Below are 55,872 nucleotides of genomic sequence, written 5' to 3'. Positions count from 1 at the left end.
CCGCGAATCTGGGGGAAGATAAACCACATCCAGTGCGTGCGCTTGCGGCCTTCGCGCAACTCTGAGAGAACTCGCTGGTACACAGGGTTCTGCGCTTCAACGAAGCGCTGCAGGTTGTAGCGATCGAGATCCATCGACTTTCGACATAAGCAGAAAGCGTTATGTCTTGATCGATGGTAAACCTTCGAGGATTATTACCAGTTCTTCGCCAGCGGCAAGGCGTTCATCCACCTTGGCAAAAGTCTCCGTAATACTGGCGCGGATTTCAGGATTTGTTTTCAGAGCATCGAACAATTGAGCGCAGGCAGGATCGCGCTCGGCGATGGCCTTGTACACGAGGCGTTCGGTGTATACGCGCTCGAATAGAGCCGCTATGCGCTGGTTTGCCGTGAGTGCCGGTTTTGGAGGAATCGGAGTCTCTTCCGGAGCCTCTTGCGCGGATTCATCCGGTCGAAACGTAACTCGGCCGCAGCCATCGCCCCGACACATCAATGCCACAAGTTGCAGAGCCTTGCTGCCATTCCCATTCGGAGGCATCTGCAGACGCACTGGAATCTTCTCCAGTTGGGTGTTGCCGCAGGTGCACGTCAAACTCTTGAGAGGCATTGGGGAGAACTCCTACTTAGCGCTCTTCATTCCTGAGTGGGTTTGCTTTCTGCGCCGACCACATCACGTCCAAGCTCGCTGTCCGTGCTCGTCTCTTCGTGCACATGATCGACACGAACGCGGCGCGCGATTACATTCGCCGAATCCATGCGAAGGAAGTGTCCGTTGTGGACCAAAGTGTTGAACCGGAACCAGTCGGTGCGATACATGCGACCGGCGGCAAAAAATGTCGCCGAGGCGTCGACCACGCCTTCGAACTCATGCCCGGTCATGGTGAGCAGCCGTTTGCTCACGTTGTCTGTCCATGACGAGCCTCCAATGAGTGGATCGTTGAGCACCCAGCGGTCAAATGGAACCGAAGTCGATAAGTTCCGAAATTGAACTACCTGGAGCAGCACAGAAACTTTGGCCAAGTTGGTGACTACGATCTCTACATCCGTGGCCGAGAGCCGGCGCAGCTTGATGTGCAGTTCAGGCGACCACTCACGCTCGAACTCGGCGCGCGCGAGCGCGAGTCCTTTGTCCGAAGCCTCGACTTGGCGCAGCGTGGCGCGAGCCAGCACCAAGCTGAGAATGCTGGTGACCACGGTCGCAACTACAGGAATGTAGTTGATGACCGAAGTAACCACCCCGCTGTGCTGAATGAACCAAGACATAAGTTGCGCAAGCGTACCTGCATTCCCGAAACGAAAGTAGATGCGTCTGGGGTAGTGGACTTTGGTAACGACCGGGAACGGCGAACACGAAGGTCACGAAGACAACAAAAGAGGTCACAAGGAATCATTTGTGTGACCTCTATGTGTTGCCTTCGTGACCTTCGTGTCCGCCGTTCCTGTGGCTATCGGCCCGGACCGACGTTGTCGCTGGAATTGGGATCCCAGGTGAGTTCCACTCCGGAACCTTCCTTTACTTTTCCGGAGAGTCCGGTGCCTTCTTCAGGTGGAAGGCCGGCTAGTTCGCGCTTTCGGTTTTGGATTTCGCGCAGATCGCGCAGGATCTGGGCTTCGCGTTGCACATATTGATCATCGGTGATCGAACCCTCTTCGAGTTCGATTTGGAGATGCAGCAGTTGCTCTTTCAGGGGAGCATCGTCGGTGTATTGCTCCTCAGCCACCTTGGCCAAAGTCCGCAGGATGGACTTGAAGCCGGTGAAGGGAAGCATGAGAAGGTCGTCAACGAAGAGCATATGTTCACTTAGTTTTGTCATTCCGAGCGCAGCGAGGAATTCCTATAAAGACCATACCGTGCATTCAGAAGGACACGCTTTTTGGCAAGGTAGGGATTCCTCACCGCCAAAAACAGGCGGTTCGGAATGACACGCCAAAACCCTAACTCGCCGTCCCTCTCTCCAATTTCAGCCTGATATTCACAAAGTTATAAGGCGGCCAAGGTCCGGTGTACTTGAAATTCAATCGGTCGCCAAACTTCTGCGCCACCGCATTCACGGCGGCGTCGAACTCCGGCTCCTTATCCTTTTGGATGAGGAAAGCGGCGTTCATGATCATCTTGTCGCCGATGACTTTATTGTCGCGAGAAGCCACGCAGACGGCGCGCAGGCCGTCATAGATTTCGCGCACGACTTCTGCCGCTCGCTCCGCCAGCGCCTTATCGATCATGCGGCCGAGCTGCATGCGGGCGAAGTAGGTGGACTGCAAATGCTTGCGTGTAAGCTCGTGCTGGAAGCGGTGGATCTCCTCGTTCTCGCGCTTGAGCTCTTCGACGATGCGATCACGATCCCAGGTGACCTTAAGTCCGAATTCGAGCTTGTTCGCCATCTGCTTAAGCACATCTTTCAGCGATGGATAGATGCTCTTGAGGACTTCGCGAATGTCATCGTCGGTGCGAAAAACAGTACCGAAGCTCATAGGGATGATCGTGTTGTTCTTCATCACGGTTTCGATCACGTGCTCGTGGGCGAGAGCGTTCTCGCGTGTGGGATCGAAGATGAAGACCGGCGTCTTGCTCACGACGGCAGCGACGTCGCCATGATGAACGGTGTACACGTTTTCACCGGCGCCACCGATTCCGATTTTACCGAAGCTGAAAGGATCGCGTGCTTCGATCACGCCATACACATATCGGCCTTCCTGCTGCTGTTGCTGCAGGCGTGCGCTAGATTGCGCGGGACTTTCGACCGGCTCCAGGCTGTGAACTTCCTTTCGCGCTTCCTTTTTGCTTCGAATCGGCGTGGGACTCGCCTTCTTCTTCGCTTTGCTTGGGCTCATACTCTTCCTTCAAAAGTTTGTCGATCGTGCTGAAGAACTCTTCTATATCAATCGGCTTGTACAGAATCGCGATATTGTCTTTGCGCGCCTGCTCGGCGGTTTCCTTGCTTGCATATCCGGTCAAGATAGCCGCACGCACCTTCGGATTCTTGCGCCTTCCCTGCTCAATGACCTCAAAGCCAGTGTGCTCCTGCTCCAGGGAATAATCGCAGAGCAGCAGATCGAAATCGCGCCGTTTGAGCGCGGCAAGCGCATCGACGGACGAAAGTGCAGTCTCGACGTCGTAGCCTTTTTTGGACAGAATCAGCCCGTAGGTGGTGAGCACGGCGCGCTCATCGTCGACTACGAGAATCGAGAATTTCTTATCTGCTGCCATTCCTTTTCTGAATATCATTCCGAGCGTAGCGAGGAATCCCTACTACTACGAAACCGCTTGGGCGTGGTAGGGATTCCTCGCTGCGCTCGGAATGACAACAAACTGCTACCGTACCGCCGGCAACTCGATCTTGAAAATTGTTCCCTTCCCTACCTTACTCCGCACCGAGATCTTTCCGCCGTGGTTGCCGATGATGCCGCGAACGATCCAGAGTCCAAGGCCGGTGCCCTTCTCTCCCTTGGTCGTGACAAACGGTTCGAAGATGCTCTTCTGCAATTCTCTGGGAATCCCCGAACCGGTATCTGCTACGAGAATGCGAATACTGCCAAGCGGGAACTCTTTACTAGTGCGCACATGACGCGTTCGCAACTGGAGGCGCCCACCATCGGGCATTGCGTCCTTGGCATTGATAACCAGGTTGGAAAGCACTTGACGTAGCTGATCGGCGGCAACAACTGCATCTGGCAACTCGCTGAGCTTGGTCGTGACTTCGATGTTGCTACGCTGCAGCTGGCGATTGAGCAGCAGCAGCGTGTCTTCGATCAGCACATTGATATTGACCGGCTTCACCTGCTCATTGTTGCGGTAGAGACCCAACATTTGCCGCACGATGCGCGCGACGCGCTCGGTCTCAGATTTCAGAATGTCATAGACTGGCTGCGCGTCCGGACGTACCGAATCCGACAGCAGGTAGATGGCGTTCTTGATCGCCTCCATCGGATTGTTAACTTCGTGAGCAATGGTTGCGGCAAGGCGTCCTGCGGCAGCGAACTTTTCGATTTCGAGCATGCGCCGCTCGACTCTCAATTGCTCAACACGCCGCAGCGCGGTTAAATCGCGAAGTACGGTGACAGTGAACGCCACCTGTCCGCGCTCGTCATAGATTTTTCCCGAGCGCGTGTCATATTCGATCTCCTGCCGGCTGTTGGGATCGCTAAGCTTGATGGACCCGCTTTCTTTGTCGGCAAAACCAAAAGTAAAGGCGGTAACGTATGCGTCAAGTTGGGCCTGATTTTTGACACGAATCGTGTCAGGCACTCGCGTGGGGCCGACGGGCTCTTTTTCGCCAACGCCAAACAGGTTCTGCGCAAGCGGATCGAGCAGGACAGCTTTCGCGGAGCCGTCGCACACAACAATGGGATCGCCCACGCTTTCAATAATGACGTTCAACCGGTCGCGGTCCTGGCGAACTAACTCTTCCGCAGCGCGCAGCTTCTCGTAATTGGTGCGTAATTCCTGATCGGCGCGTCGCAGATCGGTTACGTCGCGCATGACCGTGACCATGCCAAGCGGCATGCCATCGCGTCCAAACGTGGGTGTGCAGACGGCCTCAAACAGCATCTCTTCGCCTTCGATAGCATCGATGAGGGTGAGGTCACGTGAGGCTTCCACGCCAGAGACCGCCACTGACGACAACGCCGCAGAAAAGAGAAGATTGTTCATCTCTACTGCGCGCGCCAAACCTTCCGTGAGCCCTTCGGCAATTGTGGAATCCGGAACTTTGAAGAAGCGCTCAGCAGCGCGGTTCTGCACGATGACGCGGTAGTGATTGTCGGTGAGGATGACAGGATCACTCATCGACTGCATGACGGTTTGCAGTTGGGCGATGGTCACGTCCATGTCCGTCATGCGGTTGTAGTAGTGCTCAACTTTGAAGAGCCGCGAGAGATAGCGATTGGCCATCTCAATCAGGTTGTTAAGGAGGATGATGTCCGGAGCGGCTTTTGTCGGCAGTTCAACGGCCACCAGCGCAGCATACGCCCGCATGTTGCAGGTACCGCATACCTGACTCTCCAGGCTCATCTTGCGGCGACGCATGCAGTTATCGACGGCCAAACACTCGCTGCGACGCTCGCGCTCGGCTTCCCAGCAGGGGGTTGTGTTGCTGTACAGAATCGGATGGCAGTAGAGGGAACGATGATGAAGCGATGAGTCCTTCACCACGCTAGGGCGCTGAGAATGCAGCACGTCGACGACGGGGTTCTCGGCAGCGAAGAGCGAGCTGCGGAAGCGATCGAGGTAATTCTTCGAGCAGTTCAGCGAGGCTGAAGGCAAAACTTCGCCGGTTTCGAAATCGACAGCCACGATGAAAGTTCGATCGAAGCCCAGGCCAACGATCTCCTCAAGCAGGATCGGATAAACCTCTTCCGAGCGCTCAGCCTGGAGCAGGCGGAGCGCAGCCGGAGCGCGACGAGGCGAGCCATTTCGCTTGGCTGTCTCCGGCTTCTGCAGGCGAAGTTCGGGCGTTGCCATCATGGGCCCCTAAACGGCGAGGCTTACCGCCTGCCTCCACGACGTACACGTGTGGGTCGTGTACCCGGAACTTCTTCCTCTTCTGTGCCGAACGTTTCTTCCGGCACACCGGCGATCTGCGGACGGCTGACGGTCGGCATGAGTCCGACTGCGTCTGCGTACTTGAGGTACGTGTCGATCGAGGCGACGACGACGCGCGCTTCCACCGTGATCAGATCAATGCCCACCAGCGAAATGCGCACCCACGCGTCAATGACAATGCCTTTGTCCAGTACCCGATCAAGAACGTCAATTAGACTTGATCCGCCAGATACTCTTTCAACAGCCATTTAAGGCCCTCCTGAATCGATTAAAACCTGCTTGCTACTTACTTATTCGTTCCTCTCGGCTTCGGACGAGTCGAACTAGCAGTCGCCGAACGCCTCTGTCCGCGAGTGCCTGCTGCTCGCGTTTGCGCCTGAGCGGGCAAAGGCCTCTCTGGCGCTGTCGGCAAGCGATGGGTCAAATTGGGATCAAATTTCCACCAGTTCATTCCGATCTGCTCTGCTTTGTCGACCGAGCAGACCAGCAGACGAATGCGGACCGTCAGCAGCTCGACATTCGCGAGGGAGATGCGGATGTCGCCGGCGATGACGAGTCCTTTATCGAGAATGCGGTCCAGAATATCGACCAGATTGGTGTTGCCGGATACCGTCGGGAAGCGTTCCATCCTGTAAGACGTTGACCTCGCTTTCAGCTCCTAAGCTGCTCGCCACAGCAAGAACCGCATTGCTTATGGCCACTCGCTACAAGTGACGGCACGCGGCAAAACGCTCCTGATGCCACGCCACTCCTAAGCTTCAGGTTAGCTTGCGCTTGCAGCAAACTACCGCACAAACGCAGCCCAATTCATACACGGCTGCGCTTTACTTCCCGAAGAGTCTAACGGAAAACGTGCCCGGACGGGTGCGGGGGGAAGCATCCGTGAATACCGCATTAAACTGTACAGATTTCTAATATAACGCACAGTTCGATGCAGAACTGCGGAACAGAGTTGCTCCGGAAAAAATTCATTTAAAGGCAGAAATTTCCTCAGCAAAAATAGCGGTCTGTGGACGCCAAACTGTGCCTGTTTGCGACGTGGATTGGGAACCCTGACTGTAACAACGATGTTTGAGATTCTCGTAAAGGTACCTGGGAAAGTCAAACCGCAGCTGGCAATGAAGGGCCGGCTCCCCCAACAAGACGCCCGCGAACAAAACTACCCTTGACTATCTACAATCGCTTTGTAGATTATCTTCAAATGGGCAAACCGAGCGATTTGGTCCAAGGCACCCTCGATCTATTGGTCATGCGGACGATTGCGCCCGAGCCGAAGCACGGTTGGGCCATCGCTAAACGGATCGAACAGATTTCCGATGAGGTGCTGCAAGTGCAACAAGGCTCGCTGTATCCGGCACTGCATCGCTTAGAGCAGCAGGGCTGGATCAAAGCCGAGTGGGCACGGACGGAAAACGGCCGCGAAGCCAAATTCTATTCGCTGACGAAGGCCGGGCAAGAACAACTCGAAACCGAGAAGGCGAATTGGAGCCGGTTATCCGGCGCCATCAACGTGGTGTTGCGAAAGGCTTGAGGAACACAGGTCCAAGGACCGACGCGCGCCCTCGCGCGGGTTCTGGCATTCGTGACTTCGCGATTTAAAAACCTCCCAATCACGAAATCACGAAGGACAGAACGCGGACGGGCGCGGATGCCAATCGTCGGTCCTCTGGTCCTAATGGAGGTATTATGCGTTGGTTCGATCAACTACGACTCCGACTCCGCACGCTGTTTCGGCGTGCTCGCGTTGAAGACGAACTCCAACGCGAACTCCAATTCCATCTCGACCAGCAGATCGTGGAGAACCTGGCTGCCGGCATGTCACCCACTGCAGCGCGCGAAGCGGCGCTGCGCCGGGTCGGAGGTGTTGAGCAAATCCAGGAGAGGTGCCGGGATCAGCGCGGACTGCATTTGCTCGAAACCACTCTGCAGGATATCCGCTACTCGCTGCGGTCTTTACGTAAGAGCCCGGTCTTCACCGCAGTTGCAGTTCTCACCCTGGCGCTCGGGATCGGAGCAAACATCGCGATCTTCAGCTTGATCGATTCCATCCTGCTGAGTTCCTTGCCGATACGACATCCCGAGCGACTCTTCTTTATGGATACCACTTCCGTAAAGGTCGGAATGTTCAACGTCTCGACGAGGCTTCTCTATCGTGATTTGGAGCAAATGGAAAAGCGATCCACTCAAATTGCGGGCTTCGGCTCGAGCGATCGAACAGCCAGATTGAACATCGCGGTCAACGGTCGTGCAGAAGTGGGTCCGGGTGATTTCGTTTCGGGAACATATTTTCAGTTGCTCGGAATTCAGCCCCAAATTGGGAGGCCACTCCTTCCGGACGACAATCTCGAGAGTAGCGGAGCATCCGGCGGATGGTCGGCTGTCATCAGCGACAACTACTGGCATCGCCGTTTTGCCGCAGATCCGAACATCCTTGGGCAGCACATCACGATTAATACAATCCCATTCGTCATCGTAGGAGTGCTGCCGCCGATTTTTTCCGGCCTGAGCTTGGATCAACCTGCGGACGTGCTGATGCCGGCCATTACACAGCTTCAGGTAGCGGGCGGATCTGCTTCCGCCGGCTTTCCCAAACCAGAACAGTCCCCCGGTCAGATCTTTGCGTTGCTCAAGCCTGGAGCTTCCATCAAGAAGGCAGTGGCAGAATTGACTGTCATCTTCCGCAGCACGGAGTTGGCCGACGACAGTCTTCCAGCCCCACAACGGGAAGCCATGAAGAAGCGCGACATCGAACTCTATCCCGCCGCGCAAGGAATAAGTTCGCTGCGCCGCAGTTTTGCCGAGCCGCTTCAGGTACTGATGGTGATTGTCGCGCTGATCATGCTCATCGCATGTGCGAATATCGCCGGGCTTCTGCTGGCGAGAGCAAACGCGCGCCAGAAAGAAACTGCTATTCGCCTTAGCCTGGGCTGTAGCCGAAAGCGCATCGCGCGCCAGTGGCTCACAGAGAGTTTGATGTTGTCGATGCTTGGATGCGCGGTCGGCATTCCTCTCGCCCTGGCTGTGCGAAGCCTGATCGTCAGGCTCGGCGGACAATCTGCGTCCGCAATCGGAATCAATTGGGACTACCGCCTGCTCGGTTTCGTAGTCCTGATCGGCATCATCACTGCCCTGCTATTCGGAGTCGTGCCGGCGCTCCGACAAACTCGAATCGCTCCTAATGACGCTCTAAAGGCTTCGACTACAACGCAGTCCTCGGGTCGTCTGCCGTTTGGACGAATCCTGGTCAGCGCGCAACTGGCGATCTCTCTCGTGCTGGTCGCTGGATCTGGCTTGCTGCTGGTCACGCTGCACAATCTTTACCAGACCCAATTGGGATTCAACATCGAGCATCTCCTAATGATGACACTCGACCCACGCCTCAGTGGCTACGACGATGCTCACACGCACGCCATTTACGTGAGACTGCTTGAAGACCTCGATCGAATGCCATCGGTAAAATCGGCGACGCTCATGAACAATCCGTTTTTGACGGCCCGTGCGCATCTCTCGCATGCAACTTTTCCCGGGTATAGCCCGCAGCCGGGAGAAGACCTCTTGAATTCCTGGATCTTGAGTTACGGGGTAGGCCCACGCTTTTTCGGAACCTTTCAAATGCCGCTCGTTTCAGGACGCGACTTTACCGACTCCGATAATGAACATGCGCCGCCAGTGGTGGTGGTGAACGAAGCACTCGTCAAGCACTTTTACGGCGACAAAAATCCGATCGGGCAAAAAATCGAACTTGGCTCAATTTTCAAATCGGGACAAGAAAAGATGGCCGAGATCGTAGGCGTAGTCCACAATGCTCACTACTTCGATGTGAAAGATGAGCAGCAGATGGCGATCTTCACCGACCTTTTCCAGGTACAGCCCTCGCAGTTTGGCTCAGCGCAGACGGTGATGGTGCGAGGCACGGGAGATCCAACGCGCCTGCTCGATGATGTGCGGGCGGTCGTCCACAGAATCGATCCAAGCTTATCTCTCTTCAACGTCACCACAATGCGAGCGCATCTGGATAACTCGCTGGGACAGCCACGACTCCTGGCGGTGCTCTCCAGCTTTTTCGGGCTGCTCGCACTGCTCCTTTCCGCTATCGGTCTTTATGGCGTGCTGGCATACGGCGTCAGCAAACGAACTGGCGAGATCGGAATTCGGATGGCGCTCGGCGCCGACCGCGCCAGCATCACTCGATTGATCCTCGGCGACACGGCGCAAGTGTTGATCGTTGGAATTGGGGTGGGCCTTGGCCTGGCATGGGCAAGCGCTCGATTGATCAAGAGCATGTTGTACGGCCTTACTCCGCATGATGTGCGCACGTTTGTTCTAAGTGCGCTGGTGTTGGCCATTGTGGCTGTGCTCGCATCTCTGATCCCCACCCGGCGCGCGGTCAAACTCGATCCCATGATCGCGCTGCGCTACGAGTAACCCCGCTTCGGATTGCGCAGCGATTGCCGCATATAATCGCGGGCAATGCCCTCCCGTTCTCGAGCTGTAGCGGAGCAAAGCGTTCTGCGGTTGGATCGTCAGGATCCCTATTTGCGGATCCTTTCTGCAACCGTGTTCGTGCGCGACCAGGATCGAAGCCTGCGCTTCTTCGTCGAGCAACTTGGGTTCACTCTCGTGATCGACATGAGCTATGAATCGGGAGACCGATGGATTGCGGTTGCGCCTCCGGATGGTAGTACCGTGCTGGCGCTTATCTCACCTGCACCCAATTCCAGGGACTCTAAGCGCATCGGACAATCGAAGGACATCTCGTTCGTCACTGAAGATGTAGTCGCCAAATTTCACGAGTGGCGCAATCAGGGCGTTCGCTTTCATCATCCACCGCAAGCGACGCTCTGGGGCGGTATTTCAACCCGCTTTGACGATCCCGACGGCAATACGTTTTCGCTTGTAGGCGGCGATGACTTCGTCCGCGAGATCGAGGCGCAGCGTCGCGCTGCCGCTGAGAAGCTTGAGGCTGAACGCCGCATCGCGCAGGAACTCGACATCGCCAAGCAGGTTCAGGCTCGACTCTTTCCCCAAACTGCGCCTCCGCTACGGACACTGGACTATGCGGGAATGTGCCTGCAGGCACGCGCGGTCGGAGGCGATTACTACGATTTTCTGAACTTCGGACGCGATCGCGTTGGCATTGTGATCTGCGACATTTCCGGAAAAGGAATTGCTGCAGCACTGCTGATGGCCAACTTCCAGGCAAACCTCCGTAGCCAGAGCGCCGTTGCCGCGGATGAGCCCGAACGGTTTCTGCAATCCGTCAATCAGCTCTTCTTTGCCAACTCCGTCGAGAGCGCGTATGCGACATTGTTCTTTGGCGAATATAACGACAGCACGCGTCGCCTGCGCTATGCGAACTGTGGCCACTACTCCGGCCTGCTGCTCAGATCGAGCGGCAAACTCGAACGGCTGGATTCGACCAGCACGGTGTTGGGTTTATTTCCAGAATGGAACTGCTCGATAGCCGATTGCGAACTCGCTCCCGGCGACACTCTCGCGCTTTACACCGACGGCATCCTCGATGCTTTAAGTAAAACCGGGGAAGAATACGGAGAGGACCGGCTTGCCGCCGCTCTCCAGCGCCACCGTAGGCTGCAATCACAACAAATCATCGAAACTATCATCGATGAAGTTCGCCAGTTCGGCGCCGATGAGCAGCTCGATGACATTACGCTCATCGTCGCTAAGGGAAAGAACGCGCCATAGCCAGCGTGTCTTTATAGCTCTCATAATTACTTTGAATCTAAGTCGGACAGAGAAGAATTGGCTCGAAGCAGCCAAACCGCTACTCTGTATGTGCTGTGGAGCAGACTCGTCACACATCGATGGTTCGGCATCAGGCAACTGCCGGCGCCGATCTCAAGAAATTTGACGCCAGCTTCCTGCACCATATTGCCAGAGGCATCGCCTCGGCTGTGCCACTGCCGGACCTGCTGACGCACGTCGTGGAGTTCGCGGTTTCAGCAGCGCAGTGCGATTCTTGCTTTATTTATGTGCTCGAAGGCGATGAACTGATTCTGCGCGCTTCGCACAACGCCCATCCCGACTTGATCGACCATCTCAAACTGAAGCTCGGACAAGGTATTACCGGATGGGTGGCCGAGCACCGGCAGCCGGTGGCGATCGCAAGCAACGCCTATGGAGATCAGCGCTTTCGCGCCTTCAACGAACTCCCTGAAGATCGTTTCGAAGCGTTCCTCTCCGTTCCCATTCTGAATCGAGACCGAGTGGTGGGAGCGATCAACCTGCAGAACCGCGCGCCTTATTCCTACACCGACTACGAGATCAAGATGGTTTCCAGCATTGGCCTGTTAGTCGGCGCTCATGTCGAGATGGCGCGTCTCGAGAGCGAAAACTCACAGCTCTCATACCAACTCGAGACCCGCAAACTTGTGGAGCGCGCTAAAGGCATCCTGCAGCAGGATCTCAAGATCAGCGAGCAGGACGCCTACGTGCGACTGCAGCGCCAGAGCCAGGAAAGCCGCATTCCGCTGCGCGATGTGGCAAATGCCGTGATTCTCAGCCAGAGTCTCCGAGCCAAGCCACGGCCTTAAGGTTCTCGACGTGTTGTCATTCCGAACGGATGCTCACGCGCGCTTTTCGCGTGAGCAGGAGTGAGGAATCCCTACTGACATCCATATGTTTCCACTCACGATACTCGGATCCATAGGGATTCCTCCGCCAACATCAGGCGTTCGGAATGACAGAATTGAACGGCATGCGCCTGCTCTTGAGAAACATCTCCAATCTTCGCGATAAGAACTTTGAATTTGACTTACTAAATACCTGACCGCAGAATCCAAACTGTCAGCACAAGGTTTTCCCTCTTTCGATGCCGAAAGAGGCGAGTCTCTCGGGCACGACGCCGTGCCGCTCCCGTAATCCATATCAGTCGAATTGCTTGCATTCTGAACGACGTTCTACGTGTGTTCTCCGTTCGAATCAGGCATCGCGAATTACGGCCTTGCTCGAAGACTGCAGAACAAATTGTTGGAGGAGGAGTTTGAATGCGTCCCAATACGACACAGCAAACAAAGCTGTCGTTGAGTGCTAAATTTTCGCGTCTTGCCAGGCGACTGCGCGACAAAGAATGGCGCCGCTACGGAGGATTGCTGATCGCGGGCAAAGCCGTCGGCCTAATGGCGGTGCTGGCGGTAATTTACCTGGTGTCGAGCTTCTGTTTCGCTCATGCCTTCGCCGCCGAAGCGATTCCAGAGGTCAAAGTCTCTGACGTGATCAACCCCATCAACACCATGTGGACGCTCATTGCTGCGTTTCTTGTGTTCGGAATGCAGGTTGGGTTCACCATGCTCGAAGCGGGTTTCTGCCGTTCGCGCGAGACCGTGAACGTGTTGATGGAATGCATTGTCGATACCTGCCTTTGCGGGTTGCTGTTTTATGCATTCGGCTTCGCATTCATGTTCAGCCACGGCAACGGATTCATCGGCTATCACTGGTTTTTCTTGAAAGATGCTCCGGTAACCTATGAGACCACCGGCGTGGCGTTTCTTGCATTCTGGCTTTTCCAATTCGCCTTCGCCGACACGTGCTCAACAATCACATCGGGAGCGATGATTGGCCGCACCGGATTCGTGGGCGACCTTCTCTATAGCGTCGCTGTTTCTGGATTTATTTACCCGATCATCGGCCACTGGGCATGGGGTCCGGATGGATTCCTTGCCACCATGGGCTCGGCAGGCAACTTCCTTCCCGGATTGGGACAAGGCTTCCACGACTTCGCCGGATCGACCGTCGTTCACACCATTGGCGGATTCGTCGCCCTGGCTGGATCGATCATTCTCGGACCGCGGCTAGGACGCAAGTTCAAGCGCGATGGCGGCGGTCCCATGATGCCGCACGACCTCACCATTGCTGCCAGCGGCGGCCTGTTGCTCTGGTTCGGCTGGTACGGTTTCAATCCGGGAAGCACCCTTTCCGCGATGGACTTTGAAGGCATCGGTCGAGTAGCGGCCAACACTACGCTGGCTGCTTGCGCTGCTGGCCTGACGGCTATGCTCTACGCGTACATTGGCAGCAAAAAATGGGATGTGAGCTTCACCGTCAATGGATTTCTCGCTGGTCTCGTGGCGATCACGTGCCCATGCTATTGGGTGAGTCCAACCGGTGCGATCCTGCTTGGCGGCGTCGCCGGCGTGATCGTTGTGCTCGGTGTGGAGTTTCTCGAATGGCTACGCATCGACGATCCCATCGGCGCCGTTCCCGTACATGGCATCTGCGGCATTTGGGGCACGCTCTCACTCGGACTGTTTGCCTGCGGTAAATACGGAGCCACTGGACCGATTACTCCGGATAACTCTGCCGCACTCAAAGGTCTCTTCTATGGCGGCGGTACTACGCTGCTGGCTGCTCAGGCCATTGGCAGCGTGATCGTCACACTTTCGACGTTCGCTGTGGCAATGGCAGTCATGTACCTGGTCAATCTGACCGGAACGCTGCGCGTCTCCAGGGAAGGCGAGCTGTATGGCTTGGATCTGCACGAACACGGCATTTCGGCTTATCCGGAATATGTGATCTCCGGTCTGGGCAGACCAGCTGGAATGCCGGCGGAAACCCAGCTTGTGGAAGAGCCGGCGCTCATCGCTGCCAAGGTCACTGCAGGACACGCATTCCAGAAAGTAGGCTCGTGAGCTTCGTCCTGACCTGCCGGAACTGGGGAGCAATGCTCCCCAGTTCGAACCCTAAACCCGAAACGGGAAAGAGGACAAGACAATGACGAAGATTGAAGCCATCATTCAGCCGTCGAAGTTTGATGCAGTCAAAGATGCGCTGCTCGAAATCGGTATTGACGGCATGACCGCATCGGAAGTCCGAGGCCATGGACGACAGAAAGGTCATACCGAGATTTATCGAGGACACGAGTACGAGGTAGATCTCCTGCCAAAGATCAAACTCGAAGTCGTGGTAGAGGACGAACTCCTTGATCGAGCGACGGATACTATCATCGGCGCTGCCGCGACAGGAAGAATTGGTGACGGAAAGATATTTTTCTATAAAATCGACGGAGCGGTGCGCATACGGAACCGGGAGCAGGGAGTCGGCGCCCTCTAGCGTCCACGCAACAACAATTACTGGTGCTCAAGCGACTGGCCGCAACCAAGCTTGGGCCCCTTGGAAGGATTACGACGAATGCCTAAATTCGCCGCGAACCTCTCCAGCCTGTTTACTGAAGCCGCGTTCCTCGAGCGCTTCGGTCTTGCCCGGAGAAATGGATTTGCCGCTGTAGAGTATCTGTTTCCATACGACTATCCCAAAGAACAGCTTGCCGAACGGTTGTGCGAGCACGACCTGCGGCAAGTGCTGTTCAACCTTCCATCCGGCAATTGGGAGGCAGGCGAGCGTGGAATCGCATGTGACCCGCGTCGTGTATCCGAGTTCGAGGAAGGTGTAGCCCTCGGTCTCGAATACGCACTGGCGCTCGATTGCCGGCAGCTAAACTGCATTCCCGGCATCATGCCGCTTGATAGCTGCCCGCTGTCGGTACGCGAGACGCTGGTCAACAACCTGCGCTACGCCGCGAGTGTTTTGAGCGATCACAAGATCAGGCTGGTCATCGAGCCCATCAATGCCTACGATTATCCCGATTACTTCTTGAATCGTTCAGCTCACGCGCTCGCTATTCTGGATGAAGTCGCACATCCCAATCTCTTTCTTTTGTACGACGTCTATCACATGCAAATCATGGAGGGGAATCTCACTCACACGATCGCGAAAAACATCTCTCAGATTTCGCACGTACAGATCGGAGATGTTCCAGGCCGCCATGAGCCCGGCACAGGCGAGATCAATTTTGGCCATCTCTTCCGCCAACTCGATGCGCTCGGGTTTGAAGGCTGGATCGGGTGCCAATACACTCCGCTGCTGAGCACACAACAGAGTTTGGATTGGATGGTCCCATATCGGGCCGAAGCAATTCCCGCCTGACGGCTACTCCGTCCTGAGCGCCTTCATAGGCGAAATCGAAGCCGCGCGTCCCGCGGGTATGATGGCTGCGAAGAACGCGCAGACCGCCAGCGCGCTCGCTGCGACTCCCAGGGCGAACGGGTCCCAAAATGAAACTCCGTACAACTGTGAAGAAATCAGCTTTCCTGCTCCAATCGCCAGCGGCAGTCCGATAATCAGTCCCACCAGCACGCGCTTAAAAGCTCCGCGCAAAACCAGCTCGACCACCTTGGCGCGATCTGCGCCGAGCGCCATGCGCACTCCGATTTCGTTGGTGCGCTGCGCGACCGTGTATGCAGTTACGCCATAAAGTCCAACTGCAGCCAGCAGGAGAGCAACGATTCCAAACAGCCCTGCGAGGCTGGCGGTTGCGCGTTCCTGATCGAACGTGAGGTCTACTTCCTGCTGCATGGTGCGCACGCTGTTGATCGTCAAGTTGGGGTCCACGTCGGCCAGAATCCGCGTAAGCAGCGGCTCGAGCGCGCCGGGAGCCTGATTCGTCTTCAAGAGAATCCCGCCGAGGAAGTGCGACTGCAGTTCAAGGCGCTTCATCAGCGGATCTTTGTAATCGACATTCTGCGCCAGGGGAACGTAGAACATAGGCCGCGGTGGCTGATGAAATCCCCAACCAGCAAAGCGAGCGTCATGAACGATGCCAACGATGCGGAACGTTCCAACATTTTCCGGCATATCGAGACCGAAGTGATGGTCGATTGGATCTTCGTTCTTGTCTTTGAAAAAGCGCTTTACAAAAGCCTCGTTCACAACCGCAACCGGAGCAGTGGTCTCGTTATCTGCGGCGGTAAACATTCGACCGCGAACCAGTGTCATGCCGAGGTTCTGCATATAATCGGCGCTCAAACGGTCCCAGGAAGCGCCCGCTTCTTCATTCAACTTGGGAGCCGGATGTCCTTCCACCAGCACTAACTCGCCCCAGTTGTCGGTGAGCGGGTTGTAGAGCGCCAGCCCGGAGCCTTGCACTCCCGGCAAACGATTCAGGCGAGTTTCAAGGTCGCGATACAGCGCCTGCAGCTTGGGCAGCGTGTAGGTTGCGGGTGGACGATTGAGCGACACCTCGACTCGGTTCGCAATCTGGAACCCGAAATCTTGATGTTCGAGTTTGTTCAAACTACGTCCCAGCATCGTGGCGCCGGCTACAAGGACAACGGAAAGCGTGGCTTGCACGATCAGCAGAGCCTTGCGTGCGAGAGAAGAATGATCGCTGGTGCTGCGACTGGAGCCGCGTAGGGCCTCCGCGGGAGCGGTCCTCGTAGCAAACCATGCCGGCGCTGCGCCGAAGATGATTCCCGTAATGAGAGCGACAATGAACGTAAACGCCAGCACGATCAGTGAAGGCCGTGTGCTGATCGGAAGAAAAGTCGCATCGCTGAATGCCAATCTCAGCAACAGCCGCGCAGCTCCCATCGCTACCACGAGACCTGCGACTCCTCCAATGAGCGCTAGTAAGACGCTTTCGATCAACGCTTGCGTAATCATCTGCCTGCGGGTCGCGCCGACCGCAAGGCGTACAGCGGTTTGGGAGCGCCGAGCAACCGCGCGAGCCAGAAGCAGATTGGCGACATTGGCGCAGGCTATCAGCAGCACCAGCCCGCAGACCGCCAGGAGAATGTTCAGGCTGCGACCATATTCTTCTTTCATCACTGCTACTCCTGCACCGGCCGGTACTACAGCAATGGTCTGGCGCGGTAGCATGCGGATGATGTCCGGCATCCAGTTGGCGGGATAGCCGGAATCGTGCTGCATCCATTGGCGCAGTACGCCTGTGAGCCGGGGAGCCACGCCGTTGATAGTCGCGCCCGGGCGCAATCTTCCGATCACGCGCAGCCATGCGCTGATGGGCTGCTTCAGGATTGAGCCATCCCCTGAAAGTAAGGGTTCCTGCTGTAGAGGTACCCACATATCGGGCGGATCGCTGCGCAGAGTCTCCCCGAAGAATCCCGGCGGAGCTACACCGATCACGGTGAACGGATGACCTTCAACGATGAAGGTTGAACCAACGATGGCTGGATCGCTGCCATAGATTGATTCCCAGAGATGATGGCTGATGACGAGCACGGGAGCGGCTCCAGGGCGGTCGTCATCCTCGGTGAAGACGCGCCCGCCGAGCGCTCCAATTCCCAATGTTGAAAAATAACTTCCAGTCACGTACTCCGAGCGTAGCGGTCGAGCGGCGGTCTCCGCTCCCTGGCGATGCACTCCAAAACGCGAGCCCCCGGCCTGGAACGCGGTAATCGCGTCAAATTCGGGCACCTCGGTTTTCAACCGCTCGTAAAGCGGATAAGAAAACATGCCCCAGCGATCCTGCGGTCCACCTTCCACGCAGCAATCGTCGCCATCGCCAATGCGATAGAGCCGCGCCGGATCGGAGACCGGCAGCGAGCGCAGCATCACGGCATGAATGAGCGTGAAGATTGCAGTCGTGCCACCGATGCCGAGAGCTAGCGTGAGTACCGCCGCTGTGGTGAAAACCGGCGACATGCGGAACTGCCGCACTGTGTAGCGAAGATCGCCTAGCAGGTTTTGCATTCAAGACCTCTGGAGTGAGTACTGGCTGGCGTGCGAAAGGTTACGGAAGCGGGAGAGGCGAACACGAAGGTCGCAAAGGTAAACACAAGAGGTCACAATGAACAATCGCCGTGACCTTGTAGTTGCCTTCGTGACCTTCGTGTTCGCTCTTCCCGGCGTCGTTAATTCACCCGGATACTTCCCGATCCGGAATTAATTTCGAGCAGCGTTCCGCCGCCGTTTACCGTGCCTTCAATGTGGTTGCGCTTCATTGCGCCTTGCATGGTGACCGGATGATGGACCTCCACGTCGCCGGAGTTGCTCTGAGCATTGATGTTGAAGCGAGCATCGGAAGGAAGCCTTACATCCACCGTTCCGGAACCAGTGTGGATGCGCCAGTCAGAAGCCATTTTTCCATCCACTTCAATATCACCGCTGCCGGCGCCCGCCTCGACACCGCCCGACACATTGCGCAGACGAACATTTCCCGATCCGGTCTCAGCGCGAACGGAACCTGATCCGTTCTGCTCGAAGGTGATGTCGCCCGAGCCGGCACGAGCGTCGAATCCACCGGCGATGCCGATCGCCTTGATATTTCCGCTGCCCGTCTGTGTGTAGGCGCGCCCCTGAACGTTGCTGACGTCGAGGTCGCCCGAGCCTGCTTCGACGCGAACTTCAGCACCAATGTTGCTGACGATCACGTTTCCCGATCCGGAATTCGCGCGCACCGGACCGGTGACGTCGGTAATCCGGTCGTCGCCCGAACCATTGTGAGCCTGCACCGACGTGTCTTTGGGAACGGTAACGTCGTAGCTGATCGAGATGTTGTTGCGCAGCGCTTCGTCCTGAATGCGTCCGATGCGAATGCTGTTGCCGTTCTGCTCGATCGGCGGATTCTGTTCGAGTCGCTTCACTTTCTCGTCGGCAGAAAGCGAGCTGCCGCTGAACCAGGAGCTGATTCCCTCACTGACTCTGATGTGACCTTTCACCACGACAGAGCTGGAGTCGCCCTGATGCACGTAGATGTTGCCCGACCCGCTGGTGACATCGAGATCGACGTGACCGGAAACCTTCAGCGTGCGATCGAAGTTGCCTTCCACTGCAGCGAATGCAGCGGAGCTCAGCAGCAACAGCAGCGTAATGACTGTAATTTGTACTCGCTTGTTCATGCTTGCCCTCACGATGACTGCCAGACATTGGACTAATGGGATCAAATTTGGTGAGCCGATTCACGTACGGAACCGCCGCCTGTAGGCGGTGGGTCGGAGATGGCCGAATGGCCAGCTCCGAGCAACACGATGCCGCGCATTCTCGCGGACCGCAGCCGCGAAACACGCGCCTGCCCCACCGGCCACCGCCGGCGGTTCTGTTCGCCTCCGAAACACACCCGATTCAGACCTAAACCATGCGAGTAAGACGGCCGCAGCACTTTTCGATTAACTGCGGAAGCGGAAATCCTGGGAGCTTCTTTCCCCGTCATCTGCTTTGGTATAAGCAACTTGGCGGAAAACTCCTGCTCGACTTCCACGCAGCTCCAACCCATCTTCCTTCAGGGTTACCCTGAGATTTCCACAGGGTTACGCTGAGAAATCCTCAGGGCTACCCTGCCGCGGATGGGTTGCCGACGACCTCGGATGGGTTGCAAACGACGCTTGTGCCAAAACGAAACTTACGACGCACTCCATCGCCTGGCGGCATTCCCGAATTGGTGCAACGCCCATACTTCCGTGCTATCGCGAAATCGGGCGAAAGTCAAGCGAAATCGGAGCGCGTCATTTGCGGAATTTTCGGTGTTCCCCGCATGACTGCACCACACTACTGCAGCACAACCTTGTCGCCCTTACGCAAGCCGCTGAGCAGTTCCGTTTTGGCGCCATTGGAAATTCCCACGGTGACCGCGACTTTGCGCTTGCCGTCCTTACCCTTCGGATCAGGGACTTCGACCTGCGCCTTCTTATCTTTGTCGTAGATGATCGCGTTCTCGGGAACGATGAGCACGTTGTGATCTTCCTTGAGGATGATCTCGGCATTCGCTGTCATTAACGCTTTGAGTTCGCCGCCGGAGTTATCGATGGAGACGCGAACCTGGAAGGTGGTCACGTTGTCTTTCTCCACGCCCATGGGCGCGATCTTCGTCACTTTCCCGTTGAAGGTCTTATCTTTGAATGACTCGACTTTGATCCGCGCCGGCTGCCCGAGGTAGACCTTGCCGATATCGCTCTCGTCCACCTTGCCATCGACATAGACCTGCTTCATGTTGCCGAGCGTCATCACCAAAGTTGCCGACGAGCCGAGTACCAGAATGGAACTGACGGCATCGCCGACTTCCACATCGCGGGAGAGCACCTCGCCATCTATGGGAGCAACTATCGTCGCGTAGTTAAGCTGCTCTTCCGAACGCGCCAGAGATGCTTTGTACTGCGTAACTTGCGCTTGTGCCTGTTTTACTTTTGCTTCATTGATGGTGAGCTGAGCGCGAGCAAGATCGCGTTTGTTGACCGCCATCTCGTAGTTACGCTGCGCGTCGTCCAGAGCGGAAGCGGAAACCACTCCCTGCGAAGCCATGGTCTGCGCTCGTTGATAAGCGCGCTGGAGAGTGGGAACATCGACACCTTCGGCATCGACCTTCGAGCGCTCGACATCAGCTTCAGAGGCCCGCAGATTCGCCTCGGCCGCAGTAAGCTGCGCCTCATCACCGCGAACCTGCGCCTGCAGCTCTTCTTTATCGAGTTCGGCGAGAACCTGGCCGGCTTTCACGCGATCGCCGGCATCGACCAATTCCTTCTTCACGATACCGCTCGCCTTGGACTTCACTTCGACTTTCGTAATCGGCTGGATCTTGCCAGTGGCGACAACGCTTTGGGCCAGATCGCCCTGCTCGATGGTTGCGATCTTGGTGGGATCGATTTTGGTGCTGCTGCTCGTCGCCTTGGTCGCAACGATGGCCACCATCAGTACTACAAACACTGTCGAGCCAATCCACCAAATGCGCCGCTTCTTCTTATTCTTATGATTGCCGTTCGCCACTAAATCCTCCAAATCTCTCCGCTGCCGCCGACCGCCTCGCGTTTGCTAGAGCTTCATACGCCAGCAACCCGCCAAAGGTTCCCAAGGTTCCGCAGTCCAGCCTGTCCCATGACAACAGAAAACGCAATGCACCTTAGACCTGAAAAAGAGGTAAAAGTAAGCGGACCCGGACATTGCGGTGTTTACAGACGACGCATCTAACGAAAAACGCGCGGATGCCTACCAAACTTACTATTGAGCCTAAGTCGAGAATGGTCTTTTCGTCGTACTACGGCGAAATGACTACTACTGACCTGGTGCAGCACATTGCGCGCATCCGCAAGCATCCTGATTTCAATCCCGATTTCGACGAATTGATTGACGCCAGTGGAGTTACGTCATTCGAGGTTCCCTCCTACGACGTGCGCGAACTGGCTTCCCACGACAGTCCCTTTCACGCGCGTGCCAGGCGGGTCCTTGTAGCACCGCAGGATCTGATCTTTGGACTCGGGCGAATGTTTCAAACCTTCGGCAGCGAGCAGCGTCCGCACTTCATTGTGGTGCGCACGCTCGACGAGGCATATCGACGGCTCGGACGCGAGCGCCTTCCGAAAGCGCAGTAACAGAACCGGCGGCGATAGGCGTGGTAGCAAGCAAGCGCCGGTGGTGTGATTCCGGTTGCGCTTCATCTAATCCCGCGGGCTGCCGCTTGTGTTGCGGCTACGCTTCTCAGTTTCCGAAGATTCTCACATCGCTCCGAGCCGGCCATTCGGCCATCTCCGACCCACACCTACCGGCAGCGGTTCTTTTGCCGTGGCCTGCTAGACTAACCACCAATGGCGACCCTGGTGCTCCTCCGCATTCTGGTGGTCGTGTTGCTGGTGGCCCTGAATGCGTTTTTTGTGGCGGCCGAGTTTGCGATCGTCAGCGTTCGTGACACGCGCATCCAGCAATTGATCGACGCCCGACGCACCGGCGCGCGCACCGTCCAGCGCTTGCAGCAGCATCTGGACGACTTCCTGCCTGCGGTCCAATTTGGAGTCACGCTCGCCAGCCTGGCTCTCGGCTGGATCGGCGAGCCTGCGATCGCGCAACTGCTCCTCCGTCCCATTCAGGGACTGCCTCATGCGATGGTTTACGCCCACACTGCGGCGGTCGTAATCGCATTTGTACTGATCACCTACTTCCACGTGATCCTGGGCGAGCTGGTGCCGAAATCGCTCGCCCTGCAGCGGGTGGAGCGGGTCGCCTTATCAGTAGCTGGACCGATGGACGTCTTCATTACCATCTCGCGTCCGCTGCTGCACCTGATGACCAATTCGGCGAACGCCGTTTTGAAACTCTTCGGATCGCGTCTGATGCGCGAAGGCGGCATGCACTCGCCCGAAGAGTTGAAGCTCATTCTCACCTCCAGCCGACGCCTGGGACTGCTCCCTCCATTTCAGGAAGAGATCATGCATCGCACCCTTGATCTCGAGAACATGACGGTGCGCGAGATCCTGGTGCCGCGGCAGAACATGTTTTCCCTTCCCGCCGACATGACGCTGGAAGACGCGATGGCGCGAGTGGTCGAGGACCAGCATTCGCGCATTCCCGTCTACGATCCTAAATTGGGAAAAGAGCACATCGTCGGTGTGCTGTATTCGAAGGATCTGGCGCGATTCATGCACCTGCGCATGTCCACTCGCGAGCGCGGTATTACGAGCGAAATGACTCTGCGTGTCCGTCACGTGATGCGCGATGTGCTGGTTGTGCCTGAGACTAAACCTGTGCTCGACTTGCTGGATGAGTTTCGCCAGCGCAAACGGCATTTGGCGATTGTGGTCGATGAATACGGTTCCACAGTGGGGCTGGTAACCGTGGAAGACGCGCTGGAGCAGATCGTCGGCGAAATCGAAGACGAGTTCGACATCGCCGTACAACCTCGTCTGCTCGAAACCGGAGAGCTGATCCTTGAAGGTGGTGCGAACATTCGCGACCTGGAATCGCACCTTCACATCCGCCTGCCGCGAGATGAAGGCTTTGAGACACTCGGAGGATTCATCATGTGGCGTCTCGGACGTCTGCCGCGCGTGGGAGATTCACTGGAGTTTGAGGCCCGCCGGTACACGGTGATGCAGATGCAGGACCGTCGCGTGCTGCAAGTGAAAGTCGAGGCGCTCGCTCCCGCGAATGTGGCAGCACAGGAAGAACAGCCGTCGCTGTTTCGCGAGACGTAACAGAACCAGCGACGGTAGAGCGGGGTCCCCAGTAAGCGCCGCTTTTGCGATTGCTCGGGTGCTAGGCGGTGGGGCAGCCGTGTCGTTTTCGGCTGCGATTCACGAGGTCCTGAACAGTGTCGTATTGCTCGGAGCTGGCCATGCGGCCACCTCCGACCCACCGGCCAGCACCCCAGCAACCGCAACGGCGGCGATTGCTGGGGACCCCGCGTTACCGCCGCCGGTTCCGTTTATGGTTCGCCTTCTTACATCTCGCCTGCTGTACACCCTGCCAGTCCTCTGGCTGGTGGTTTCGGTGGTCTTCCTGATGATTCACCTTGTGCCCGGCGATCCCATCCAGGCGATGCTCGGCGAAGGCGCTGCGAGCGCGGACTTGCAGGCGGCGCGACATGCTTATGGACTCGATCTGCCTATCGGCGAGCAATATGTTCATTATTGGAACGGCGTGCTGCATGGTCGACTGGGGCAGTCAATTCGTTTGAATCAGGATGTTGGCCGCGTGATCTGGGAGCGGTATCCGTACACATTGCGGCTGACCATTGCAGCGCTCATCGTTGCGCTTGGGTTATCAATTCCCGCGGGAGTGCGCTCGGCCCGACGGCGCGACCGCTGGGATGATCGCGCGTTGAGCGTAGTAAGTCTCTTCGGCTTGTCCTTTCCCAATTTCGCACTCGGACCGATTCTTATTCTATTTTTTGCTATCAAGCTGGGTCTACTTCCGGTTTCCGGCGCGGGCAGGTGGGAGCATCTTATGCTGCCCGCCATCACCATGGGCGGAGCCATGGCCGCGATCCTCACAAGAATGGTGCGGACGGCAATGCTCGAAGAACTAGGTCAGGACTATATCCGTACTGCCCGCGCCAAAGGCTTGAGCGAACGCACGGTTGTGTATAAGCACGCTTTGCGTAACGCGATGATCCCCGTGCTAACGGTTGTCGGACTGCAGTTCGGCGCACTGCTCGCCGGCGCGATCGTGACGGAAACGATCTTCTCCTGGCCAGGTATTGGGAGGCTGACGCTCACTGCGATCAGCACTCGCGACTACTTCCTCGTGCAGGGATGCATTCTGGCAATCGGGCTTACCTACATCGTCGTGAACCTATTCACCGACGTGTTATATGCGGTGGTGAATCCGCGCATTCGGCAATAGAAGTTCGTGATCTCGGGGATCAAGCAAAAGCAGATCCCCCGCGCCGCAAATACTAAGTGATCGAATGAAAGGTTTTCGCGGCGGCGCGAGGGATGACAGTGAATTAAAGAAAATGACAGCAATGAGGAGTCACGCTAGTTGAGCCTTTCGTGAAGCCGAGAAGCTCAGCAGCTTAGGAGCTTAGCAGCTCCTACGCATGCATGTACCCAAGCAACGACAGCACCATCGTGACCACAACCGCGGCGATGAGCACGCGTTCGTTCCAGGAGGAAGCGTTTGTATCGGATTGCGAAGCGGCGAGTTTCATAGTACTGCTCCCGGAGAAGTACATCGGCACCACATCTGATTAACACCAAGGCTGAGAAGTTGCACGCGCACAAAAGTAATTCCAGCCATCATTTAAAGTAATCGTCGGCGATGGCCAACTCCGAATTAATCCGTTCGCTGCCCAAGGCGGAGCTTCATCTTCATCTCGAAGGTACAGTCGAGCCGGAAACGCTCGTCGAACTGAGCCGGCGGCATGATGCTGATCCTTTGACGACGGAGCAGGCCTATCGTTTATACGAGTACGCGGATTTTCATGGATTCATGATGGCTTTTAAGGCCGTCACCCAGCGTCTACTCACCGCCGATGACTTCGAGCTGATCACGTATCGAATGATCGAGCGACTCAAAGCTCAAGGCGTGGTGCATGCCGAGGTGTATCTTTCGGTGGGCGTCGTGCAATGGCGAAAGCAGGAGTTCGAGCCCTTATTTGAAGGAATCGAGCGCGCACGGGAACGCGGAGGGCGTAACTTCGGGGTGTCGGTGCTCTGGATCTTCGACGCCGTCCGCCACTTCGGAGTAGAAGCGGCGAAGCCCGTTTTTGAACTCGCAGTGCGGTACAAGGACCGAAACGTCGTGGGAGTTGGGATCGGCGGCGATGAACGTAAGGGTCCGGCGGAACCCTTTAAAGCGCTCTACCAGTATGCGGACGAGAACGGCTTAAGACGCACCGCGCATGCCGGCGAAACCACCGGACCGGAGTCGATTTGGGCAGCGCTCAACATCGGAGCCGAGCGGCTCGGACACGTGTTGAGTGCTTCGGCGGATGCCGAGCTGATCGAAGAACTCTCGCATCGACAAGTCCCCGTCGAGATTTGCATGACCAGCAACGTACTTACGGGATGCCTGCCTGAGCTTCGTCAACATCCGATCCGGCGCTTGTTCGAGGATGGTCTGCTCGTGACCCTGAATAGTGATGATCCAGCCATGTTCCACACGTCGCTGGTTCGCGAATACGAAATCGCGCAAGATGTATTCGGCTTCACCGATGAGCACGTGCGCGAACTGGCGCGCAACTCGCTCGAAGCCTCGTTCCTCTCAGCAGAGGAGAAAGTCAGGTTGCTGGATCAGTTTGACCAGGCCGCACATTCCTCAACAAGCTGAGCCCCTTCCAACCACTGCCTTCTGTGTGTACTCCGTGCCTCCGTGGTGAAACAAGAAGTGCGCTTACCACGATCCGAGATTCAGATTCGAAATCTCGATCGCGATTCCGCTCTCTTCTCCCAGAGCCTTTTTCTCCACTCTCACCACCGGCCCCTCACATGAGATCTGAACCTCGCTGCCGACGACGGGCACACTGAAATCCAGCTTCATCACAGTTCCGAGTTGAGGGCTGATATCCGCGTAGAAATACGCGCCTCCTGCGCTGACGTCGCGCAGGCTTGCGGGATGGCGAAAAAATCCCAGAGGCAGGCACGAGACCTCGGCCGTGACGGGAAGCTGAACGCGCGAGTAACGGCGAGCTTCGGTTCCGGTTTCCGGCGTCATGCCCGGCCCCGTGGTTGGGAAGAAGGAAACATGGAAATAAGACGGAGGGACGAACCGCACATCATTGTACCTTGGATAGGAATTTATCTATCTATGATAGATGAGTTACTAGATGCAGTAAACTGATAATCGAGTAGCTCTCTTTTCGACTACAATCAGTACGAGTCCCAGGAGGAACGACCCATGCGGCAGGATGCGCGGTCCAGCCAGGCCCGTCTGCGCGCCGCTGCCCGGAGGTTGTTTGCTCAGCGCGGCTACGAAGCGACCTCGATCTCCGATATCATTCGCGCCGCCGGCACCAGCCACTCGCAATTCCTCAAGTACTATTCCGGGAAAGAGGAGCTTCGGCGCGAGATCGTCGAGGAACAATGGGCGGAATTGACGAGAGCCGTGGTCCTCGCCATGACCAGCCTGCCGTCAGCCTCCGGCAAACTCCGGCTTGCGCTCAACATGCTGGTCAACTTTCTCGACCAGGATCCCGAGTTCCGCGCCATTCTGCTGTTGGAGCAGACCGCCGTTCACGAGAACGGCAAAGTTGTTATCAGCAACCAATTTCTGGAATTTATCGCTGTGCTCGACGACATCATCGTCGAGATGAAGACAGTCGGCGAAATGAAGGATGGCGTCGATCCTCAGGCGCTGCGCTCAGCCTTGATGGGATCGATCGAGGGAATGATGCGCGATCAGATGCTTGCAGCTTTCGAGTTTCCCGCGCGCTACTCCGTCGAGCAGGTACGCGCGACAGTGTCGTTCCTGATTGAGGCTGCATGTGACGTGCAACGTCCGTCGTCAGAGGCGCTTCCTGCTGCTCTCGGCGAAGCTGCTCCTGGTTCAGAGGATGATTGGATTCGGTATTACCTGAAGCTGGCCGATAAAGTATTGGTCCAGTAAACGCAGGAACGGCGAACACGAAGGTCACGACGGGAACACAAGAGGTCACAAAGAAATCTCTGCGACCTCTTTTGTTGTCTTCGTGACCTTCGTGTTCGCCGTTCCAGGGTCCGATTGCCGAGAGTCGCTCCCGAGTCGTATCTTGGATGGCAGGTGTCTATTCCGACAGAATGACTATCTTCCAGGCGAAGGAATATGATCCGTCGGTCGATAAGCGCCGACGGCTTTATTGGATTGCAGGGCTGATTGCTGCGATTATCGTCGCGCTCCTCGTTTATCACTTCTGGGATTGGCGCGAGGAGCATACCATCAACAAGTTCCTCACCGCTGTCGAGCACAAGGACTTCGAAAAAGCCTACGCAATCTGGAACGCTGATCCGAACTGGAAACAGCATCCGCAGAAATATTCCGGGTACAACTTTGGGACGTTTGAGCTCGATTGGGGTCCCACAGGCGAGTATGGCGAAATTCGCACGCACCGCATTCGCCAAGCCATCACGCCGAAGAATTCCAGCGGAGTGGTTGTCGTTTCCGTGATCAACGATCGTAGAGAACCGCTGGCGCTCTGGGTGGAGAAGAAGGACCAGAGCATCTCGTTCCTGCCACCGACGCTCAATATCAGAATCGAGCCGTAGAGCTATCCGGCACATTACCTATTCGGTTTAGTGCCTTTATGGACGAAGTGGACTTCATGGACAGAGTGGACTTGTCCATGAAGTCCACTCTGTCCACTGGGGCATCGAAGTTCGTAGGCGATTGCTCACGCAAAAACGCTTACTTCCGCTGCATCGGAATCGGCCGCGAAATCGGCGTTGGATGCGGATGCGCGTGCTCGCCGCCGGAGCCGTTCGGGCCGGCAGCGGCTGCAGCAGCTTTTTCGTTCGCGCTGGTCAGGCCAACTGCCTTGCGAACCTCAGCTTCGATCTTGACGGCAATGTCCTTGTTTTCTTTCAGGAAGGCCTTCGCGTTCTCGCGACCCTGGCCGATCCGCTCATTCTTATAGCTGAACCACGAACCTGATTTCTCGACGATATTGTGGTTCGCCGCCAGGTCGAGCATGTCACCTTCGCGCGAGATGCCTTCGCCGTACATGATGTCGAACTCAGCCTCACGGAACGGCGCGGCAACTTTGTTCTTTACCACTTTGACCTTGGTGCGCGAACCCATGACCATGTCGCCTTCCTTGATGGCGGCGATGCGGCGGATATCGACGCGGACCGAAGAGTAGAACTTCAAGGCTCGTCCGCCGGTGGTCGTTTCAGGATTGCCGAACATCACGCCGATTTTTTCGCGAATCTGGTTGATGAAGATGAGGCAGGTGCGCGACTTCGAGACCGTTCCGGTCAGTTTACGCAAGGCCTGCGACATGAGTCGCGCCTGCAGACCGACATGGCTGTCGCCCATCTCGCCATCGAGTTCCGCCTTGGGAACGAGCGCGGCGACCGAGTCAACGACGAGCACGTCGATGGCGCCGGAGCGAACCAGCGCCTCGGTGATTTCGAGCGCCTGCTCGCCGTAGTCAGGCTGCGAGACCAGCAGGTTATCGACGTCGACGCCCAGCTTCTTCGCGTACACCGGATCGAGCGCGTGCTCGGCATCGACGAACGCCGCCATGCCCCCGGCCTTCTGCGCCTCCGCGATTACCTGCAGTGTGATCGTGGTCTTGCCGGACGACTCAGGACCGAAAACTTCGATAACGCGTCCACGGGGAAAGCCGCCGACACCGAGTGCCGCGTCGAAGGAAATGGCGCCGGTGGAGATGACCGAAATCGGCACAATGGCTTCCTTCGATCCCAGCCGCATGATCGATCCCTTGCCAAACTGCTTTTCAATTTGTGATAGCGCCAGATCGATCGCGCGTGCCTTCTCGTCTGCCATGTGCTTCTCCTGAGTTGTGTGGATTGATTACGAGAGCGCCATTATAAGCCGAGCGTGTTCTCTGAGAATCAATGCGCTGATTGTAGAGAATAAAAAGCGAATCGTCAATGGAAATCTGCCGAGGAAAGGCGAACACGAAGGCCACGGAGGTAAACTCCATGAGGTCACGAAGATCTCTCCGTGACCTTCTCTTTGCCATCGTGACCTCAGTGTTCGCCCTTCCCCCGTTTTCAACGCTTCAACAGGTCCACCGGCTCGCGAACATCGTGCACGCGGAAGTGCTTCGCCAACGATGGATGTTTTCGCGCCGCCGCTTCATACATGGCGAAAGCCACTTCACGGTATGAGCGATGTCCCGCTGGCGTAGTGCGCAATTCGGCGATGTATAGCACCTCAGCAAAATCCATTTTGAACAGCGTGCGTTTCTTGTATGCGAGCGGCAGGACGTACTGCGCGTTCTGTTCCGCATTCGCATCGTGAGACACCGCGAACTGATCATGGCGGTCGGAAGCGAAGAGCATCGTCTTGTCGTAACGATCCCGAAGTCCAGCTGCAGCAAGCTCTTCTGGAGTGTCATATCCGTGAAGGTTCGTGAATTCCTGCTCGATCTGGATACAGCGGCGGTGGCGGTGCATGTCGCGGAATCCGCCGATGTCCATCAGGATGTCGAAACGAAACGCCTGGCCGGCTGCGAATGGACGCAGCAGCTCGTCGTGCTTGCCGCGATGGCGTAGCCCTATGTCGATAATCTCATCGCGACGCGCCGCAGAAAGCGACTCCACACGCTCGCGAATCTGGCGATAGCTGTAGTGACCAGCGCCGTACAGAAGCGTCGTCGCAAGCTCGATTTCTAGCGGTTCGTCTTCGAGGAGATCAACGACGAAATGATCTTCCGTCCGCTTTTCACGAATGGCGGTGTTCGGCCCCATCAACTCATCGAGCGCCTGCTTCAGCTCGCAACGAGTTTCCATGTCGTAGCGATTCGCCTCGGCGTACTTCACCAGCGTTGGAGCGGTCTTTACCTCCTTCAGCAGCACGTCACGTGCACGAGTAGCAAGGTCGGGATTTACTGCGGCAATCTCGTCGATCAGCTTGCGATACGTAGGCTCGTTTATGTTCCATGCCGCCGATCGTGCTGCCTGGCGTAAAGCTTCGCCCAATTGACGGACTTCGCCGTGGGTGTGCGAGAGCAACCGCGAGATCTGCGTCTCCAGCGTGCGCGCGTTCACGATCTGTCCGAGCGAGGTGTTCGTCGCAAGCGGAAGCAGATAGCGCGAGATGTCGAAGGCGCGAGCGCGGAGCGTGCGCTGATACGCTTCTTGCATCATGTCAGCCGGCTTCGCCACTTGAGTCGCTAGATAGCGCGACATCTCGTCGGAGAAATACTCGTACTCGGAAAACAGGAACTGCAGAGTTTCGACGCAGAGCTTGCGGTCGTCGTCGCTGGCGAATTCGGGAACGTAGAAGCCGCTCTTCTTGAAGTTCTGATAGCGAGTCGAACGCTCTTGCCCGTCCCATCGCTGCTCATCGACAAGCGCGATCGCCGCCAGAATCGAAAGCCGCTCGATGGCGAGAGGAATATGTGCGAGATCGGCGATTGAGCGATGGCCGTACTGGAAATAAAAAGTGTTCAGGAACTGCTCGGCTTTTTGCTCGCTGATCTCCTTCAGCGACTCCTTCATCGACAGCGCCGACCGCGAGTACTTGGCCATGGCGTAGGCCTGTACTTCGGGTTCGACGCCATGCACGGCAAAAACTTCGGTCGATTGCTTCGAATCTGCTGTAAGGGAGGGCTTGCTTCCGTTGGACTCTGACATCGGAAGGTCAGCATAACTTTGTTCTGAGCGAACGGCAACCGGGGAAAAGCGAACACGAAGGTCACTAAGGAAACGGAAGAGGTCACAAAGATTTCTCCGTGACCTTGTTGTTGCCTTTGTGACCTTCGTGTTCACCTTGCTCTGGCTTGTGCTTTACTCATTCGGTGGAGGTCCTCTCGCAAACCGCGCATCGCCCCTGGCCGTTGCCGAATCTTCCGTGGGTGATGGTCCAACGCTGGCACGATTTGCTCTTTGCACACTGGCCGGTGCCGCCAGAAAAAATTCGTCCCTTGGTTCCGCGTGAGCTTGAGTTGGACACCTTCGAAGACAAAGCCTGGGTGGGAGTGATTCCCTTCTGGATGAGCGGTGTCCGGTTTCGTGGAATTCCATCGATCCCGACCGCGTCCACGTTTCCGGAGCTGAATGTCCGCACCTACGTGTGCGCACCGCAGCAACCGAACAAACCAGGCGTTTACTTCTTCAGCCTCGACGCCGCGAGCGTGCTGGCCGTGCTGGGAGCGAGAGCGGGAGCTGGACTCCCATATTTCTGGGCAGAGATGAAAGCCGAGTCTGCTGGCGATGAAATCAGATACCGCAGCATTCGCCGCCAGAGTCCTCGCGGCGCCGATCTGCTGGCGCGCTACCGTCCGACCGGCCCGGCGTGCACAACGAAGACTGCTGTGGAAAACTTCGTGACCGAGCGATATTGCCTCTATGTAGTCCGCTCAGGAGTAGTGCACCGCATTCAAATTCATCATCTACCCTGGCCGCTGCAGCCGGCCGAGGCGGAGTTCGAGAAGAACACCATGGCTGCGGCGCACGGAATCCAACTACCGCCAGCGAAGCCGATCCTGCAGTTCTCAAAATTTCTAGAGGTCTACATCTTCGCGCCGGAGCGGATTGGTTAGCGGATTTGCTCCTGGCGGCTGTTCCTGCCGCGGTTCAGCCTGTTGGTGGCGAGGAGTGAACAGGAAGCTCAGCGAAATCCCACCCAGCAGCAACCACGAAACGTTCGCCCGCGCATCGGGGCTCGCGATGTGGAACGATCCTTCCGGCGAGTAGACGAAATACGCAAACAGAAAAGCTGAAACGATGCTGCCGAGAACTCCGGTAGCTACTCCGAAGCGTGCTGCTACGGCGAGTACAACTGCAAGACAAATAAGGGGAAGCGCGAATTCAAGGCGCGTCTGATTAAAGACCAACGCCAAAACCAGAGCGACAGACGCGCAGAGCAGGGTACCTATAGCGGTGTCGAGGAGCCGGAGCAATCGATTGGAGCGTCCTCGAAACCGCATGCATACTTAGAATGCCAAAACCGAGAGTAGTGTTGGGAAAAATCGAGAGCTGCTCGATGTGGAAATTTTGTAGCTGCAACAGTTTGGGCGTCGTTGAGGCAGTCATCACTCGCTACTCGGCACTCGGCATTCAGCATTCAGCAACCCATGTTCCTCCCGTTGCACCAGTCCGCTCATACGATGGCAAGACAAGTTTGGACTTCGTTGGGGTGTGCTGGGTACTGAGTGCTGATTGCTGACTGCTGAATGCTAAGCCGCCAGCCTAGTACTCCGGCGGTGGTGCTCCCTCCATCATGTTCTCGAACCTGGTCGAGTTCTTGAGGAATGCCAGCTTGACGCTTCCCGTCGGCCCATTGCGCTGTTTGGCAATGATGATCTCGGCTACTCCCTCGACCTCAGGCGGGACTTCGTCTTTGCGCATGTAGTACTCCTCGCGGAAGATGAAGGCGACCACGTCGGCGTCCTGCTCGATCGATCCTGATTCGCGCAGGTCGGAGAGTTGCGGACGCTGCTCTCCTTTTCCTCTGCTCTCAGGAGCGCGGCTCAGCTGGGAGAGCGCGATTACCGGCACTCGCAATTCTTTTGCGAGCGCCTTTAGACCGCGCGACACCGCCGAGACCTCCTGCGTGCGATTCTCGTAGCGCTTGCCTCCTCCTCCGCTCATGAGCTGGAGATAATCGACAACGATCAGATCGAGTTTGCCGTTCTGCTGCATGAGCCTTCTCGATTTGGCGCGCATTTCGGTGAGCGAGATTCCCGGCGTGTCGTCGATAAAAATTTTGGCTTCGGCGAGCGAGTTGAGCGCCGAGACGAGCTTCTGTCGATCCTCGCGGCTCAGAAATCCGGTGCGCAGCTTGTGTGAATCGACGTGTGCCTGCGACGAGAGCATGCGCAGCACGAGAGCTTCGCGCGACATTTCCAGCGAGAAGACGCCGACAACTTTTCCGCCGCGCACGGCAGCATTCTCGGCGATGTTGATCGCGAATGCTGTTTTTCCCATTGAGGGACGCGCGGCGATGATGATCAAGTCGGAAGGCTGCAGGCCGCTGGTCATCTCGTCCAGTTTTTCGTAGTAGGTCTCGAGGCCGGTAATGCGCTGGCCGCGCTCGTACAGCGCGTCGACGCTGCCGAATGATTGCTTGACGATCTCGGGAATTCCAAGAAAGCCCTGGCCGATGCGATTTTCGGAGATCTGAAAGATCGCCGACTCCGCCGCGTCGATGATCTCTTCCGCCGGGTCGGCCTGATCGGCAGCGCGCGACATCGCTGCGCTGCACGCGCTGATGAGCGCGCGCAGCAGAGCCTTGTCGCGAACGATGCGAACGTACTGCGCGATGCTTGGTCGTCGCGGCAGTCCATCGGTGAGCGAAGAGATGTACGCAACGCCGCCGACTGACTCGACTTCTTTCTTCTTCGAAAGCTCTTCGGTGAGCGTGATGATGTCCACCGGGCGCCCGGTTTCCATCAGATCCATCACGCGCTGGAAGAGACGGCGATGAGAATCGAGATAGAAGTCGTCGGATTTGAGCGTCTCCGCCGCTTCGTTGTATGCCAGGTTGTCGAGAAGAATGGCGCCGAGAATCGAGCGTTCCGCCTCAATGCTCGCCGGCATGCCGCGTTCGAGATTTAGGTCTGCAGTAGCCAAGGTCCCAGCAGCGGATTGTAAGCGGAGAAATTCCAGTTTCATCTCTCGCTGCCGAGGTACTCCTGTGAGTACCTTGTGAATAAAAAAGTTTTTTGTGGGAATTGTTGGACAGCGTCAGAGGATGTGCACGCAATCATGTGCGTATCCAGCTTCGCCATGTTTTACGACTCGATGCTCTTTAAGAGTTGTCATCCTCAAGCGCTTCTGTTGCGCGAAGGATCTCCGGCGACATTTCGGACTTAATCGGCGTCTGGAAGGCTCCTTCACGATGCACTCTGCCGTTTCGGGTTGAGAGCCGAGAAAGTGCACTTCAGTCCGAAGCATCGCCGGAGATCCTTCGCGCAACAGAAGCGCTTCAGGATGACAGGCCTTAAGAGGGTCCGAAATCACACCAGCATTCCGCCTTAATGCGCCAAAGCCGAAGCCGCTTTTCAGCACTTCTCGCATACCCAGCACCTTGTGCTGGGCTCTCACATGTCGCCCCTCCGGGGCTGAGTAGTAGCTAGCAGCTAGTAGCTGGTAGCTAGTAGCTGCTTCTAATACTTCCTCAACACTCCAATCACTCTTCCCTGAATCTGCACCGCGTTTGCTGCGACCATGATCGGCGCCATCGTCGCATTCGCCGGCTGCAGGCGCACTTTCGGGCCTTCGCGATAAAAGCGCTTCAGCGTTGTCTCGCTGCCATCAACAAGAGCGACAACGATCTCGCCATCGCGCGCGTTCTTGGCTTTCTCGACCATCACGTAATCGCCGTCAACGATGTGCTCGTCCTGCATCGAGTCGCCACGGACTTCGAGCACGAAAACTTCCTTCGATCGCGTGATGTCTTCGAGAGCAATCGTCTCCGGATTCTCGTAGGTTTCTACCGGACGACCGGCGGCGATGCGTCCCACCAGAGGCAGGCGCAGCATCTCGGCCGGCTTCGGACGCGCGCGCGGAATCCCTTTCACCGGCAGCAGATCGATCGAGCGGCTGCGGTTGTAGTCGCGCTTGAGCAGGCCTTTACGCTCGAGATTGGTGATGTGCTTGTGCACGGTCGCAAGCGAGCGCAGGCCCATGCCCGAACCGATCTCCTCGAAGGAAGGCGAGTAGCCTTTAGTGGCTACAAAGTTGGCAAGGAAATCGTAGATCTGTCGCTGACGTTTGGTGAGAGCCATACGCGTTATATTCTCCGAATAAAAGGCGAATTTGTCAACGGAATTTGTGCAAAGCGAGTATCTGGAGAATCTAAGCCATTAGCTTGATTGCTGATTTCGTGATTTCGCGATTTCGTGATTTCAAATCGCTGAAAGCCAATCGCGAAATCGCGAAATCACGAAATGATCCGGCTCAGGTTCGTTCGATCATCCGTTAACCGCCGCTCATCCCTACGACTCCGGAATTAAGGCGAGATTTCACAATCCTGTGACCGCCGCCGGCGTTATACTCACGCGCCATGACAAGCACACTCAAACCCGGGTCCTTCTGTTGGATGGAACTGGCTACGACCGACCAGGGCGCGGCTAAAAAGTTCTATACCGACCTGTTTGGCTGGACCGTTGACGATATGCCGATGGGTCCAGACGAGTACTACTCGATGTTCAAACTCGACGGCAAAGATGCCGCCGCGGGCTACACGCTACGCAAAGATCAGCAGGCGCAGGGAGTGCCTCCGCACTGGATGTTGTACATCGCGACCGACAATGCGGATGACTCCGCACGGCGGGTGACGGAACTCGGTGGAACGGTTCTCGCTCAGCCGTTCGATGTGATGGACGTCGGCCGCATGGCGGTCGTACAGGACCCAACCGGCGCGCACTTCTGCCCGTGGGAGGCGAAGAAAAACTCGGGAATTAGCGCGAAGAACGTTGACGGAGCTTTCTGCTGGGCCGACCTCAACACGCCCGACATCGCTCGTGCCAGCGAGTTCTACACCCAGCTCTTCGGCTGGAAGCTGGAGCAGAGCGAGAATGATTCCTCCGGCTATCTCCATATCAAGAACGGCGACGAGTACATCGGCGGCGTTCCGCCTGTCGAATTTCAAAATCCCAATGCTCCACCGCACTGGCTGCTTTACTTCGAGAGCTCCAACTGCGATGCGAGCGTTGACACGGCCAAACGCAACGGAGCGCAAGTGTTCCACGGTCCAACGACAATGGAAGGCGTAGGACGCTTCGCCATCATCGCCGATCCGCAGGGCGCGGTGTTCTCAGTATTCCAGAGCGCGCGCAAGTCCAACGTCACGTCGATGACTGCGTAGTTTTTTGTCATTCCGAAACGGAGGCTCACGCGTGCAGTTCGCGTGAGCCGGAGTGAGAAATCCCTATCGACTGCGAGGATCTTAATCCGGAGATTCTCGAAATCCGTAGGGATTCCTCAGCGCCAACACCAGGCGCTTCGGAATGACAAGCAAAAGAAGTGCCCGTTGACACCACCATTTCCTTCCCCCTACCCTTGCCTGTTCCCTCGCGTTTTCACTTCGGAGCAAGATGCGGATTCTGGTTTTGGGCGGCGGCGGCCGCGAACATGCCTTAGTGTGGAAGCTGCGGCAGTCACCGCGAGTGACCGAGATTTTCTGCGCGCCGGGCAATGCCGGCATCGCTCACGACGCCTCCTGCATTCCTGCCGACCTGCACAGCGTCGACGAACTGGTCCAACTGGCACATCGCCTCGAACCGGATCTGACCGTTGTAGGTCCTGAGCTTCCGCTCACGCTAGGCGTGGTCGATGAGTTCGAGCGACGCGGTCTCGCCATCTTTGGCCCATCGCAAAAGGCCGCGCACCTGGAAGCGAGCAAAGCGTTCGCCAAGGAGTTCATGCAGCGCGTGAACGTGCCCAGCGCGCACTACGCGATCTGCCGCAATACGGCCGAAGTGCAGCAGGCGCTTTCCCTTTTTGGAACGCCGGTCGTAGTCAAAGCCGATGGCTTGGCCGCCGGCAAAGGCGTCGTGATCGCAAAGACCAAAGAAGAAGCGGCGCGCATCGCGAGCGATATGCTCGCCCGCAAGCTGGTCGGCGACGCCGGCGCACAAGTGGTGATCGAGGAGTGTCTGCAGGGAGAAGAGCTCTCGTTCCTTGTTATGACCGATGGCGAAACCATTGTGCCGTTGGTTCCTTCGCGGGATCACAAGCGCGTGGGCGATGGGGACACTGGTCCGAACACCGGCGGCATGGGCGCGTATTCCACCGATGCGCTGCTGGACGCCACCATGCGCGAGTGGATCATTCATCACATCGCGCGTCCGGTGGTGAACGGAATGCGGGCCGAGGGCGTGGTTTACAAAGGCGTCCTTTATATAGGGTTGATGATGACCGCGCGTGGTCCAATGGTGTTGGAGTTCAACTGCCGCTTTGGCGATCCCGAGACGCAGGCCGTACTTTTCCGATTGGAGAGCGACCTGGTCACCGCATGCGAAGCCGTCGCCAAAGGTGCGCTGACGACGGACATGCTGCAATGGTCGCCCGAGCCCGCGGTTTGCATCGTCATGGCTTCAGGTGGATATCCCGGCTCGTTTACAACCGGCAAAGTGATCTACGGACTCGATGAAGCGGACAGGGTTCCAAACGTGAAGGTTTTCCACGCCGGCACGGCTCATTCCGGCGATCAGGTCGTCACCGCCGGAGGACGCGTGCTCGGCGTGACCGCTCACGGTCCAAATCTCGCGGCGGCAACCGCACGCGCATATGAAGCGGTAGAGAAGATTCGCTTCGAAGGCATGCAGTATCGCAAAGACATTGCGCGAGCGGCGAGGGCGAGTGATCATTAGAAAAAGCTGGAGCTACTCATAGCGTTCGGCACGAGGTCGGCTGTGCACAATGAATTCACTGCGATTATCGAGCGCGATGGAGACTGGTACATCGCGTATTGTCCCGAGATCCCCGGAGCAAACGGTCAGGGCACAACCCTTGCGGAGTGCCGCCAAAATCTGGCAGAAGCGATTGCGCTAATTCTCGAAGACCGACGCGAGGACGCGCTAAAAGGCAGTCCCCCGGATGCCATGCGTGAGACCGTCGTCATTCGATGAAGCGCGAGTCCTTGTTGCGACATCTTCGTCATTGCGGATGCGTTCTAGAACGGGACGGAGGATCGCATTAGCTCTGGATGAACCCACAAACCGGGCAGATGGAAGCTGTACCGAGACACACGGAAATCTCGAATCTGCTAGCCCGCAAAATCTGTCAGAATCTCTCCATCCCTGAGATCGGCAAAAATCAGTGATCACCGTTCTCCATCTCGGCACAATCGACTACGGAACGGCGCTGAACCTCCAGCAGTCGCTAGTCGAGCTGCGTAAACAACAGCGCATTCCAGATGTCTTGCTTCTCCTGGAACATCCTCCAGTCATCACCTTCGGACGCAATGCGAGCCAGAAGAACCTGCTCGCTTCGAATGAGCTTCTGAAACGCCGCGGGGTCGAGCTCTTCGAGAGCAACCGCGGCGGAGATGTCACCTTCCACGGACCAGGACAGCTCGTCGGTTATCCCATTCTTGATCTTCGCGGATTCTCACCACGCCTAGGAGCTGTCGAATTTGTGCGTCGCATGGAAGAAGCGCTGATTCGCACCTGCGGCGACTTAAGCATTCCTTGCGGGCGCATTTGCGGACTGACTGGAGTTTGGACCCAAGGAACTACTTCTGGACAGAAAGAACAAATCGATTCCCAAACTGATCCTCCGTGGTCGGAGGCATCCGCGAATCAGGATCAGAAAAAAATTGCCGCCATCGGCGTTCATATTTCGCGCGGCATCACCAGCCACGGCTTTGCCCTGAATGTCACGACGAATCTTGATTGCTTCAAGCTGATCGTCCCCTGCGGCATCTCGGATCGCCCGGTCACTTCGATTGCGCAAGAGCTTGAGGGCAAACGGCCGATTCCCACTCTGGAACAGGTCGCATACTCGGTATCGCTCAACTTCGGACGCGTCTTCGCTCGCCAGATGCTTTGGTTGGAGTCGCTCGAGGCGCTGCTTCACGGCGGCGCGACTAATGAAGAGGCGCTCGCGCCTGAAACGTCGCCGGCCGCCCAAGGAGCCTCGCGATGAATCGCTCTTGTCGGCCTTGGCGCGATGGGAACGCCCTGGCAATGAGAGACCACGCATTCCAGATACGGCAAGCCGTTCTGCAGGATTCTGATCAGATTCTTGCATGCCTGCAGGCGGCGTTCGCGCCGTATAAACATCTGTACACTGCGGCTGCATTTGCTGACACTGTGCTCGACTCACTAGCCGTCAAAACCAGGATGCAACGGATGCACATGCTGGTGGCAACTGTCGGCAATCAAGTCATCGGAACCGTATCAGCGTCACTTTGCGACGAGCACGAAGGATATCTCCGCGGCATGGCTGTTCTGCCGGAATATCAGAGCAGCGGAGTAGCGAAGAATCTGCTCAGAGCGATCGAGCAGTGGCTCCAGGAAAGTGGCTGCAACCGGGCTACGCTCGACACCACTCTCCCGCTCGCGCGCGCGATGAAGTTCTATGAAAAGAACGGCTACGAGCGATCTGGACGTACGACGGATTTCTTTGGAATGACGTTGATTGAATACGCGAAAGACCTCTGAGCACTGGCCGGTGCTTTAAAGATGCCGAATCACGTTTCGCAATAAGCCTATGCTCTGTTCCAATTGACTCAGCTCTGACTCGTTCAAATCCTGCAGCACCTTCGCCAAAGAATTCACCCGCCGTTCTTTTCCCGCCAGCAACAGACGCTCGCCTTTCCTTGTAGGCCGGATCTGCATCGCACGGGCATCTTCTTTGGAGGCCATAACGCTTACCAGTCCATCGCGCTCCATGGCTGCCACCAAACGACTCATCGTGGGATTCTTCACCTGCTCGGCGCCGGCGAGTTCGGCCAGGCTGAGAGCACGCCGGGAAAACACGAGTACCGACAAGGCCGAAAGCTTCGCCGGGCCGATGCCACTGGCCAGATCCTGGACCCGCAATCGCCGGAGCAGGTGAATGGCCGCGGAATGCAGGGCGTCGGCTACTTCAAACGGCTTTGGGCTCTTGGGCATTGACAGGCTCTGTTCAAATAGTTAGCATTGCTAACTATTCGCATCGTAGCACAACCGTTAGGAGGTGGCTATGTCGACTGGGATCCAAGTTGCACTCAATAGCATCGGCCAAATCGCCGTTCTGGTGAAGGACGTTGCGCGGGCGACGGAGTTTTATCGCGACAAGCTGGGAATGAAGCATCTCTTTTCTGCCGGGAATCTGTCGTTCTTCGATTGCGGCGGAGTTCGCCTGATGCTCGACAAGCCGGAGAAGGCCGAAGCCGGAACCTCAATCATTTATTTCAAGGTGACCGAAATCAATGGAGCCTACGAGCAGATGAAATCGCGTGGCGTACAGTTCGTCGACTCGCCGCATCTGATCGCCAGACTGCCCGATCACGATCTGTGGATGACATTCTTCCGCGACAGCGAAGGCAATCTGCTGAGCATCATGAGCGAAGTGCGACACTAACGGAACCGCCGCCGGTACCGGGGTCGCCAACTGACGCCGGTTTTGCGGCTGTTGGGGTGCTGGTAGGCGGTAGGTCGGAGTTGGCCGAATGGCCAACTCCGAGCTCCGTGATAACGCGAGCATCGCAATCGCGTAGTGCACTTTATGAGCAGCCGCAACACAAGCGGCTGCCCCAGCGGCTACAGCCGCCGGTTCCGTTAATACTCAACGTTAACCAGGAACAATCCTTCGGCTGGTGCTGTAGGCCCAGCTTGGGAACGGCTCTTCGCGGCGATAATCTTCGGAATCGCTTCAGCGCCGAGACTCCCCTTCCCGACTAATAGAAACGTCCCCACCAGATTACGGACCATGTGGTGCAGGAATCCATCGCCGCGAACTCGATAGGTGAATATCTCTTCCTCACGCTGCCAAGATGAAGAGAAGATGGTACGCACGTTATCGATCTGTTCGTCGTCTTTCCCACGTTCGGGATCAACGGCGGCGAAGCTGGTGAAGTCATACTCGCCGATCACAAACTCCGCCGCCCGGCCCATCGCCTCCTCGTTCAGCGGATACGGATGATGATGAACGTAGCGAGCCAGAAACGGCGGGCAGATGTCGCCGCGATAGATGCGGTATTCGTAGGTCTTCGCCTTCGCTGAGTGCCGCGCATGAAAATCATGCGCAACTTCCTCGACTCCAAGCACGCGGATCGACGGCGGCAACGTGTGATTCAGAGCAATAAGCAGATTCGGTGCCGGAATGGGACTTGCCAGCGCGAAGCTCGCGACTTGACCAAGCGCGTGAACGCCGGCATCCGTGCGCCCGGAGCCGTGCGGCAGAACCTGTTCTCCCGTGACGCGACGAATCGCATCCGCAAGCTCGCCCTGAATCGTGCGGCGATCCGGCTGAACCTGCCAACCGAAGAAATCGGCGCCGTCGTAGGCCAGGGTCACTTTGAAATTGCGGGACATTTCATCAAAACCAAGAGCGAACACGAAGGTCACGAGGCAAAAACACAAGAGGTCACAAAGGCGAAACCAAATTTCGTGACCTCTTCTTTCGCCTTCGTGACCTTCGTGTTCGCCTCTCCCCGTTAATTCCTATGACCGGAATCAGTCCTGTTTCAGTGACAATCATTTATACTAGGCGTTCCCACAATAGCTCACAGGACGGGCAGCGCCTTGTCCGGTGATGGAACTAATCTGCCCGGTGGATCGTATCCATCGTTGTTTCGGACGAAAAATTCTTGTGTGTTGACGAATCCGGACGGCAGTAGTCTCAATCTATTCACTCACTGAAAGCAATTTTGGAGAACGCGCATGCGTGAGTTGTGTTTGTCAGGATGTAAAACGATCAGGCGGACGCTTCCGCTCAGTGCAGCTTTGGGCTGCGCACTCTTATTTACCACATCGATGAACGCGCAGGAGACGCCGAACGCGCCCACACCGCAGCAGCCGGCCAGCACGGTGCAGCCGAGTCGCGGCGAAACCTTTGGCGGCCTCAATTATGCGAACGGCTACAGTTTTCTGAAAGGTCCGATTGCGCCGTACAAGACGAGGAACGTTGCTCCGCCGAATCTTTCAAATTCGCCGCGGTTAAATCAACTGGTACGCGACGGAAAGATCTATCTCTCCATGTCGGACGCGATTGCCCTGGCGCTCGAGAACAATCTCGATTTGGCGATTGCGCGCTACACGCTGCCCATTGCTGATACTGATGTGCTTCGCGCTAAAGCGGGACAAGCGTTGCGCGGCGTTAACACGGGCTTGGTTCAGGGGACGCCTGGCGGACAGAATCCAACGGGCACCTCCGGAGCATCAGGCTCTGGAGCCGGAGGCACTACCACGGGAGCCGGGGGAGCCGGAGCGGGATCAGGAGGCATTGTGGTTTCAACGCTGGGCGCAGGCGCAGCGGTACCGCAATTCGATCCTTCCCTGAACGGCACGTTTACCGGAGAGCGCACAATCAGCCCGCAAGCGAATCCTTTCAGCGGTGTTCCCGAATTGAGATCGAACACTACTGTCGGCAACTTTTCTTATAACCAGGGATTTTCGCCCGGCACGAATTTGTCGGTCGGGTTCCAGAACAACCGGCAGACTACGAACAGCCTGTTTACCAGCCTGAATCCCTCTTTGAACTCCAGTTTTCGCGCGACTATCACGCAGCACCTGCTGCAGGGCTTCGGAATAGGCTTGAACACTCGCTTCATTCGTATCGCCCGCAATAATCGTGAGATCTCCGACGTTGCCTATCGGAACCAGGTGATCCAAACGATTTCCCAAATCGAGAACATCTATTGGGATCTGGTGAACGCGTACGAAAATGTAAAGGCCAAAGAGCGTTCTGTGGGGTTGGCGCAAAAGACACTGGCTGATAATCAGAAGCAGGTAGAAATCGGAACCCTGGCGCCGATCGAAGTAGTCCGCGCTCAGAGCCAGGTGGCTACGAATCAGCAGGCTTTGATTGTCGCGCAAACCAACCTGCAACTGGAGCAGCTTCTCATGAAGAACGCGCTCTCACGCACTTTGTCGGACCCAATTTTGGCGGCGGCTCCGGTGATTCCTACCGACACAGTTGCAATGCCGGCAGAAGAACCAGTCACTCCCATCCAGGATCTGATTAACGATGCGCTATCTCATCGTCCTGACCTGGCCAGCGCCCGCATCAATCTGACGAACTCGGAAATCAACCGCAAAGCCGCGGCCAATGGCCTGCTTCCCTCAGTCGACCTTGTGGCTTTTTACGGCGCCACAGCGCTCGGTGGAGAGCAGAATCCCTTGGCTACTTGTGGATCTCCAGGCGTGAACCCACTTTTCTGTACGCCGGCGGGAACACTGCCATCCAATGGATACGGTAGTACAGTCGGCAACTTGTTCAACAGCAGCGCTCCCGATAAAGGCCTGGGACTCTCGATCAACATCCCGATTCGGAACCGCTCAGCCCAGGCTGACCAGATGCGGTCGGAACTCGAGCTTCGCCAGGCACAGATGCAGTTACAGCAATTGCAGAATCAGGTTGCGATTCAAGTCCGCCAGGCGCAGTTCACCGTGCAGCAGGATCGCGCTCAGGTCGAAGCTGCCGAAAAGGCGCTCGAGCTTGCCCAGCAGAGTCTCGACGCCGAGCAGAAGAAGTATGCTCTCGGGGCCTCGACCAACATCAACGTGCTGCAGACCGAGACCGATCTGGCTACGGCCGACAGCAATCTCGTGGCGGCACGCACAGCTTACGAGAAATCGCGCGTGGAGCTGGATCGCGTGACCGGCTACACGCTGACGCGCAATGGCATTGTGCTCGAGGACGCGTTCAACGGTGTTGTCACCAAGCAGCCGATCGTGCCCTACGTGACACCCCGCACTGATACCACGCCGACACAGCAGCAACAGACTCCGCAAGGAGCTGCGCAGAATCCGACAGCATCGCCGATGGCGCAGGAGAACCCGAAATAACGGAACCGGCGCCGGTAGGCAGGGTCCCCGGCGATCGCCGATTTTACGATTGCTGGGGTGCTACGCGATGGGGCAGCTGCGGTTTGTGCGGCTGCTGAATTTCGAATGCTTCGAAGGGCCTGCTGAATGAGTTAAACAGCAGAGTAGTAAACGAACTGTCATCCCTCGCACCGCAGCTATGCACTCGCTAATTTCAGAGTTTGTAGTTGCGGTGCGGGGGACCCGCTGTTCGACTACTCAGCCGAAAGCAGGTCCCCCGCACAGCAAAACCAAGCCTTCAGAATCGAATTACGCCTTCGCGGCTGTGCGAGGGATCACAGTTGCTTCTCGGACGACGAGGCAAAAAATGCCCTCGTGTGCTCCCTACCGACTCGTTCCAAACCGGTAAACCACGCCAAGCGCCACACGCGCGTGATTGTCTCCATGATTGAAGAAGTTGGTGCGCAGCAGATCGATCTGCGCGCGTCCGCCGAAATGGTCGGTGAAGAAGTAATCTCCGCCGCCACCCAGAATCCATGAATACGATGTGTCGGAATCGGCAGTGCCGGTTGCGCTCACATTGGTGTGGCTAAAGCCGAACAGAAGGTGGCCGAAGGCATCGGCGTTGTTGTTCGATGACGGACGGAAGGTAAACCTCGGGCCAAGATTGAAGCTGTGCATGCGGCTGTGCAAGGTGTTCGGAACTCCGGGCAGAATAACCGCGATAGTGCCAAGGTCTTTCGAGCCGTATCCGCCGCTCAGGTCGGCTTCGACTCCTAAATTGGGAACTATGTTGTAGTTAGCCGACGCGAGCCAGCCGCTTTGTCCGACTCCGAAGTTGCTGCTGTGCGAATAAGCACCATAAATATCGATCGGCGGTACCTCGCTCGATTGTGCAAACAAACACGCAGAGCTGAAAGTAAGTACCGCAATGACGACGAGAAGTGGACGCCTCATGGAATGCCTCTCTTTTTTCGACAGGACACCAGGCTGGGCGAAGCGCGTCGCCGCATGCTCAGAGGGGAAGGACCTGTTCGTTATCTGGTGTGATTGCAGGCGCAGCGCTGCAGTTGTCGCGCTACATGCTTCGACTCAAGTTGTCGCGGTTGCAGTAGCAAGCTACGACAGAAAGTGCATGTCCTATTGCCGTCCGTTCATTGCTCGCTAATGATTGCCAGATCCCAAGGTTTGAGAGTAATGGCCTCCTTCGGAGCAACGTGGCGATTACTCAGGATGTCTTCTCCACTGTTGTACGCATATGGGAATTGCTGCTTCTCGCCTGAGAAGTTGAGGTAATAATGCAGCAGCCTGCCTTGAGCATTGCGTCCGTGTCTCACCTTCACAGACGAGGGAAGATTCTGATCTGGGCCCGTTAATCCGGCCGTTTTTGCAACATCGCGGATGATCTCACGCTGCAATGCATCGGTGAGGTATGTACCTTCATACGTCAAAGTGCCGTTTCCATATTTATTGCGAGTGATCGCTGGGAAATGCCAGTACGGATCTTTGAATGAAGCAATCACCTGCGCTGTGTCGGGAATGATGAACTCCTCCCAGACTGCGCCTTTGCTCTGATCGCCCACGCCGTAAGGATCGGGTTCGAGTTGCTCAGGCTCAGCCAAATTCGTGAACTCCTGATAGTGAAAACCGGCGGCGGCGCGCAGCGGACCGGGAGCCATTACGTCGCGCACGGTGGAATACTGATTCGTGAAACCGCTTTTGAAGGACATAATGACCTGTCCGCCGTCTTGGACGTACTTCACAAGCTGCTGAAGAATTTCGTCGGACGCGCTGTATAGCGGTGGAACAAGCAGTACTCTGTAACGTCCCAGATTGGGATCGCCTGCCTGTACAAAGTCGGGCTCGATATTCAGATCGTAGAGCGCGTTGTACATCTGGCGCAGCACGGTCATGTAATCGACGTGATCGCCCACAGGCATGTAGCTGAGCGCATTCGCCGAATCGACGCTGAGGAAGATTCCGACTTTGTTGTCTTTCTTCAGATCGACGAGTTGCGGGCCGACCCGCTTGAGTTCGCCGGCAACCTCGCTTACCTCGCGATACGTTCGGTTTGGCTCAAGATCGTGCGAGAGCACGCCCTTCCAGTAAGTCTCCTGCCCGTAATGAAGCGAGTGCCAGTGCCAGTACTCGACCATGTTCGCTCCGGCAGCCAGGTGCGTGTACACAACCAGGCGTAGCTGTCCTGGATACTGCGGATATTGCGCGCGCGAATCCCATCCGATGGTCTGCGCGTTGGTTTCAGTGACGAGATAATTTGTGTGCTTCAGCGAGCGACCGAGATCGCCGGCCATCCAGATTGCACGGCCATTGAGGCGCGCCTGCGTTTCGAAGTACGGATTCTCCGCGACAATGTCGAGATTGCGCGCGATCGCCCACTGATCGAGGTTCGTGTGCACTCCACCGCTGAAGTCCTGCGTGATGAACTGATCGGAACGCTTGTACTCGTTCACGATCTTCGCCTGCCAGGCGAGATAGTCGGTGACAACGTCGTGCTGGAAGTCCTCCCACTCGAGCTTGTATCCCGGATTGAGAATCCCGTTTCGGGGCGGAAGATCTTCCCACGAGTCGACGAGCTGTCCCCAGTACACCAGGCCCCAGATTTTGTTGATCGTCTCCGGCGTTTTGTACTTGCGCTTCAGCCGATCGAGGAATGCGGCATTCATGTACGGCGTTGGAATGCCGGTGGGGAAGGTCTCGTTGTCGATCTGATATCCAATCACCGCCGGATGATCTTTGAAGTGGCTGACAATCTGCCGGATGACTCTCTCCGCTTTCTCGCGGAAGTAGGGATTGAGAAAATCATAATTCTGGCGCGGCCCATACCATCCCGGAGGCCCAGAAGGTGGATACGTCGGATAGTAAGGATCGCGCAGCGGCGGAGCAGATCCAGTCTCGTGCGTTACCGCGATCTCAGGATGCTCTTTGTAGAGCCAGGTAGGAATCGAATAAGTCGGCGTTCCCAAAATGGCCTTAATGCCGGCCTGGTGCAGACGATCGAGAACGCGCTGCATCCACGCAAACTGAAAATCGCCGTCGCGCGGCTCCCAACTGCTCCAGGTGGATTCGCCAACGCGGACGATGGAGATGCCAGCCTTGCGCATGAGCTCGACATCCGTATCGAGCCGGTCGTACGGCATGTACTCGGGGTAGTAGGCGACGCCATAAAGGACGTTATCCATTTTGTCGGGAGCGAAGGAAGCTGGCTGCCGGGGAGTCTGGCCCTGAGCGTAACCCACGCTGGACAAGACCGAGACAAACACACTCACTACAGAGCACGACAAAAGCATCTTCGGCTTCATCTATCGTTTCTCCGCCTGTACCAGATTTTCACTACGCTATTGCGAGTTCCAGTCCATCTCCTACGGATGGAGAAGCTGCATATTCGATATGCAGCACTCTTCGAGGAGAATCATTTTGGGACTTGGACGAGGAGTGAATCAACAGCGGTCGCATCGCAAGGACCGAGCCTTTGCTCGCAAGGCAATCTTCGGCTTTCAATTCCCTGCTCAGCCTCTCAACCTCCTCGTCCGAAAGAACTCCGAGCTTATGTGTTCCTGGAAGAACTCGCAAGGGACCATTCTTCTCAGTGGAATCGTCGAGATGAAGACGGAGCGCCACGATCTGATCAAGCGCTCGCGTTGGAGCATGGGCGTAATTGATGCCTTCTTTTACAGACCAGGGTCCCCAGCCAGGCATATCGGTTCGTACCCGGAGAGGCAAGGCGGTATCCTGATGCCACACGACCAGCCAGTTTGCGTCGAACGATTTGTCGAAGAGTGTAGCCCGAAATGGGAATGCGCCATTGCCAAGAATGCTTCGAGCAATCGCCAGCATGCGCGAACTCTTGGCAACCTCTAGAACAACTTCATTCGACATCAGATGTCGAATTCCAGCGCGGCTGCGGCGAGGCGATTTCTCATCGAATTTAACCATCAGAATCGAAGCTTCGTCTCGAGGCACCACATCCGGAACGAGAGCGATGCCATTCTTGCTTACAGCTGCCTGCAGGTTCATTTCAGTAGTTTAGAAGCGCCCTCGTTCGTGCGATTATAGATAGCCACCATACGGACTATTTGGGGGTGTTCTGCAGCCTCTCTCCACAGGGGAGATTCTTAACGCAATGAAACTCCCGCGTCGCGCCAACATCTCCTGTCCTGTTACTATGTTTGTCCATTCTCCCAAAATTGAAGGTCGTACTTTTGCAGGACAAAACTCAGGAGGAAACCCTCTGCATGTCAAAGGCTACCGTTCTCTACCGCATTGGCTCAGTAATACTCATCCTTTTTGCCGCTGGTCATACGGTTGGTTTCCTGCGGTTCAAAGCGCCTTCTGTGGAAGGCCAGGGAGTTTGGGACTCGATGCGCAGCGTCCATTTCCCGCTTAGCGGGAACAGCCGAAGTTATGCCGAGTTCTACGTTGGCTTCGGCCTTTTCGCAACACTGTATCTTCTCTTTGCAGCCTATCTGGCGTGGTATCTCGGGGGATTAGCGCGCAGCAATCCGCAAGCGATTGGGACTCTGGGCTGGATGTTCTTCGCCGTGCAGATTGTGTCATTGATCCTTTGCTGGAAGTATTTTCTTCCACCACCGGTGGTGCTCTCCGGACTCGCGGCAATCTGCATTGGTTGGGCTTCCTGGCTTGTTGGCTGAAGCGCGGCCAACGATTCACGGCTGTTTCGTGTTCTTCACCACTGTCACGATAAGAACGACCCCATTGAGTACCGAAAGCAGCGTAAAGGCCAGCAGGACATAAAGAATCTTCATGTGATGAAAGGCTGCGACAAGCACAGCCACTACGAGAATGACGTCGATTACGACGAAGATGGCAATCTGCTTCTTCGGCATCGGCTACTTCCCCGCATTTCCGGGGCCGCCGACGGGAAACAGCTTCAGCAGACGGTCCGAAAGCGGCGGCATCGGCGGAAACGGCGCGTGAGGTTCATTTTGGTACCAGTACGCGACTGAGTAGTAGTTGTCTGAACGGTGATTCGCGTGTCCGTGCTCGATGGTTGCGCGCAGCGACTTTGTGAATGGAATCGGCGAGTCGAGATGAAAACGATAGACGGATGACTCGCTGCCCGCTTTCTCCTCACCTTTCACCGGTGCGCCGAACAGTAAGTATGAGAATGGGCGGTCGCCGAAGTCCCATGCTCCTAGAAAATAGTCTTCCGATCCAGTGCCGTTAATCGACGGACGTTGCTCGCCGTCGATGAAGAACATATCGTCGCCTTCGCCCCACCAGCCGTCCTGGTTCTGCAGCACGGACAGAGTGACGCCGACGAACTGTCCGCGGCCTTGCGCTTCGAGAAACGTGTAGTTGCCTGCGCCATCGAGATTCTTGCGGTCATTTACCTTAGGATCGCCGTTCGAGGTCCACTGATTCGTCCATCCCATATTGGGAGCAGTCTGGCGGAACTGCGCGTGGAAGTACAGCGTGTCCGGCGGCAGAGGTTTGCTGTACCCACGCCAGTCGATGTTGAAGTAGAAGGCTCCGACCGGAATCGAGCCTTCGTTGGTGGCGGTAATGCGAGCGTGCTTCTGGAACGGCATAGGGAAGAAACAGTTCAGAGCTTTGATTGAGCCTACAGCTAGCGGTGCCGATTGATATTCGTGATAGGTGCCGAGGCCGAGTCCGAAGAAGTCGCCGACGGGCGCTTCGACTGACGGAGTCTGCTCGCCATCCCAGTACATGCGCAGCACAATGGCTTTCAGGTGATCGCGGTCGCGAGTGGCGATCGTCATCCAGATGTGCGTGATCTCTCCCGGGCCGTTTTCATCGAGCAGCGTTAGAGTGCCGCCCGCCGGAACTTCGCGGAAGTCGGCGTTGCCGCCGCTGCGATCGTAGCTCGAGGTGCGATGCAGGGCGTAGTCCTGCGGGTGTGTCAGATCGGGAAAGCTGGGAAGCTGGGCGAGGACGGCGGTTGCGAGCAGGAGAACGACTAAACAGTGCTTGGTCATGAGTGCTTCACGATGCGGAGCTGTCATTCCGAGCGCAGCGAGGAATCCCTACCACGCCGAAACATTTTCGTGTCAGTAGGGATTCCTCACTTCGTTCGGAATGACAAGACAACAAAAAGAGCTAGAACCCCATAATGTTGTACCCGCAATCCACGTAGATCGTCTCGCCAGTAATGCCCGTACTCAGGTCTGAAGCGAGATACAGCGCGGCGTCGCCGACTTCCGCAGCTTCAATATTGCGCTTGAGCGGCGCGCGTTCGGCATGAGCCTTGAGCATGTCGCCCAGTCCCGAAATTCCACGAGCGGCGAGAGTTTTGATCGGCCCGGCAGAGATGGCGTTCACGCGAATTTTTTGCGGTCCCAAATCGGAAGCTAGATAGCGTACAGAGGCTTCCAGCGCAGCCTTCGCCACGCCCATCACGTTATATCGCGGCACAACTTTCTCCGCGCCGTAGTAGCTGAGCGTGATCACGCTTCCGCCTTCTGTCATTAGCGGAGCCGCTGCGCGACAGAGTGCGATGAGCGAATAAACACTTACATCGTGGGCAATGCGAAAACCTTCACGCGTAGTGAAGATGAAATCGTTCTTCAATTCATCCGGCGGAGCAAATGCTACGCTGTGCACCAACGTATGCAGCTTCCCATATCGGGACTTGAGCTGCTCGAATAATTGATTGATCTCGGCATCATTGGAGACATCGCATTGGTACGCCTGCGCGCCTGGCAAAGCTTCGACCAACTCGTTCGCTTCCAGCGCGAGGCGCTCATTCTGATACGTAATGGCGAGCGTGGCTCCGGCCGCCTGAAGCTTCTGTGCGATCGCCCAGGCGATGCTGCGCTTGTTGGCAATGCCGAAAACAACGGCCACGCGTGCTTGCATATTGATCATCGGTCGCTCCGAGAAACACACAGGATAGCAGCACGGGAGGGGACAGGTTACAGGGGACAGGTTACAGGGGAAATCCTAAAGCCGGCTTCAATTGAGAGTCTCGGTTTTGCCTGTACCCTGTTCCCTGTAACCTGTAACCTTTCCGTCCCCTGTTCCCTTCCAGATTCCAAACTGGTTGCCACCACACTGCCCGCCGTACATAATCGCAATGAGGTGCTCTGATGGCTGATTTCTCGCAGACCAAGCGCAAGCTCGACGAAGCAGCTTCAAAGATCGAGCAGGAGATTAAAGGAGTGATCCAGCACTTGAACGAGCACGTTGTGCCGAAGGTCCGCAGTGAGGGTACGCAGGCGCTGCGCACTGCCGCCGAGCAACTGCGCAAACTTGCCGATCGCATGGACGACACCAAAGGACAGAATCCCCAGAAATGAAATGGATTCGCGTTGTACTCGGGCTCATCTGCATGGTTTCGCTCTCCGGCTGTGGAGAACATCGTCCGACCGAAGCCAAAGTTCCCGCGCCTCCGGAGATTCCCAAAACGGAACCGGCACCTCCGGCGGCGGAGCAGCAGAGCGCAGAAATCACTCCGGCACCGACAGTACCCACTCAGGCCAAACCCACCGAACGTGCAAATACAGAAGTAGTTGCGCCGCTCCCCTCTTCAGAGAAGCCCATCTACACCGAAACGGGACTGGCAAGCTGGTATGGCCCTCCATATCACAATCGCCGCAGCGCGAACGGCGAAGTCTACGACATGAACCAGATGACCGCCGCGCATCGCACACTGCCGCTGAACAGCATCGTGCGCGTGACGAACGTAAAGACTGGAGCGTCCGCAATTGTTCGCATCACCGATCGCGGACCATTCATCGGCGAGCGCATGCTCGATCTCTCGCTCGCCGCCGCCAAAGCAGTCGACGTGTGGGAGCCCGGAACGGCGTGGATCAAAATGGACGTCCTCGCGACACCGGCACCAATCGATCGCGGCGGAAAATGGGAAGTTCAAATCGGAGCTTTCGACAGCACTGAAGCTGCCGAGCAGCTCAAGCAGGAGATTGTCAGCCGCTATCGCCCAGCGCGCGTGATCGAGTTCACCGGACCGACCGGCGAATGGGTGAGAGTACGCGTACAAAACGACGATCGCCAGCTCGCAGAAGAGATCTCGCAGAACCTGAGCACTCCGGAAGGCGGAGTATTTCTCGTGCGATTAGACTAGAGGTCAACGTTGCTGGAGGCGTCAAGGACATGGAGTATTTGGCGATTGGGTGATTTCGCGATTTGGTGATTTGGGATTCCGGTCACGCTTTTGATTTTCAATCGCGAAATCACGAAATCAGGAAATCACGAAATAACCAAGCCGTCGCCACTATCGAAGCAGCCGACAACCCCAGAGTCTCATCAGGTGAAAAAACGATGGACTGTCTTTTCTGCCGCATCATCCAAGGCGAGATTCCCGCCAAGAAAGTCTATGAAGACGCGGAGACCTTCGTCTTCGAGGACATCAAACCGCAAGCTCCAACGCATGTGCTCATCATTCCCAAAAAGCACATCGTGGGTGTGAAAGAAGCCAAAGTGGAAGACGCCGAAATCATCGGAAAGCTGCACCTGGTAGCCGCGAAAATCGCGCGCGATCGAAAAATCGAAAACGGCTACAGAACCGTGTTCAACGTCGGTCCCGGAGCGGGACAGTCAGTGTTTCATCTGCATCTTCATTTGCTGGGGGGCCGCCTGCTGGGGTGGCCGCCGGGGTAGGCTCGATTCTGGATCAAAGGCACAAGGTTCGAGAATGCCGACAGTTCTCCTATCCGGTCCGTATCGCTTTTATTTTTTCAGTTCTGAACCGAACGAGCCACCTCACCTTCATGTCAGGCGCGAGAACCTGCGGGCGAAATTTTGGTTGGATCCAATCGAATTAGCTCGCAACTGGGGATTCCCCATGCACGAATTGCGACGTATTCGTGAGATTGTGGAGGATAATCGAGAAGCACTATTGGAGACTTGGAATGGGTATTTTGGCTCCTGCGGCAGATGAGCGCGTTTCGAAAGTTGCGGTCACTGATGATCTACTCAGTGTTCAATTGCGAGATGGTCGCATCATCAGTGTCCCGCTGTCGTGGTATCCCCGGCTTCAGCAAGCTAGTAAGCAGGAACGCGAAAATTGGGAAATTGGTCCCGACGGTTACGAAATTCACTGGCCTGACGTTGACGAGGATCTGAGTACCGAGAGTCTTCTGCTGGGCGTTCCGGCAGCTAAGAACACGACTCCTATTCGTCGGCAGCGAGTCGATTCCGATGCAGTTGCTTCGCTTGGTTACAACAAGGACACAGCGATACTGGAGCTTGAATTCAAAGACTCTGGTGAGGTCTACCGATACCTCGCAGTGCCAGAAGAGGAATTTAGAAATCTGCTTACCGCCAATTCGATGGGAACTTACCTGAACACGAAATTCAAGAAAGCTGGTTATCGACATCTAAAAATCAAGTAGCTTGCCGAGAGTTCATTTATCGTCCATCAAATATAAGAATTCCTCCTTCGCATTCCCATTTTGTTAAGAAGTGACAATGCCACTAACGAACTTCGATCAAGCGTTCTCCATCCGCAAGCTTGGCAACGATCGTCGGCAGCAGAGGCTCAAGCCACGACTTTAGAGCTCGATTCGAGCAGTTGCCAATTCTAAGCCACGCTACGGCGGGACCTGGTCTGCCGCGACGGACCCACTCGGCAAAGTCTTCATCCTTGCTCATGATCACTGCGCCCACGCTCGCGGCATGCCGCCAAATCGAAGCGTCGGTGGCTTGGGCAAGATTGATTTCTAGAACGTGCTCTACTTCGAGGCTATGTTCCCTCAGCCACTGCGCCATTGCAGCAGGCAACTGCGTGTCGAGAAGAAAGCGCACGGGTCAGGAGTTCGTGAGAACCGGATAATTTACTTGCTCGGCCGCGAATTCCAGGCATGCACGAATGTCTTCGGGCTCAAGGAAAGAATAGTCTTTGAGGATTTCTGCTTCAGAGACGCCGGCGGCCAGCATTTCGAGCACATCCTTGACGCGCAAGCGGTAGTGGCGGATGCACGGCCGCCCGCCACACTGCTCGGGATCGAAGGTGATACGGTCCGCGTATTTCATAGCCTAGACTGTAGCTTCTTTCATCGATGGACTCAAGTTGGGATCGCTGGTTCGACGAAACCCAAGGCTCTACTGTGCCTCCGCGCGATAGGCTACAAGAATTCCGCGCCTCACGCCTGCGCGAGAGTATATTGAACAGGCTATGAGCTCATCGGCTGCAAAACTCGCGTCGTGCGTTGATCAGGTCGCGAAGTTCACGGGCGATGATTTGGCCTCGAAAATCGCTGAGCTTGAGTGGCAATTCGCTCATCGAACGGGACAGGCGATTGCAGAACGACTGGATCAGAACCTGATCAGCGCAGAATTGCTTGATGCCGCAAAGACCATCAAACGTGCGGCTGCACAATTGATGTGGTGATGCATGCTTTAGGCGTTCTTTTGATGCTGCCAACGATCCTCACGGGCGGCGAAGTCGTTGAATCCCTCTCGCTCGGCGCAGGCAGCTCGGAGACACGACGATTCGACTTAGAGACGAATCGTCGGATTGCTGAGTTCACTTTCACCGAATGGCAGGGCAACGACAATGCGCGCTTGCAGAAGGTCTTTAAGGATTTCTTTCGTCTTGCGGAATTCGCGACGGATCGATACAAGCAGCTTTGGGTAAGCGATGATAAGTTTGTACTTAAATATCTTCGGAGCGGTTCGAGCGTGTATTCCGCCACCCACAAAAGCCGAAATGTTTGGGAAGAGTTTAGCGGGAAGTACCCGACTATCGAAAGAGTCGGAGAGTATTTTCGATTGCATGCCGACAATGTACACATCTGTGTTTATGGTCGAGACAATGCATCGCTCTAAAGCGTGGAACGGGAGCTAGTCGGTGAACTTCGATCAAGAAGTAAGCTGCTCCTTCCACAAACCATCTCTTGAAATCTCTTTAAATGCCTTAGAACCAAATTTGACGTTATCTACACCCGCGGGTCCAGCTTAAATATTTGAAACAGAAAACTCTCAGTTCCAAAATTTCTTCACCCGAGATGTTGTCGTGTACTTCAAAGATGGAATAATGCGTCCATTTTGATTTTTTGCCATCGCGCCGGTGGTTCCAGATTCGCTCCCCAATACCTCTCTTAAGCTTGGTTCCACCGACTCCTATATACACCACTTCGAAAATGTCCTTAGAGCGAGCACGTTGGTTGTAAAGAATATAGATGCCACGAGTACCGGCGGGAAGGCGCCAGCCATCTTGTGCATCTCGCTCACGATGAATGAGAGCCCGCTTGAAAAGCCTTAGTGGCGATCTGGACATGCCATCGCATTTTACACTTGGCTTAGGTTCTCGCAGTTTGTTGACATCCAGATGAATTGCAGCTGCCGAAATCGCGGCTGCCCCACCGGCTACCGCCGGCGGTTCTGTTTCCGCGGCAATCCGTGCATTTATCCGCGTGATCCGCGGCGGTTTTTGCTGTTGATTTTGCGTTTTTCCCGAAAAGGAAAAGGCTCAGTTGATTTCTCAACTGAGCCTTTATTTATGCCGGCGATGACCTACTCTCCCACACAGTTTCCCGTGCAGTACAATCGGCCCGGCGGGGCTTAACTTCCGTGTTCGGGATGGGAACGGGTGTGACCCCCGCGGTATGATCACCGACTTCGTGTCGCGGCTGCTCTATGCCATCCCCTAAGAGCAGGGTGTCACTTACTTTGTGACACGCGCGAGAACTGTCGAAGGCTGCTGGCTACTGGCCTCCGGCTACTAGCTAACAGCGCAAAGCTACTGAACTTAGTAGCTTGAGATTCCTCACAACTGAATCGATTGGGAAGCACTGGCCAACTTACTATTTCCAACTTCGGGACGACTTGTTTTTCGCCAGAAGCCAGTAGCAAGCAGCCAGCAGCCAAGCGGCGCGGAGCGCCGCAATGCACTGAATAAATTTTATGGTCAAGCCGAACGGGCGATTAGTATTTGTAAGCTGAAACCATTACTGGTCTTACACTTCAAACCTATCAAACTGGTGGTCTTCCAGTGCCCTTCATCACCCTTACGGGTTGGGAGATCTCATCTTGTGGAGTGCTTCACGCTTATATGCATTCAGCGTTTATCACAACCGAACTTGGCTACCCAGCCGTGCCATTGGCATGACAACTGGAACACCAGAGGTTCGTCCATCCCGGTCCTCTCGTACTAAGGACAGGCCCACTCAAATCTCCTGCGCCCACACCAGATAGGGACCGAACTGTCTCGCGACGTTCTGAACCCAGTTCACGTACCGCTTTAATAGGCGAACAGCCTAACCCTTGGAACCTTCTACAGCTCCAGGATGCGATGAACCGACATCGAGGTGCCAAACCGG

Annotated in this window: 57 protein-coding genes and 2 rRNA genes; 29 read left to right on the top strand and 30 right to left on the bottom strand. The window is 56.3% G+C overall.

All coding sequences use genetic code 11. From position 1 onward, the window contains the following. From VFU50_19050 to VFU50_19010, 9 genes are all read right to left on the bottom strand, one after another. Positions 1 to 134: DUF1810 family protein (locus VFU50_19050; protein HEU5234962.1), on the bottom strand; the 134-nt coding region annotated here is incomplete at its 3' end. Between the two features lie 25 nt (positions 135 to 159). Continuing rightward, positions 160 to 606: a hypothetical protein gene (locus tag VFU50_19045; protein ID HEU5234961.1), complete on the bottom strand. Its 447-nt coding sequence runs from the start codon at positions 604 to 606 to the stop codon at positions 160 to 162. 26 nt (positions 607 to 632) lie between these two features. Then, positions 633 to 1,262, bottom strand: coding sequence for a hypothetical protein (locus tag VFU50_19040; GenBank protein HEU5234960.1), 630 nt, complete (start codon positions 1,260 to 1,262; stop codon positions 633 to 635). A gap of 182 nt (positions 1,263 to 1,444) precedes the next feature. Then, positions 1,445 to 1,792: a gas vesicle protein GvpG gene (locus VFU50_19035; protein HEU5234959.1), complete on the bottom strand. Its 348-nt coding sequence runs from the start codon at positions 1,790 to 1,792 to the stop codon at positions 1,445 to 1,447. 142 nt (positions 1,793 to 1,934) lie between these two features. Continuing rightward, positions 1,935 to 2,831 carry a GvpL/GvpF family gas vesicle protein gene (locus VFU50_19030; protein HEU5234958.1) on the bottom strand — a complete coding sequence of 299 codons (897 nt, stop codon included), beginning with the start codon at positions 2,829 to 2,831 and terminating at the stop codon, positions 1,935 to 1,937. Beyond that, a complete protein-coding gene (locus VFU50_19025; protein HEU5234957.1) occupies positions 2,719 to 3,207 on the bottom strand; it encodes a response regulator in 489 nt (162 codons plus the stop codon). Before VFU50_19025 ends, VFU50_19030 begins: the two co-directional genes overlap by 113 nt. Positions 3,208 to 3,312: 105 nt before the next feature. Beyond that, complete coding sequence (locus VFU50_19020) at positions 3,313 to 5,463, bottom strand: ATP-binding protein (protein ID HEU5234956.1); 2,151 nt, start codon at positions 5,461 to 5,463, stop codon at positions 3,313 to 3,315. A 20-nt stretch (positions 5,464 to 5,483) separates the two neighbouring features. Next, positions 5,484 to 5,789 (bottom strand): gas vesicle structural protein GvpA, encoded by a 306-nt coding sequence (gene gvpA / locus VFU50_19015; protein HEU5234955.1) that lies wholly within the window; start codon positions 5,787 to 5,789, stop codon positions 5,484 to 5,486. Between the two features lie 38 nt (positions 5,790 to 5,827). Continuing rightward, positions 5,828 to 6,169 carry a gas vesicle protein gene (locus tag VFU50_19010; GenBank protein ID HEU5234954.1) on the bottom strand — a complete coding sequence of 114 codons (342 nt, stop codon included), beginning with the start codon at positions 6,167 to 6,169 and terminating at the stop codon, positions 5,828 to 5,830. A 573-nt stretch (positions 6,170 to 6,742) separates the two neighbouring features. Here VFU50_19010 and VFU50_19005 point away from each other — a divergent pair. The 7 genes from VFU50_19005 to otnI all read left to right on the top strand — a co-directional run bounded on the left by VFU50_19005 (position 6,743) and on the right by otnI (position 15,483). Beyond that, complete coding sequence (locus VFU50_19005; protein HEU5234953.1) at positions 6,743 to 7,072, top strand: PadR family transcriptional regulator; 330 nt, start codon at positions 6,743 to 6,745, stop codon at positions 7,070 to 7,072. Between the two features lie 155 nt (positions 7,073 to 7,227). Beyond that, positions 7,228 to 9,966 carry an ABC transporter permease gene (locus tag VFU50_19000; GenBank protein ID HEU5234952.1) on the top strand — a complete coding sequence of 913 codons (2,739 nt, stop codon included), beginning with the start codon at positions 7,228 to 7,230 and terminating at the stop codon, positions 9,964 to 9,966. Positions 9,967 to 10,011: 45 nt separating this feature from the next. Continuing rightward, positions 10,012 to 11,247 (top strand): SpoIIE family protein phosphatase, encoded by a 1,236-nt coding sequence (locus VFU50_18995; protein ID HEU5234951.1) that lies wholly within the window; start codon positions 10,012 to 10,014, stop codon positions 11,245 to 11,247. A gap of 119 nt (positions 11,248 to 11,366) precedes the next feature. After that, on the top strand, positions 11,367 to 12,095 hold the full coding sequence (locus VFU50_18990; GenBank protein HEU5234950.1) for a GAF and ANTAR domain-containing protein: 729 nt from the start codon (positions 11,367 to 11,369) through the stop codon (positions 12,093 to 12,095). A gap of 453 nt (positions 12,096 to 12,548) precedes the next feature. Then, on the top strand, positions 12,549 to 14,189 hold the full coding sequence (locus VFU50_18985; protein ID HEU5234949.1) for an ammonium transporter: 1,641 nt from the start codon (positions 12,549 to 12,551) through the stop codon (positions 14,187 to 14,189). 82 nt (positions 14,190 to 14,271) lie between these two features. Further along, positions 14,272 to 14,610 carry a P-II family nitrogen regulator gene (locus VFU50_18980; GenBank protein HEU5234948.1) on the top strand — a complete coding sequence of 113 codons (339 nt, stop codon included), beginning with the start codon at positions 14,272 to 14,274 and terminating at the stop codon, positions 14,608 to 14,610. A 78-nt stretch (positions 14,611 to 14,688) separates the two neighbouring features. Then, a complete protein-coding gene (otnI, locus tag VFU50_18975; protein ID HEU5234947.1) occupies positions 14,689 to 15,483 on the top strand; it encodes a 2-oxo-tetronate isomerase in 795 nt (264 codons plus the stop codon). 3 nt (positions 15,484 to 15,486) lie between these two features. On the opposite strand, the gene VFU50_18970 is transcribed toward otnI, so the two are convergent. From VFU50_18970 to VFU50_18960, 3 genes are all read right to left on the bottom strand, one after another. Next, a complete protein-coding gene (locus tag VFU50_18970) occupies positions 15,487 to 18,048 on the bottom strand; it encodes an ABC transporter permease (protein ID HEU5234946.1) in 2,562 nt (853 codons plus the stop codon). 161 nt (positions 18,049 to 18,209) lie between these two features. After that, the gene (locus VFU50_18965) at positions 18,210 to 19,196 is read right to left on the bottom strand and encodes a DUF4097 family beta strand repeat-containing protein (GenBank protein HEU5234945.1); all 987 of its coding nucleotides are present in this window, start codon (positions 19,194 to 19,196) and stop codon (positions 18,210 to 18,212) included. Positions 19,197 to 19,842: 646 nt separating this feature from the next. Next, positions 19,843 to 21,054, bottom strand: a complete 1,212-nt coding sequence (locus VFU50_18960; GenBank protein HEU5234944.1) for an efflux RND transporter periplasmic adaptor subunit — start codon at positions 21,052 to 21,054, stop codon at positions 19,843 to 19,845. Between the two features lie 278 nt (positions 21,055 to 21,332). On the opposite strand from VFU50_18960, the gene VFU50_18955 reads away from it, so the two are divergent. The 4 genes from VFU50_18955 (at position 21,333) to add (ending at position 25,830) form a co-directional block, all read left to right on the top strand. Next, a complete protein-coding gene (locus VFU50_18955) occupies positions 21,333 to 21,656 on the top strand; it encodes a hypothetical protein (GenBank protein HEU5234943.1) in 324 nt (107 codons plus the stop codon). A gap of 213 nt (positions 21,657 to 21,869) precedes the next feature. Further along, positions 21,870 to 23,252, top strand: a complete 1,383-nt coding sequence (locus VFU50_18950) for a hemolysin family protein (protein HEU5234942.1) — start codon at positions 21,870 to 21,872, stop codon at positions 23,250 to 23,252. A gap of 79 nt (positions 23,253 to 23,331) precedes the next feature. After that, positions 23,332 to 24,402, top strand: coding sequence for an ABC transporter permease (locus VFU50_18945; protein ID HEU5234941.1), 1,071 nt, complete (start codon positions 23,332 to 23,334; stop codon positions 24,400 to 24,402). Positions 24,403 to 24,819: 417 nt separating this feature from the next. After that, the gene (gene add, locus VFU50_18940; GenBank protein ID HEU5234940.1) at positions 24,820 to 25,830 is read left to right on the top strand and encodes an adenosine deaminase; all 1,011 of its coding nucleotides are present in this window, start codon (positions 24,820 to 24,822) and stop codon (positions 25,828 to 25,830) included. Positions 25,831 to 25,893: 63 nt separating this feature from the next. Here the strand turns inward: add and VFU50_18935 are convergent, their stop codons facing one another. Next, positions 25,894 to 26,214: a PilZ domain-containing protein gene (locus VFU50_18935; GenBank protein ID HEU5234939.1), complete on the bottom strand. Its 321-nt coding sequence runs from the start codon at positions 26,212 to 26,214 to the stop codon at positions 25,894 to 25,896. A gap of 183 nt (positions 26,215 to 26,397) precedes the next feature. Here VFU50_18935 and VFU50_18930 point away from each other — a divergent pair, with 183 nt between their 5' ends. Next, complete coding sequence (locus VFU50_18930) at positions 26,398 to 27,105, top strand: TetR/AcrR family transcriptional regulator (protein HEU5234938.1); 708 nt, start codon at positions 26,398 to 26,400, stop codon at positions 27,103 to 27,105. Between the two features lie 170 nt (positions 27,106 to 27,275). Next, positions 27,276 to 27,740, top strand: coding sequence for a hypothetical protein (locus tag VFU50_18925; GenBank protein HEU5234937.1), 465 nt, complete (start codon positions 27,276 to 27,278; stop codon positions 27,738 to 27,740). 139 nt (positions 27,741 to 27,879) lie between these two features. Here VFU50_18925 and recA read toward each other — a convergent pair whose 3' ends face one another. Beyond that, positions 27,880 to 28,983 (bottom strand): recombinase RecA, encoded by a 1,104-nt coding sequence (gene recA / locus VFU50_18920; GenBank protein HEU5234936.1) that lies wholly within the window; start codon positions 28,981 to 28,983, stop codon positions 27,880 to 27,882. A 230-nt stretch (positions 28,984 to 29,213) separates the two neighbouring features. Then, on the bottom strand, positions 29,214 to 30,800 hold the full coding sequence (locus VFU50_18915; GenBank protein HEU5234935.1) for an FAD-dependent thymidylate synthase: 1,587 nt from the start codon (positions 30,798 to 30,800) through the stop codon (positions 29,214 to 29,216). A gap of 164 nt (positions 30,801 to 30,964) precedes the next feature. Between VFU50_18915 and VFU50_18910 the strand changes: the two genes are divergently transcribed. After that, entirely contained in the window at positions 30,965 to 31,708 is a 744-nt protein-coding gene (locus VFU50_18910) for a DUF2071 domain-containing protein (GenBank protein ID HEU5234934.1), read from the top strand. Here the strand turns inward: VFU50_18910 and VFU50_18905 are convergent. The 3 genes from VFU50_18905 to lexA form a co-directional block, all read right to left on the bottom strand. Then, entirely contained in the window at positions 31,670 to 32,068 is a 399-nt protein-coding gene (locus tag VFU50_18905; GenBank protein HEU5234933.1) for a DUF4118 domain-containing protein, read from the bottom strand. The two genes, VFU50_18910 and VFU50_18905, sit on opposite strands and share 39 nt — an antisense overlap. Before the next feature lie 289 nt (positions 32,069 to 32,357). Further along, on the bottom strand, positions 32,358 to 33,740 hold the full coding sequence (gene dnaB / locus VFU50_18900; GenBank protein HEU5234932.1) for a replicative DNA helicase: 1,383 nt from the start codon (positions 33,738 to 33,740) through the stop codon (positions 32,358 to 32,360). 536 nt (positions 33,741 to 34,276) lie between these two features. After that, positions 34,277 to 34,897, bottom strand: a complete 621-nt coding sequence (lexA, locus tag VFU50_18895; GenBank protein ID HEU5234931.1) for a transcriptional repressor LexA — start codon at positions 34,895 to 34,897, stop codon at positions 34,277 to 34,279. Positions 34,898 to 35,175: 278 nt separating this feature from the next. Between lexA and VFU50_18890 the strand changes: the two genes are divergently transcribed. From VFU50_18890 to VFU50_18870, 5 genes are all read left to right on the top strand, one after another. Continuing rightward, a complete protein-coding gene (locus VFU50_18890) occupies positions 35,176 to 35,979 on the top strand; it encodes a VOC family protein (protein ID HEU5234930.1) in 804 nt (267 codons plus the stop codon). A gap of 229 nt (positions 35,980 to 36,208) precedes the next feature. Beyond that, positions 36,209 to 37,486 (top strand): phosphoribosylamine--glycine ligase, encoded by a 1,278-nt coding sequence (gene purD, locus VFU50_18885; protein ID HEU5234929.1) that lies wholly within the window; start codon positions 36,209 to 36,211, stop codon positions 37,484 to 37,486. Positions 37,487 to 37,528: 42 nt separating this feature from the next. Further along, positions 37,529 to 37,744, top strand: a complete 216-nt coding sequence (locus VFU50_18880; protein HEU5234928.1) for a type II toxin-antitoxin system HicB family antitoxin — start codon at positions 37,529 to 37,531, stop codon at positions 37,742 to 37,744. A gap of 190 nt (positions 37,745 to 37,934) precedes the next feature. After that, positions 37,935 to 38,762, top strand: a complete 828-nt coding sequence (lipB, locus tag VFU50_18875; protein HEU5234927.1) for a lipoyl(octanoyl) transferase LipB — start codon at positions 37,935 to 37,937, stop codon at positions 38,760 to 38,762. Beyond that, complete coding sequence (locus VFU50_18870) at positions 38,759 to 39,280, top strand: GNAT family N-acetyltransferase (GenBank protein HEU5234926.1); 522 nt, start codon at positions 38,759 to 38,761, stop codon at positions 39,278 to 39,280. Before lipB ends, VFU50_18870 begins: the two co-directional genes overlap by 4 nt. 15 nt (positions 39,281 to 39,295) lie before the next feature. Here VFU50_18870 and VFU50_18865 read toward each other — a convergent pair whose 3' ends face one another. Next, entirely contained in the window at positions 39,296 to 39,733 is a 438-nt protein-coding gene (locus VFU50_18865; GenBank protein HEU5234925.1) for a MarR family transcriptional regulator, read from the bottom strand. 70 nt (positions 39,734 to 39,803) lie between these two features. On the opposite strand from VFU50_18865, the gene VFU50_18860 reads away from it, so the two are divergent. Continuing rightward, positions 39,804 to 40,184, top strand: a complete 381-nt coding sequence (locus VFU50_18860; GenBank protein ID HEU5234924.1) for a VOC family protein — start codon at positions 39,804 to 39,806, stop codon at positions 40,182 to 40,184. Between the two features lie 197 nt (positions 40,185 to 40,381). On the opposite strand, the gene truA is transcribed toward VFU50_18860, so the two are convergent. After that, positions 40,382 to 41,137 carry a tRNA pseudouridine(38-40) synthase TruA gene (gene truA, locus VFU50_18855; protein HEU5234923.1) on the bottom strand — a complete coding sequence of 252 codons (756 nt, stop codon included), beginning with the start codon at positions 41,135 to 41,137 and terminating at the stop codon, positions 40,382 to 40,384. Between the two features lie 441 nt (positions 41,138 to 41,578). Between truA and VFU50_18850 the strand changes: the two genes are divergently transcribed. Further along, a complete protein-coding gene (locus VFU50_18850) occupies positions 41,579 to 43,612 on the top strand; it encodes a TolC family protein (protein HEU5234922.1) in 2,034 nt (677 codons plus the stop codon). A 363-nt stretch (positions 43,613 to 43,975) separates the two neighbouring features. Here VFU50_18850 and VFU50_18845 read toward each other — a convergent pair whose 3' ends face one another. The 3 genes from VFU50_18845 to VFU50_18835 all read right to left on the bottom strand — a co-directional run bounded on the left by VFU50_18845 (position 43,976) and on the right by VFU50_18835 (position 47,626). Further along, positions 43,976 to 44,548, bottom strand: a complete 573-nt coding sequence (locus tag VFU50_18845) for an outer membrane beta-barrel protein (GenBank protein ID HEU5234921.1) — start codon at positions 44,546 to 44,548, stop codon at positions 43,976 to 43,978. 197 nt (positions 44,549 to 44,745) lie between these two features. Beyond that, positions 44,746 to 46,911, bottom strand: a complete 2,166-nt coding sequence (locus VFU50_18840; protein HEU5234920.1) for a beta-galactosidase — start codon at positions 46,909 to 46,911, stop codon at positions 44,746 to 44,748. 31 nt (positions 46,912 to 46,942) lie between these two features. Further along, positions 46,943 to 47,626, bottom strand: coding sequence for a phytanoyl-CoA dioxygenase family protein (locus VFU50_18835; protein HEU5234919.1), 684 nt, complete (start codon positions 47,624 to 47,626; stop codon positions 46,943 to 46,945). 218 nt (positions 47,627 to 47,844) lie between these two features. Here VFU50_18835 and VFU50_18830 point away from each other — a divergent pair, with 218 nt between their 5' ends. Further along, entirely contained in the window at positions 47,845 to 48,261 is a 417-nt protein-coding gene (locus VFU50_18830) for a hypothetical protein (GenBank protein HEU5234918.1), read from the top strand. Between the two features lie 15 nt (positions 48,262 to 48,276). Here VFU50_18830 and VFU50_18825 read toward each other — a convergent pair whose 3' ends face one another. From VFU50_18825 to VFU50_18815, 3 genes are all read right to left on the bottom strand, one after another. Next, entirely contained in the window at positions 48,277 to 48,456 is a 180-nt protein-coding gene (locus tag VFU50_18825; GenBank protein ID HEU5234917.1) for a hypothetical protein, read from the bottom strand. A gap of 3 nt (positions 48,457 to 48,459) precedes the next feature. Further along, positions 48,460 to 49,569, bottom strand: a complete 1,110-nt coding sequence (locus VFU50_18820; GenBank protein HEU5234916.1) for a glycoside hydrolase family 172 protein — start codon at positions 49,567 to 49,569, stop codon at positions 48,460 to 48,462. Positions 49,570 to 49,690: 121 nt separating this feature from the next. Further along, positions 49,691 to 50,458 (bottom strand): enoyl-ACP reductase, encoded by a 768-nt coding sequence (locus VFU50_18815; protein ID HEU5234915.1) that lies wholly within the window; start codon positions 50,456 to 50,458, stop codon positions 49,691 to 49,693. Between the two features lie 221 nt (positions 50,459 to 50,679). On the opposite strand from VFU50_18815, the gene VFU50_18810 reads away from it, so the two are divergent. The 5 genes from VFU50_18810 to VFU50_18790 all read left to right on the top strand — a co-directional run bounded on the left by VFU50_18810 (position 50,680) and on the right by VFU50_18790 (position 52,944). Further along, positions 50,680 to 50,889, top strand: a complete 210-nt coding sequence (locus VFU50_18810) for a hypothetical protein (GenBank protein HEU5234914.1) — start codon at positions 50,680 to 50,682, stop codon at positions 50,887 to 50,889. Continuing rightward, the gene (locus tag VFU50_18805; GenBank protein ID HEU5234913.1) at positions 50,886 to 51,674 is read left to right on the top strand and encodes a septal ring lytic transglycosylase RlpA family protein; all 789 of its coding nucleotides are present in this window, start codon (positions 50,886 to 50,888) and stop codon (positions 51,672 to 51,674) included. The genes VFU50_18810 and VFU50_18805 overlap by 4 nt, the downstream gene beginning before the upstream one ends. Before the next feature lie 197 nt (positions 51,675 to 51,871). Then, a complete protein-coding gene (locus tag VFU50_18800) occupies positions 51,872 to 52,210 on the top strand; it encodes a histidine triad nucleotide-binding protein (protein ID HEU5234912.1) in 339 nt (112 codons plus the stop codon). Between the two features lie 34 nt (positions 52,211 to 52,244). Then, positions 52,245 to 52,490 carry a DUF4160 domain-containing protein gene (locus VFU50_18795; GenBank protein HEU5234911.1) on the top strand — a complete coding sequence of 82 codons (246 nt, stop codon included), beginning with the start codon at positions 52,245 to 52,247 and terminating at the stop codon, positions 52,488 to 52,490. Next, positions 52,462 to 52,944, top strand: a complete 483-nt coding sequence (locus tag VFU50_18790) for a DUF2442 domain-containing protein (GenBank protein ID HEU5234910.1) — start codon at positions 52,462 to 52,464, stop codon at positions 52,942 to 52,944. Before VFU50_18795 ends, VFU50_18790 begins: the two co-directional genes overlap by 29 nt. A gap of 82 nt (positions 52,945 to 53,026) precedes the next feature. Here the strand turns inward: VFU50_18790 and VFU50_18785 are convergent, their stop codons facing one another. Continuing rightward, entirely contained in the window at positions 53,027 to 53,356 is a 330-nt protein-coding gene (locus VFU50_18785) for a DUF5615 family PIN-like protein (GenBank protein ID HEU5234909.1), read from the bottom strand. A 3-nt stretch (positions 53,357 to 53,359) separates the two neighbouring features. Next, entirely contained in the window at positions 53,360 to 53,584 is a 225-nt protein-coding gene (locus tag VFU50_18780) for a DUF433 domain-containing protein (protein ID HEU5234908.1), read from the bottom strand. A gap of 142 nt (positions 53,585 to 53,726) precedes the next feature. Here VFU50_18780 and VFU50_18775 point away from each other — a divergent pair, with 142 nt between their 5' ends. Both VFU50_18775 and VFU50_18770 read left to right on the top strand, forming a co-directional pair. Then, positions 53,727 to 53,942, top strand: a complete 216-nt coding sequence (locus VFU50_18775) for a hypothetical protein (GenBank protein HEU5234907.1) — start codon at positions 53,727 to 53,729, stop codon at positions 53,940 to 53,942. A 23-nt stretch (positions 53,943 to 53,965) separates the two neighbouring features. After that, the gene (locus VFU50_18770; GenBank protein HEU5234906.1) at positions 53,966 to 54,379 is read left to right on the top strand and encodes a hypothetical protein; all 414 of its coding nucleotides are present in this window, start codon (positions 53,966 to 53,968) and stop codon (positions 54,377 to 54,379) included. 674 nt (positions 54,380 to 55,053) lie between these two features. On the opposite strand, the gene rrf is transcribed toward VFU50_18770, so the two are convergent. Both rrf and VFU50_18760 read right to left on the bottom strand, forming a co-directional pair. Continuing rightward, positions 55,054 to 55,170 (bottom strand): 5S ribosomal RNA (gene rrf / locus VFU50_18765). Positions 55,171 to 55,456: 286 nt separating this feature from the next. Further along, a 23S ribosomal RNA gene (locus VFU50_18760) occupies positions 55,457 to 55,872 on the bottom strand; the annotation flags it as partial.

The sequence above is a fragment of the Terriglobales bacterium genome (assembly GCA_035764005.1).
GTDB lineage: Bacteria > Acidobacteriota > Terriglobia > Terriglobales > Acidobacteriaceae > Gp1-AA112.
Note: the sequence above shows the minus strand (reverse complement) of the source record. Positions and strands in the feature narration are given on the sequence as shown.

Coding starts and splice junctions, on each gene's coding strand:
- VFU50_19045 (HEU5234961.1), bottom strand. CDS start 606: ATGCCTCTCAAGAGTTTGACGTGCACCTGCGGCAACACCCAACTGGAG.
- VFU50_19040 (HEU5234960.1), bottom strand. CDS start 1,262: ATGTCTTGGTTCATTCAGCACAGCGGGGTGGTTACTTCGGTCATCAAC.
- VFU50_19035 (HEU5234959.1), bottom strand. CDS start 1,792: ATGCTCTTCGTTGACGACCTTCTCATGCTTCCCTTCACCGGCTTCAAG.
- VFU50_19030 (HEU5234958.1), bottom strand. CDS start 2,831: ATGAGCCCAAGCAAAGCGAAGAAGAAGGCGAGTCCCACGCCGATTCGA.
- VFU50_19025 (HEU5234957.1), bottom strand. CDS start 3,207: ATGGCAGCAGATAAGAAATTCTCGATTCTCGTAGTCGACGATGAGCGC.
- VFU50_19020 (HEU5234956.1), bottom strand. CDS start 5,463: ATGATGGCAACGCCCGAACTTCGCCTGCAGAAGCCGGAGACAGCCAAG.
- gvpA (HEU5234955.1), bottom strand. CDS start 5,789: ATGGCTGTTGAAAGAGTATCTGGCGGATCAAGTCTAATTGACGTTCTT.
- VFU50_19010 (HEU5234954.1), bottom strand. CDS start 6,169: ATGGAACGCTTCCCGACGGTATCCGGCAACACCAATCTGGTCGATATT.
- VFU50_19005 (HEU5234953.1), top strand. CDS start 6,743: ATGGGCAAACCGAGCGATTTGGTCCAAGGCACCCTCGATCTATTGGTC.
- VFU50_19000 (HEU5234952.1), top strand. CDS start 7,228: ATGCGTTGGTTCGATCAACTACGACTCCGACTCCGCACGCTGTTTCGG.
- VFU50_18995 (HEU5234951.1), top strand. CDS start 10,012: ATGCCCTCCCGTTCTCGAGCTGTAGCGGAGCAAAGCGTTCTGCGGTTG.
- VFU50_18990 (HEU5234950.1), top strand. CDS start 11,367: ATGGTTCGGCATCAGGCAACTGCCGGCGCCGATCTCAAGAAATTTGAC.
- VFU50_18985 (HEU5234949.1), top strand. CDS start 12,549: ATGCGTCCCAATACGACACAGCAAACAAAGCTGTCGTTGAGTGCTAAA.
- VFU50_18980 (HEU5234948.1), top strand. CDS start 14,272: ATGACGAAGATTGAAGCCATCATTCAGCCGTCGAAGTTTGATGCAGTC.
- otnI (HEU5234947.1), top strand. CDS start 14,689: ATGCCTAAATTCGCCGCGAACCTCTCCAGCCTGTTTACTGAAGCCGCG.
- VFU50_18970 (HEU5234946.1), bottom strand. CDS start 18,048: ATGCAAAACCTGCTAGGCGATCTTCGCTACACAGTGCGGCAGTTCCGC.
- VFU50_18965 (HEU5234945.1), bottom strand. CDS start 19,196: ATGAACAAGCGAGTACAAATTACAGTCATTACGCTGCTGTTGCTGCTG.
- VFU50_18955 (HEU5234943.1), top strand. CDS start 21,333: ATGACTACTACTGACCTGGTGCAGCACATTGCGCGCATCCGCAAGCAT.
- VFU50_18950 (HEU5234942.1), top strand. CDS start 21,870: ATGGCGACCCTGGTGCTCCTCCGCATTCTGGTGGTCGTGTTGCTGGTG.
- add (HEU5234940.1), top strand. CDS start 24,820: ATGGCCAACTCCGAATTAATCCGTTCGCTGCCCAAGGCGGAGCTTCAT.
- VFU50_18935 (HEU5234939.1), bottom strand. CDS start 26,214: ATGACGCCGGAAACCGGAACCGAAGCTCGCCGTTACTCGCGCGTTCAG.
- VFU50_18930 (HEU5234938.1), top strand. CDS start 26,398: ATGCGGCAGGATGCGCGGTCCAGCCAGGCCCGTCTGCGCGCCGCTGCC.
- VFU50_18925 (HEU5234937.1), top strand. CDS start 27,276: ATGACTATCTTCCAGGCGAAGGAATATGATCCGTCGGTCGATAAGCGC.
- recA (HEU5234936.1), bottom strand. CDS start 28,983: ATGGCAGACGAGAAGGCACGCGCGATCGATCTGGCGCTATCACAAATT.
- VFU50_18915 (HEU5234935.1), bottom strand. CDS start 30,800: ATGTCAGAGTCCAACGGAAGCAAGCCCTCCCTTACAGCAGATTCGAAG.
- lexA (HEU5234931.1), bottom strand. CDS start 34,897: ATGGCTCTCACCAAACGTCAGCGACAGATCTACGATTTCCTTGCCAAC.
- VFU50_18890 (HEU5234930.1), top strand. CDS start 35,176: ATGACAAGCACACTCAAACCCGGGTCCTTCTGTTGGATGGAACTGGCT.
- purD (HEU5234929.1), top strand. CDS start 36,209: ATGCGGATTCTGGTTTTGGGCGGCGGCGGCCGCGAACATGCCTTAGTG.
- VFU50_18870 (HEU5234926.1), top strand. CDS start 38,759: ATGAATCGCTCTTGTCGGCCTTGGCGCGATGGGAACGCCCTGGCAATG.
- VFU50_18865 (HEU5234925.1), bottom strand. CDS start 39,733: ATGCCCAAGAGCCCAAAGCCGTTTGAAGTAGCCGACGCCCTGCATTCC.
- VFU50_18860 (HEU5234924.1), top strand. CDS start 39,804: ATGTCGACTGGGATCCAAGTTGCACTCAATAGCATCGGCCAAATCGCC.
- truA (HEU5234923.1), bottom strand. CDS start 41,137: ATGTCCCGCAATTTCAAAGTGACCCTGGCCTACGACGGCGCCGATTTC.
- VFU50_18850 (HEU5234922.1), top strand. CDS start 41,579: ATGAACGCGCAGGAGACGCCGAACGCGCCCACACCGCAGCAGCCGGCC.
- VFU50_18845 (HEU5234921.1), bottom strand. CDS start 44,548: ATGAGGCGTCCACTTCTCGTCGTCATTGCGGTACTTACTTTCAGCTCT.
- VFU50_18840 (HEU5234920.1), bottom strand. CDS start 46,911: ATGAAGCCGAAGATGCTTTTGTCGTGCTCTGTAGTGAGTGTGTTTGTC.
- VFU50_18835 (HEU5234919.1), bottom strand. CDS start 47,626: ATGAACCTGCAGGCAGCTGTAAGCAAGAATGGCATCGCTCTCGTTCCG.
- VFU50_18830 (HEU5234918.1), top strand. CDS start 47,845: ATGTCAAAGGCTACCGTTCTCTACCGCATTGGCTCAGTAATACTCATC.
- VFU50_18825 (HEU5234917.1), bottom strand. CDS start 48,456: ATGCCGAAGAAGCAGATTGCCATCTTCGTCGTAATCGACGTCATTCTC.
- VFU50_18820 (HEU5234916.1), bottom strand. CDS start 49,569: ATGACCAAGCACTGTTTAGTCGTTCTCCTGCTCGCAACCGCCGTCCTC.
- VFU50_18815 (HEU5234915.1), bottom strand. CDS start 50,458: ATGATCAATATGCAAGCACGCGTGGCCGTTGTTTTCGGCATTGCCAAC.
- VFU50_18810 (HEU5234914.1), top strand. CDS start 50,680: ATGGCTGATTTCTCGCAGACCAAGCGCAAGCTCGACGAAGCAGCTTCA.
- VFU50_18805 (HEU5234913.1), top strand. CDS start 50,886: ATGAAATGGATTCGCGTTGTACTCGGGCTCATCTGCATGGTTTCGCTC.
- VFU50_18800 (HEU5234912.1), top strand. CDS start 51,872: ATGGACTGTCTTTTCTGCCGCATCATCCAAGGCGAGATTCCCGCCAAG.
- VFU50_18795 (HEU5234911.1), top strand. CDS start 52,245: ATGCCGACAGTTCTCCTATCCGGTCCGTATCGCTTTTATTTTTTCAGT.
- VFU50_18790 (HEU5234910.1), top strand. CDS start 52,462: ATGGGTATTTTGGCTCCTGCGGCAGATGAGCGCGTTTCGAAAGTTGCG.
- VFU50_18780 (HEU5234908.1), bottom strand. CDS start 53,584: ATGAAATACGCGGACCGTATCACCTTCGATCCCGAGCAGTGTGGCGGG.
- VFU50_18775 (HEU5234907.1), top strand. CDS start 53,727: ATGAGCTCATCGGCTGCAAAACTCGCGTCGTGCGTTGATCAGGTCGCG.
- VFU50_18770 (HEU5234906.1), top strand. CDS start 53,966: ATGCTGCCAACGATCCTCACGGGCGGCGAAGTCGTTGAATCCCTCTCG.